Raw genomic sequence first — 54,775 nt, forward strand, 5'->3', positions numbered from 1 at the left:
TCGGGTCATCGCAGGGACAGTAGTCGTTGCTGGGCGTGCTCCAGTCCGGTCGTTTGCAGGTCATCATGGCTGTTCCTCCGTTTCCAAAATAAAGAGTAGGTGAAGCAAAGCTCGCTCGCGAGCTTTGTTCTCTACCCTCTGCGCGGAATTCTATTTGGGTCAAGACTTGGCCTCCCCCGTGAGAGGCCAACTCTGCATAAAAATTTTTAGCCGGGACCCATGCCACGGGTCCCGGCGTTAAGAAAATTTTTATGGTCTTGACGCTAATTGATTTCCGTGCCCGCCGTCCGCGGAGGACACCTTATTCCCTCGTCCCGCCCGCAGGCGACACCAGCTCTCGATATTGTAACACGCCGTGCTTCTGCAGCAGCTCTGGATCCGGCCGGCTGCGATCGTGCTTTGTGTTACATTCTTTCCCTATTTGTCAAAATTCTTCTTGACATCTGCCCAATGCAGGCCGCCGGGCAAAAAAACAAAGGTATGCTTTCTAAAAGCATACCTTTGTTCGTTCAGCGTGCGGATTACTTTGTGCCGAAGATCCGGTCGCCGGCGTCGCCCAGACCGGGCACGATATAACCGTGGTCGTTGAGCTTCTCATCCAAAGCGGCACAGTAGATGTCCACGTCGGGATGGTCGTGATGCACCCGCTCGATGCCCTCGGGAGCGGCAATGATGTTCATCAGCTTGATGTGCTTGACCTCATAGTTCTTGATGAACTGGATAGCGGCGGAAGCGGAGCCGCCGGTGGCCAGCATGGGATCCAGGATGATGACATCCCGCTCGGCGATGTCGGTGGGCATCTTGCAGTAGTACTCCACCGGCTCCAGGGTATCGGGGTCACGATACAGGCCGATGTGGCCCACCTTGGCAGAGGGGATCAGGGTCAGGATGCCGTCCACCATACCCAGACCGGCCCGCAGCACGGGGACGATGGCCAGTTTCTTGCCGGCGATGGTCTTGAACTTGCCGGTGGTGATGGGGGTCTTGATCTCCACTTCCTCCGTGGGCAGATCCCGGGTGGCCTCATAGCACATGAGGGTGGCGATCTCAGAGACGACCTGCCGGAAATCCTTGACGCCGGTCTTCTCATCCCGGAGGATGGTCAGCTTGTGCTGCAGCAGCGGATGATCCAGAATGTGTACTTTTTCCATATCCATGACGCTATTCCCCTTTGTTTTGTTCTTTTGCCAGCCGCTCCCGCTCGGCCTGGGAGAGCCGGTGATAGTTGGGCGTCAGGCCCGAGGCGTCGGTCAGTTCGCCGCGCCGGGCCAGCTCCAGTGCGCACCGGGCTACGCCCCACGCGTTCTGGAATTGCAGGTGAGGGGGTGCCAGACGGACGTCCAGCCCCAGTCCCTTGAGGGTAGTATAGCATAAAACAGCGCCGTCTCCAACCAGAATTTGCGGATTTCCGCTCTTTTTTAATTCGGCGGCCAGCTCCTCCAGGGCGATGGCCCGGTCCTCACACAGCCGGGTCAGGCCGGCCCCGTCACTGGAGAAGCGGGCGTTATAGACCTGATGGCGCCGGGCGTCCATGACGGCGCAGATCTCCAGGCCGGTATGGGCCAGGCTCCAGGCCATGGATTCCAGCGTGGAGCAGGCGGCGCAGGGCTTTTTCCCCGGCCAGGCCAGGCCCTTGGCGGCAGCCACCCCGATCCGCAGGCCGGTAAAGGAGCCGGGTCCGGCGGCCACGGCGATCACATCCACGTCCTCCAGGGCCACACCGCAGCCGGAGAGCAGGGAAGTGGTCATAGGCATCAGGGTGACCGAGTGGGTCAGGCCGTTGTTCTGATAGGACTGTGCGATCAGCTTTTCATCCTCGCACAGGGCCGCCGAGCAGGCGACGGCGGAGGATTCCAGGGCCAGGATCTTCATGCGTCAGGACCTCCCGTGATGGTAATGATGCGCTGGGAATCGTGCTCGCCCCGACGGATGTCCACCCGGATCACGCCGCCCTCCAGCGCGTCGTCAATGATCTCGCTCCACTCCACGGCGCACACGCCGCCCCGGGCCAGATAGTCCTCCCAGCCGATGTCGAACAGCTCATCGGAGGAGCTCAGCCGGTACATATCGAAGTGGAACAGGGGCAGACGACCGCCCTCGTATTCGTTGACAATGGTGAAGGTGGGGCTGGTGACCCGCTCCTGAATGCCCAGGCCGCGGGCCAGGCCCCGGGTAAAGGCGGTCTTGCCCGCTCCTAAATCGCCGGTGAAAGCCACTACATCCCCGGGGGACAGTTTGGCGGCCAGGTCCGCGCCCAGCGCCTCGGTCTCCTGAGGGGAATTGGAGATATATTCCATACAACACCTCAAATGTGAAGAATCGTTTAATTATTATAACACAGCCGTTTACCAAACGCAAAAAAGATGGTAAACTAAGTTGATTTCCAAAGAAGGGAGGCGGGGCCTTGTCCTGGTTTACAGACTCCATACGGGAATTTTTTGACCGGGGCGACCGGCTGCTGCTGGCGTTCTGTTTGGCGGCCAGTGGGTACGGCCTGGTTTTGATATACAGTGCCACCCGTTACCTGGAGACCAACCGCAATATGATTGTCCAGGTGGTGGCGATCCTGCTGGGCGTGCTGGTATATGTACTCATGTCCTCGGTGGATATTGAGCTTTTTACAGAAAAATCCTGGAAATGGATGCTGGTGTTCAATCTGGTGGTCAACGTCCTGGTGCGTACTCCGCTGGGTGTTGAGGCGGGAGGCAACCGCAGTTGGATCCATTTTCCGGGTTTCCCGGTGAACATCCAGCCGGCGGAGCTGGCCAAGCTGACCTTCGTGCTGCTGCTGGCCTGGCAGATGAACAAGCTGCGGGAAAGAGGCATCAGCCGTCCGTCCTCGGTGTTTCAGATCGCCGGGCACACGCTGCTCATGTTTGGGATCATCGCGGTCACGTCGGGAGATTTCGGCATGGGACTGACCTACCTGTTTATCTTTGTGGTGATGGCCTGGACGGGCGGCGTGAAAAAGCGCTGGTTCCTGCTGGCGGCGGTGGTATGTGTCGCCGGGATCGTGCTGATCTGGCCCCATGTCAGCGATATGTATTTTATGAAGCGGTTTACCGTGGTCATTGACCACATTCTGGGCAATCCGGACACCATTTATGAGCAGACACAGGATGTGGGCTGGCAGCAGACCAGAAGCATCATGGCCATCGGCAGCGGCGGCCTTACCGGTATGGGCTATCTTCAGGGCATCCAGACCCAGAGCAGCTATAAGCAGGCCCTGCCCGCCCGGGAGACCGACGAGATCTTCGCCGTCTGCGGGGAGGAGTTCGGCCTGGTAGGCTGCTGTTTGCTGCTGTTTATGCTGGCGCTCATCATTCTGCGGTGCGTCTGGGTAGCCCGGCGGGCCTGCTCGCCCCAGAGCGCCCTCATCGCCATGGGTTATGCCGGCATGCTGCTGGCCCAGGTGGGGGTCAATGTGGGTATGTGCCTGTATCTCTTCCCCGTGGTGGGGCTGACCCTGCCTTTCATCAGTTACGGCGGGTCCTCCATTGTCACCATGTTCGCGGCCATGGGGATTATATCGGGCATCAAGATGCGATCTCTGCCCAGCTGGCTGCGGGACCGCAATCAGCTGTAAAAGATAGATGTATAGCCGGGCCCAAATGTGACAGGCTATGCAGGAAGAAAGGATGGATCCGAATTCATGAAGGTCACACAGATCACGCTGCGTCCCGGCGTCCACTTGACGGCGGTGCAGACAAAGAAATTTAAATCCAGCACGCTGGCCGTGCGTTTTTTGACCCCTCTGTCAGAGACGGATGCCTCCCGCAACGCTCTGGTGCCCATGGTGCTCCGGCGGGGCACGGCGGAGCATCCCGACCTGGAGTCCCTGTCCGCCGCTCTGGATGAGCTGTACGGCGGCTCTCTGGAGCCGGTGGTACGCAAAAAGGGCGAGACCCAGTGCGTGGGATTTGTGGGCAGCTTTCTGGATGATGCCTACGCCCTGGAGGGGGAGCAGGTTCTGGAGCCCGCGGCCAGGCTGATGGCGGAGGTGCTCCTGCGGCCCTATACCCAGGACGGTACCTTCTGCCCGGACTATACCCGCCAGGAAAAGGACAACCTGATCGACCGCATCCGGGCGCAGGTCAATGACAAGCGTCAGTACGCCCAGATCCGGGTGGTGGCCGAGATGTGCTGTGACGAGCCCTTCGGGGTGGACCGGCTGGGCAGCGAGGCCGGCGCCCAGACCATTGACGCCGGGCAGCTGTGGGAGCAGTACCAGAAGCTGTTGCGCACCGCCCGGGTGGAGCTTTACTACTGCGGTTCCGCCGCCCCCGAGCGGGTACAGGCCGCCTTTGCCCCCATTGTGGACGGGCTGCCTGAGGGCGAAGATCGGATGGCAGTGGTCCGGCCGGTGAAGAAGAAGGCTCCCAAACACCCCCGGCGGGTGGAGGAGTCCCTGGACGTGACCCAGGGCAAGCTGGCCATGGGCTTCCGTACCAACGCCGACGCCTGGGATCAGCAGTATCCCGCCCTGACCCTGGTCAACGCCATCTATGGCGGCACCACCACCTCCAAGCTGTTCATGAACGTGCGGGAGAAGCTCTCCCTGTGCTATTACGCCAGCTCCGGCCTGATGAAGTACAAGGACGTGATGCTGGTCTCCTCCGGCGTGGAGTTCGACAAGATGGGTCAGGCGGAAGGGGAGATCCTCTCCCAGCTGTACAAGTGTCAGACCGGCGACTTCAGTGACGACGAGATGGAGTGGGCCCGCCGCTCGGTGGTGAGCACGCTGCTGACCACCCTGGATGCCCAGAGCCGTCTGGAGGACTACTGGCTGGGCCAGGCCGCCGCCGGACTGTCGGAGGGGCCGGACCAGCTGGCCGCCCGGGTGGAACAGGTGACCCGGGAAGAAGCGGTGGCGGCCGCCCAGGACCTGATCCTGGATACCGTCTATTTCCTGAAAGGCAGGGATTGAGCCTATGGTAAGCAAACAGTACCCCCGCGTGGGGGAGACCGTGTTCCATGAGATCCTGGAAAACGGCCTCCATGTCTATGTGGACCGCCGCCGGGATTTTCAGAAGAGCTACGCCTTTTTTGCCACCAACTACGGCGGCATGGATATGCGCTTCCGGCTGGACGGGGAGTGGAAGAACACTCCGGCCGGCGTGGCCCACTTCCTGGAGCACAAGATGTTCGATACCCAGGACGGCAACGCCCTTCAGGATCTGGCTGCCAACGGCGCCTCGCCCAACGCCTTCACCAGCTCGGCCATCACCGGCTATTTCTTTGAGAGCACGGAGAAGTTTTTTGACAACCTGAAGATCCTGCTCTCCTTCGTGTCCATCCCCTACTTCACCCAGGAGAGCGTGGACAAGGAGCAGGGCATCATCGGCCAGGAGATCCGCATGGTGGAGGACGACCCGGACAACCAGGTGTTCTACGCCCTGATGGAGTGCCTCTATGACCACCACCCCATCCGGGTGCCCATCGCCGGCACTCAGGCGTCCATCGCCAAGATCACCGCCGGCACGCTTTACTCCTGCCACAAGGCCTTCTATACCCCCTCCAACATGGTGCTCACCGTGGCGGGGGATGTGGACCCGGCCCAGGTGTGTGCCGTTGCCCGGGAGATCCTGCCTGTGGAGCCCGGCCTGCCCATTGACCGGGACTACGGCGGGGAGGAGGACCTCCAGGCCGCCTGCAGCGAAAAAGAACTGACCATGGAGGTATCCACCCCCATCTTCCAGCTGGGCTTCAAGGCCGACCCCGCCAAGCGGGGGGAGGAGTGGCTGCGCCGCACCCTGGCCGGGGAGCTGGCCTGCGAGGTGCTGCTGGGCAGCTCCAGTCCGCTGTACGCCAAGCTGTACAGTGAGGGGCTCATCAACAAGAACTTCGGCTACGGCTTTGAGCTCTATCCCGGCTGTGCCCTGATGGTGGCCGGCGGCGAGAGCAAGGATCCCCGAAAGGTGCGGGACGCCGTGCTGGCGGAGGGAGAGCGGCTGGCCCGGGAAGGCGTGGACCCCGCCCTGTTCGGTCGGGTGAAAAAGGGCGTGTACGGCGCCAAGGTGCGCTCCCTCAACTCCTTTGAGAACGTCTGCATCGAGCTGGCCCAGGCCCACTTTGCCGGTGTGGAGTATTTCCGTTTCCCGGAGATGTTTGATTCCATCTCCCTGTCCGACGTAGAGGCGTGCATCCGCAGCTGGGTGACCCCTCAGCGGTGCGGTTTGGCCGTGGTCCGGCCGGGGGAGGCAAAATGATGGGAACCGTCTCCTTTCCCGGCCTGGGGCTGGAATTTCAGCTGAACCGGGTGGCCTTCCACGTGGGGAGCTGGCCCGTCTACTGGTACGGCATCATCATCGCCGCCGGCTTTTTGCTGGCGGTGATGTACTGTACCCGTCAGGCCCCCAAGTTCGGCATCCGGCAGGATGATATCATCGATATGCTCTTCTTCGCCGTGCCCCTGGCCATCATCGGGGCCAGAGTGTATTACATCATTTTCTACCCCGAGCTGTACCGCCGGGCAGACGGCTCCTGGGACTTCGGGGCCATGGTGCGGATCTGGGACGGCGGCCTGGCCATCTACGGCGGTGTCATCATGGCTATCCTCACGCTGCTGGTGTTCTGTAAGGTGCGGAAGATCAAATTCCTGGCCTTTGCCGACCTGGGCTCCTACGGCCTGCTCATCGGCCAGATGGTGGGCCGCTGGGGCAATTTTGTCAATATCGAGGCCCACGGAGGCCCCACCGACCTGCCCTGGCGCATGGGGATCTACCAGTACGTGGACGGTACCCGGCAGTACATGGAGGTCCATCCCACCTTCCTGTATGAATCCCTCTGGAACCTGGTGGGCCTGCTCCTGCTGATCCGGGTGGCCAAAAAGCACCGAAAGTTTGATGGCCAGATCTTCTTGGGCTATCTGGCCTGGTACGGCGTGGGCCGCGGGTTTATTGAAGGCCTGCGCACCGACAGCCTCTACTTCCTGAATACCCCCATCCGGGTATCCCAGGTGCTGGGCTTTGTCACCGCCGCCGTCGCCATCGTGCTGCTCATCGTCCTGCTGCCCCGGAAGCACGACCCGGCCAAGCTGTGGGTAAACCAGATGAAGGCCCACCCCAGGCTGGTGGCGCTGGTCTACCCCGAGGGAGAGGGCGGAACCTGGCTGGAGAAGCAGAAAAAGCGCCTGGAGCGTGATTTTGCCCGCACGGAGGAATATGCCCTGCCCAAAGGCGGGGATCCGGCTGAGGTGTCGGAACTGGTCGCCTCCCTGAAAGAGCGGAAGGACCTGTCGGAAGTGCTGGTAAAAGAGGAAAAGAAGAAATAAAACTGACCGCAGAGCGGACCCATGAGAAATGGGCCCGCTCTTTTTTTCTGCCCAGGCATAAAGAGGGACGGGCCCTCATAGGATGGGTCAGACACGAAAGAAGGATGTGACGGTACCATGACACGATATGATCCGGCAGCCCGCTGGCAGGAGGTCACGGCGCTGCTGCCGCCCCGCCTGCGGGAAGCCGCCCGGCGGCTGGACGAGCCTGGGCTGGTCAGAGCGGAGGAACTGCGCCTGCGGACAGGCCGGCCCATGACGGCGGTCTATCCCCACGGGGAGGAGCCCATACCGGACGCGGAGACAGTGACCGCGGCGGATCTGGACCTGGTGCTGGAGATCGCCACCCGGGCCTCCGTCCACACCGCCCAGGCCCAGATCAGCAGCGGCTTTTTCACCGTCCGGGGGGGCCACCGCATCGGTATCTGCGGCAGCGGTGTGATGGGGGAGGGACAGGTGCGCAACCTGCGGAACATCTCATCCCTGGCCATCCGTATCGCCCGGGAGGTGCCGGGGGCGGCCAGTCCGGTGCTGGACAAGCTGTGGCGGGAGGGGCGGTTTCAGAGCACCCTGGTGGTCTCGCCTCCCGGCGGAGGCAAGACCACTCTGCTGCGGGATCTGATCCGCCGCATCTCCGACGGAGACGGCTGCCCTGCCCTTCGGGTGGGGGTGGCGGACGAGCGGGGAGAGCTGGCCGCCATGCGGGAGGGCGCAGCCCAGTTTGACGTGGGCGGACACACCGACGTGATGGACGGCTGCCCCAAGGAAAAGGGACTGCTGATGCTGCTGCGGGGCATGAATCCTCAAGTGCTGGCAGCGGACGAGATCACAGCCCCGGAGGACTGCCGGGCGCTGGAGGTGGCCGCCAACTGCGGCGTGGCTCTGCTCTGCTCGGCCCATGGGCTGGATCTGGAGGACCTGAGGACCAGGCCGCTGTACCGGGACCTGCTGGAGCGGCGGATCTTCCGCCGGCTGGTGGTCATCCGAAGAACAGAGCGCGGCCGGAACTATCAGGTGGTGGAGCTGTGCTGAGACTGGCCGGGGCGGTCCTGCTGGCGGCGGGGCCGGCTCTGATCGGCTTTCACGCCGCCAGCCGCCTGGCCCGCAGGCCCAGGCTCCTGCGGGAGCTCATCGCCGCCCTGGAGCAGATGGAGCGGGAGATTTCCTTCCGCCTGACTCCTCTGCCGGAGCTGTTCCTTCGGCTGTCCGGAGAATACAGCGGGCCGGTGGGTGTGCTGTTTGCCTGCTGCGCCCGGAGCATGGACGATCTGGGTCAGCGGTCCCTGTCCCAGATCTGGCGGCAGGCTCTGAATGAGGCATCTCTGGACCTGGAAGGGCGGGGCCGGAGGGCTCTGGAGGAGCTGGGCGAGGTGCTGGGTCGATACGATGGGGAAGGCCTGCTGGGGGCTCTGCGTCAGGCCTGCGGGGAACTGACCGCCGCGGCGGAGGAGGCGGAGCGGGAACGGGAACGGAAAGGGCGGATGGATCAGGTGCTGGGCCTGACGGCGGGCGCTCTCCTGGTCATTCTTCTGATATAGGGAGTAGGAAAGTATGAATGTTGATTTGATCTTCAAGATCGCGGCCATCGGCATCCTGATCTCGGTGCTCAATCAGGTGCTTACCCGTTCCGGGCGGGACGAGCAGGCCACCATGACCACCCTGGCGGGGCTGGTGGTGGTGCTGATGATGGTGGTGCAGCAGATCAGCGAGCTGTTCGAGCTGGTAAAAGATCTCTTCGGCCTGTAAACGCCATGGAGCTGGTGGGAAAAATGGCGGCCCTGGCCGTAGCGGCGGCCCTGTGCGCCCTGGTGGTCCGGCAGAACGCCAGGGAAGTAGGTCTGGTACTTTCTCTGGCGGCAGGGGCATTGATCCTGGCTCAGGCCCTGGGCGCCGTGGAGGCCATCCGGGCGCTGATGGAGGACCTGGGGGAGCGGGCGGGCCTGTCGCCGGCGGTGCTGGACCCGATATTGAAAACCGTGGGGATCGCGGTGCTCACCCGGCTGTCGGCGGAGGTGTGCCGGGATGCCCAGGAGAGCGGAATCGCAGCCTTTGTGGAGACGGCTGGGGCGGTAATGGCCCTCTACGTGGCGCTTCCGCTGATGCGGGCGGTGCTGGAGACCATTGCGGAATTGCTGTGATCCGGGCTCGGATGTGTAAGGGAGCGGATGTGAGATGGGAAGACGGCTGCTGATGCTGCTGTGTATGCTGGCGGTCCTGGTGGGTACAGCCCGGGCCGCCGAGACCGACATCCCGGCGGCCCAGTCGGAGGCATTGGACCTGGACGGGATCCAGGCGGCAGGAGAGAAATGGGTACCGGGGATCGACCTGGAGGACGGCCTGGATCTGGAGGCCGGTATTCAGACCATCCTGGATACCGGCAGCGGACAGGTGTCCGGGGTTCTGCGGAAGGCGCTGCGGAGCGGAGTGCTGCTGCTGGCCGTGGTGCTGCTGTGTGGCCTGGCAGAGGGACTGTACGGCGGCGTGGGCGGCGTGGATGGCCCGGACCTGGTCTCCATGGTAGGGGCCATGGCGGTGGCGGCCGTGGCGGTGGCGGATGCCAACTCCCTGATTGGCATGGGCCGGGAGGCCCTGGAACACATGGAGACCTTCTCCAAGCTGCTCCTGCCGGCGGTCACCGCGGCGGCAGCGGCGGCAGGCACACCCAGCGGAGCCGCCGCCCGGCAGCTGGCCACCATGCTCTTTTCCGATGTGCTGATGACGGTCATCACCAGCCTGCTGCTTCCGCTGCTCTATCTCTACATTGCCGCCTGCGTCGGTCACACCGCCATCGGGAACGAGGGGCTGAAGCGGATAGCCGGCACCATCAAGTGGGTGGTGACTGCGGTGCTCAGCGCCATCCTCATCCTGTTTGTGGGATATCTGACCGTCAGCGGAGCCATCGCCGGGACGGCAGATGCAGCTACTGTAAAGGCAGCCAAGTTTACAATGTCCAGCATGGTGCCGGTGGTGGGAGGCATCCTGTCCGACGCGGCGGAAACCGTGCTGGCCAGCGCGGGCATCCTGAAAAACGCGGTGGGCGTGTTCGGTATGCTGGTGGTGCTGGGGATGTGCGTGGTCCCATTCCTCCAGCTGGGGATCCACTATCTGGTCTATAAGCTCACCGCGGCCCTGAGCGCTACAGTGTCCGGCGGCCGGGTGGCGGGGCTCATCGATCAGATCGGCGGGGCGTTCGGCTTGGTGCTTGGAATGACAGGTGCATGCGCTTTACTGCTGCTGATATCCATGGTTTCTGCGGTAACTGCCGCCACGGGAGGGTAGGGAAGATGCTGGATGTGATACGACAGTGGCTGATGGGGGTCACCTGTGCGGCGCTGGTGATCGCCATGGCAGAGAGCCTGACCCCGTCCGGGACCATCCGAAAAATCGGGCGGCTGACCGGCGGGCTGGTGCTGCTGATCGCCATGCTGGGTCCCCTGCTCTCCCTGGATGAGGGAACCCTGACCCGCGCGCTGACAGAATACCGGCTCTCCTTAGGCGATTACAGCCAGGAACTGGAACAGGAGGACCAGAGCTTGATGAGAGGCATCATAGAGGAGCGCTCCGGCGCATATATACAGGACAAGGCGGAAGAGATGGGCATTGACTGCCAGGTGGCTGTAGGGGCGGATGAGGAGGGTGACTGGCCGGTGCCGGAGTACGTCACGGTCTTCGGTACATTGACGGCGGAGGAACAGACCAGGCTGACCCGGGAGATCGAAGCTGATTTTGCCATTCCGGCAGAGCGGCAGTACTACGAAAGCGGTGGCGATCAATGAAAAAGACAGACCTGATACAGTGGAAAAAACGTTTAGACAGCCTGTTTCAGCGATACAAATATGTGCTGCTGGTGATTCTGGTGGGAGCTGTTCTGCTGCTGCTTCCGCCTCTGTGGGAGAAGGATGGGGCGGAGGAGCGTGAAGCGGAAAGCCAGATCCGGCAGGAAGAAGGGGGGACAGACTCGGTGGACGATCTGGAGCGTCGGCTGGAGGAGTCCCTGTCTCAGATCCAGGGGGTGGGAGAGACAGACGTCATCCTGACGTTGAAAAGCGGGCCCCAGAAGATCCTGGCCCAGGATTCCGAAACCTCCGTCAGTGAACGGGGGACGGAAGCCAGTGTGTCCGCAGTAATTCTCTCCCGGGGATCGGGTGAGGAAGATACCGTCGTGGTGCAGCAGCTTTCGCCCCAATATCAGGGGGCCCTTGTGATATGCTCAGGAGGAGACGACCCGGAAGTGCGGCTGCGGCTGGTGGAGGCCGTGTCCGCTCTGACGGGCTTGGGCGCGGATAAGATCTCAGTATGTAAAGGAAAGTGAGGAAACCAAGATGAAAGTATGGAAACGCAACGCCGTGGTGGCGGCTATCGTGCTCTTTGTCTGTGCGGCGGTCTATCTCAACTGGACCTATCAGGGCCAGGAGACCGCGGACGCAGGCAAGACCCTGGGCCAGGCGGCCCTGGTGTCGGGGCAGACCTCCGACCCGCTGCTCAGCAGCACGGCCTCTCCGGCTGTTACCGAGACCGGTCAGCCTGCCGGTACGGAATCTTCCGGATATTTTGCCTCGGCCCGGCTCAACCGGCAGGAGGCCAGGGACAGTGCGCTGACCATTCTGCAGGATGCGGCGGCGGATGAGAGTGCGGACGAGGCCATGAAGGAGGAGACCGCCATGGCCATCCAGTCCCTGGCGGATTACACCGTGGCAGAGGCCCAGATCGAGAACCTGGTGACGGCCAAAGGCTACGCCGACTGCATCGCCTTCATCAGTGATGAGAGCGTCAGCGTGGTGGTATCTACCGGCGGCTCCGAGCTGACCGATGCGGATGTGGCCAAAATCACGGAAATTGTCACTGATGAGACCGGCTGCGAGGCCAGCCAGGTGAAGATCATTCCGGCGGAAGATTGACCCTTGCTTTTTCAGCCTGTCTGAGGTAGTATGGGAGTACACAATTGAATCGTTCGGTTTTCAGGTACAGTCTTATGGCTGTTGAAAAGGGAAATGGGTGAGAATCCCATACAATTCCTGTTGCCGTATTTGAGGAGTTTTCCGCAGAATGTCACTGGGGCGTTTGCCCTGGGAAGGCGCGGAAGGCGATGATGCATAAGTCGGAATACCTGCCTGGCAACTCGGTGCATGCCCCTGCGGAGGACGGGGGCAGAGCCAGTCTTTCCATGCAGTGTGATCGGCGTCCTCTTTTGAGGACGCCTTTTTTTGCCTGAACTGCCGGGAGGCGGAGTTGCCGGGCCAGTCCCGGAAACAAGCCGCGTCCCGGCTTTTTTCATATCACACTTCAGGAAAGGAAGATCATCAATGAAGAAATGGATCCAGATTCTGCTGGCGGCGGCGTTGGCGCTGTCCTGTCTCTCCGGCTGCAGTGCACAGAAGGCGAAACAGACGCCGCCTGCCGGAAGCCGGACGCCGGATGCCGGCGAGACCCGGACCCACGTTGTGGAGGACGCTCTGGGCCGGAGCGTGGAGCTGCCTGTCTCTGATGTGACGGCGGTGGTGAGCAACGCCTACAATATGGAGCTGGTCAATGCCATCGGTGCCATCGACCAGGTCGTAGGCGTGGACTGGTATATCTGGCAGGACGCGGAATCCTGGAAAGGCAGATTTACAGAAGATATGGAGGTGGGAAAGGATCCGGAGATGAACTATGAAAAGATTATCGAACTGGATCCGGATGTGCTGATCCTGGCGGGAAACGGCGGCTGGGAGGATGCGGAGGCGGCCCTGACTCCGTTCGGCATTCAGGTGTTTGTCAGCAATGCCTACTATACTTCGGAATTTTTGAACACGACCCTGAAGCTGGGGGAGGTGCTGGGACATCAGGAGGAAGCGCAAGTGCTTTACAGCTATTTTAAGGAAAAGCTGGACTACATTGACCGGCAGCTGGAAACTGTTCCGGAAAAGACAGTGTATTTTGAGTATCGCACCCCCGGTCGTACTTCCATCCCGGGCGACTACTTTTACAACATGGTTGCTTATGCCCATGGCGACAACATCTTTAAGGACGCAACGGCCAACCAGGTGGATCTGGAGGCGGTAGTGGAGGCGGATCCGGATTATATTGTCAAGGTATCGGCCCCCGATGTGACCTCCTCTTACTATCCGCCCACCCCGGAGGAGCATCAGGCCATTCGGGATGAGCTGATTTCCCGGCCGGGCTGGGATGAGATCTCGGCAGTAAAGAATGACCATATCCTCCTGCTGTCCCACTATGTCCACGGCGGAGCCTCCAAACTGGTAGGGTGTATGTATGTGGCGAAATTCCTCTACCCGGAGCAGCTGCCTGACTTGCATCCGGAGCAGGTGTTCTCCGATTGGCTGACCATGTTCCAGCATAACGACTACATCGCCGGCCACACCGATCCGGCCTTTCCCTTCGATGGCTGAGCACGGAACCGTCCGGGAGCGGTATGAGCGCCGGGACCAGCACAGGCGTCTGGCCCTGGGCTTGCTGGTGCTGGGGATCCTGGCGGCGGGGCTGTGGTTTGTGACCCTGGGCGTGTCGGAGACCGATTTCTCCACCGTCCTGGGTGCCATCGGCGCTTGGCTCGGAGGACGGGTGGATCAGAGCCCTGATGCCGCCAAGTATAAGATCATCCTCTTCCTGAGGCTGCCGAGGCTGGCAGCTGCGCTGGCAGCGGGTGTGGGGCTGTCCGCAGCGGGCGTGTGTATGCAGGGGATCACCCGAAATCCATTGGTGAGCCCCTTCACCATCGGTGTCTCTTCCGCTGCCGCCTTCGGCGCCTCGATCGCCATCGTGCTGCTGGGAATGACCGACCTGGGCGGTCAGGTGGTGATCGTACTTTGCGCCTTCGCTTCGGCGCTGGTATGTGCAGGACTGGTCTACCTGGTCTCTGCCGCCGCCGGAATGTCTCCGGAGAGCATGGTCCTCATCGGAACGGCGCTGAACTATCTGTTCAGCGCCGGCTCCTCCACCCTGCAGTTTTTTGCCGATGAACACCAGCTCTCTGATGTGGTGCAGTGGACCTTCGGCAGCCTGAACGGCATATCCTGGAGCGAGACAGGCATCATCGCGCTGTTTGTGGCCCTGTGCACGCTGGCGCTGCATCGTTTTTCCGGCGCGCTGAATGTGATGGCCACAGGAGAGGACCAGCTGGTACGGGGTCTGGGGCTGAACCCGGCTTTCCTGCGGGTAACGGTGGGTCTGCTGTCCATCCTGATGACGGCGGCGGTGATCAGCTTTACCGGCGTGATCGGTTTTGTGGGCCTTACCGCGCCTCACATTGCACGGATCCTGGTGGGGAGCGACCACCGCTATCTGATCCCATTTTCCGCCGCGGTGGGTGCCGGGCTGCTGATGGTGTCCGACACCGTGGGAAAGGTGATCCTGGCTCCGGTGACCATCCCGGTAGGCATCGTGGTGTCCTTCCTGGGTGTTCCTATTTTTATCAACCTCATTTTAACGGAGAAAAAGGGGTATCTGCGGTGAGCTTACAAGTAAATGCCCTTTCCTTCCGGTACGGCAAAGCGTCCGAACCGGTGTTCCGCCAGATCTCCTTTTCTGTGGAGCAAGGGGAGACCGTTGGCCTGCTGGGGCCCAACGGAACAGGCAAGACAACGCTGCTCAAGTGCATCCAGCAGGTCCTCCGGCCGGAGGCGGGCACCGTGCTCCTGGACGGGCAGGATCTGTCCGGCCTCAAACCCATGGAGCGTGCCAGAAGGATCGCCTATGTGCCCCAGAGCCTGCACACCGTGTTTCCGGTCCAGGTGGTGGATTTCGTACTGTCCGGTCGTATGCCCTTTGCCAAGCACCATGTGGGGGAGAAGGACAAGCAGCTGGTGTTTGATCTGCTGAAGCAGCTGGATCTGGAGGCCTTTGCCTTCCGCATGCTGGGAGAGATGAGCGGCGGTGAGCGGCAGCGGGTTCTCATTGCCCGCGCCCTGGCCCAGACGCCGAAGGCGCTCCTTCTGGATGAGCCTACCGCCAGCCTGGACCTGAGGCACCAGATGAAGACGCTGGAGCTGATCCGTGGACTGGCCAGAGAGCAGCGGCTGTCCGTCCTGTTTTCGGTACACGATCTGAACCTGGCTGCCATGTACTGCGACCGGATCATCCTGCTCCAGGGCGGGACGGTCCAATGTATGGGGACCAGGGAGGAGGTGCTGACCGCGGAGCAGATCCGGCTGGCCTACGGGGTAGAGACCCGGGTGATCCGGGAAAACGGCCGGCTCTTCGTCCATCTGGTACCGGAAGCAGACGGCAAAAATCAGTTGTAATTTCTCTTTTTTGTGGTACAATGTTTTCATAGTACACAAAAGGAGGGTGTCTGGCATGGCAGATGGGAAAGAGTATATCTCCCGGCCTGATGAGCTGGGGAACATCCATATATCCGAGGACGTTTTGGCTGTAATCGCCGCTGCCGCCGCTATGGAGGTGGAAGGGGTCGGGAGCCTCTCCGCCAATTTGAGCAGCGACATTGCCGAGCTGCTGGGCGGAAAGAAGAATCTGTCCAAGGGAATTCATATTACAGTAGAGGAGGAGAGCATCCGCGTGGATCTGTCCATCCTCATCAAGTATGGCTATACGATCATCGACGTGGCCAAAGAGGTTCAGAACGCAGTGTACCACGCCATTGAGAACACCAGCGGCCTGACTGTGGAGTGCGTCAACGTCCATGTGGCAGGCGTTTCCTTTGAGCGAGAGACCGGCAAGTGATTTACCTTGACGGCTGATCGGACCACAAAATGGAGCATGATGAAAAAGGACGCCCATCCGGGCGTCCTTTTTTGCCGGATATCTGACCATCCGGCGGAATTTGCTCCTTCCTTTTTATGCAGTCTTGTTGTATAATGTAACTATCTTTGAATATCACATGGGAATATGCCCGCTATGGAGGAACTGCAATGACCAGAACAGCAGCCCGCGAGATCGCGGTCCACTTTGTGTTTGAGCTGGGTTTTACCGATCAAACGGCGGAGGAGCTGCTTGCGGAAGCGCTCAACCGCAAGACTTTTGCCGCCATTGGGGAGGAGGAGCCTCTCTATTCCGAATTTCCCAATGAGGCCCAGCGGGAGTATATCTCCAAGCTGGTCAAGGGCGTCTATGAGCATACGCCGGAGCTGGACGAGTATATCTCCAAATATGCCATTGGCTGGAAATTTTCCCGCATGAATCGGGTGGCCATCGCCATTATGCGTGTGGCTATGTATGAGGTCCTGTATATGCAGGATATTCCCAATGCGGCAGCCATCAATGAGGCTGTGGAGCTGGTAAAGCACTATGAGGAGCCGGAGGTAGTCTCCTTTGTCAACGGGATCCTGGGCTCCTTTGTCCGGGGTGAGAATCCCCCTGACCCTGTGGGGCTGGGCGGCGGAAATACGTCGGAGGAAGGGTAACCATGCGCACGCTGGGGATCGATACCAGTAATTACACCACCTCCGCCGCCGTATTTGACGGTGAGGACGGCTGCAATGCCGGCCGCCTGCTGACGGTCCGCCCTGGGGAACTGGGCCTGCGGCAGAGTGATGCCCTGTTTCAGCATGTGAAGGCCCTGCCCCAGCGCTTTCAGGAGCTGAGAGAGGCTGGATGGCTGGAAAATCTGTCTGCCGTAGGTGTATCGGACCGGCCCCGGGCGGTGGAAGGCTCCTATATGCCCTGCTTTCTGGCGGGAGACAGTCTGGGACATGCCCTGGCACTGACCCTGAATGTGCCCTGCTATCGGGTCTCCCATCAGCAGGGGCACGTGGCGGCGGCCGCCTGGTCGGCGGGACATCTGGAGCTGATGGACAGGCCCATGCTGGCCTGGCATCTGTCCGGCGGCACGACGGAGCTTTTGTATGTGGAGCCGGAGGGGGTCAACGTGTCCGCCCACCGGATCGGAGGTACCAGCGATATCTCTGCCGGACAGCTCATCGACCGCACCGGCGTGCTGCTGGGACTGGATTTTCCGGCGGGCAAGGCAGTGGACGCCCTCGCGGAAGGGCAGACAGGCCGAAAGTTTACTGTAAAGTTAAATGACCTTACGTTTTCTTTGTCCGGTATGGAGAACAAAATGAGGGCTATGGCGGAGCAGGGAGAGGAGCCCGGCCGGATCTGCGGGTTCGTGCTGGAGACGGTGGCGGATATCGTCCGGCGGACCACGCTGGCTGCACTGGCCCGGTATCCCGGCCTGCCGGTGCTGTGCTCCGGCGGTGTGGCCTCTAACCGCCGCCTGCGGGCTGTGCTGACGGAGGCCTGCGGGGCGGTGTTTGCCCAACCGCGCTATTCAACAGACAATGCCATGGGTGTGGCGATCCTGGCCCATCGGCTGCGGGAAAGGGAGCTGGAGGCATGAATCGGGCACCGATCTACTCGGTCACACAGATCAATCAATACGTCAAAAACCTGCTGGAGCAGGACCAGCCCCTGGCTGGTCTTTTTGTGCGGGGTGAGATATCCAACTACAAGGCCCATTCCTCCGGTCACCACTACTTTTCCCTGAAAGATTCCGGGGGGAGCATCCACTGCGTGATGTACCGGCGGGAGGCGACGGGACTGCGGTTCCGCCCGCAGAACGGTATGCAGGTCATTGCCTTTGGCCGGGTATCGGTCTACCTGCGGGACGGCCAATATCAGCTCATCTGCTCTACCCTGACCCCGGAGGGTGTGGGAGACCTCCACTTGGCTTTTGAGCAGCTGAAGGAGAAGCTGTACCGGGAGGGATTGTTTGATCCCGCACATAAACGCCCTCTTCCCAGGTATCCCAGGCGGATCGCGCTGATCACGTCGCCGGAGGGGGATGCGGTGCGGGATCTGATCCGCATTCTGGGTGCCCGCTGGCCTCTGGCAGAGGTACTTGTGCTTCCGGTCCGGGTCCAGGGCACAGAGGCAGCGGGAGAGATCTGCGCCGCCTTCGCCTGGGCCAACCGCCACCAGGTAGCGGACCTGATCATCACCGGGCGGGGCGGCGGCTCCATGGAGGACCTCTGGGCCTTCAATGAAGAACCGGTGGCCCGCGCCATCTACGCCTCTGCTATCCCGGTGATCTCCGCGGTGGGGCACGAACCGGATGTGACCATCGCCGATTTCGTGGCAGATGTACGGGCTTCCACACCCTCCAATGGAGCGGAGCGGGCGGTGCCCGACCAGAATGAGATTTTGGGGCAGCTTTCCCATCTGGAAAACCGCTTGGAGCAGGCGATGCGCCGCCGGCTGGAGCGGGCCGGGAAGCAGCTGGACCAGGTGAGCCGGTGCCGGATGCTCCAGGACCCCATGAGTTATATAGAGGATCGTCAGCAGCAGCTGGACCGCTATTGTCAGCGACTGGGATTAGGCCTTTCTGCCGCTGCAGGCCGGGAGCGGGAGCGGTTTGCCCGCCTTTCCGCCAGTCTGGACGCCCTGAGCCCTCTGAAAGTCCTGGGTCGCGGCTATTCTATCGCCCGGCGGACGGATGGGGGTATTGTGCGCTCTGTAAAGGATGCCAGCCCGGGGGATGAGCTGTCCCTGCGGGTGGCAGACGGTGAAATTTCCTGCCGGGTCCAAGAGAACGGATGAGAGAGGACGATTCTGAAATGGCTGAGAAAAAAATGAGTTTTGAACAGGCAATGGATCGGCTGGACGAGATCGTCCGGCAGCTGGAACGGGGAGAAGCCCCGCTGGAGGAGGCGCTCTCCCTGTTTGAGGAGGGAACCCGGCTGATCAAGAAGTGTTCCACCCAGTTGGAGCAGGCGGAGCAGAAGGTGAATAAGCTGCTGGCCGGCCCGGATGAAACTGTGAAGGAAGTTCCCTTTTCAGAGGGGGGACAGGCATGAGCATGGAGAACCGGCAGCTTGATGCCCACCGGCTCCGGGTGGAGGAGTGGCTGCGGGACTGCTTTCGGGAGCGTGAGCCCCGGGGAGACCTTTATGATGCCATGTGCTACAGCCTGCTGGCCGGCGGCAAACGTATCCGTCCGGTCCTGCTGATGGAGACCTGCCGCATCTGCGGCGGCGACCTGGAGAAGGTGCTGCCCTTTGCGGGTGCCATTGAGATGATCCATACCTACTCTCTGATCCATGACGACCTGCCGTGTATGGACGATGACGATCTGCGGCGGGGCCGGCCCACCAATCACAAGGTATACGGCGAGGCTACTGCGGTGCTGGCCGGAGATGGCCTGCTGACCGCCGCCTTTGAGTTCATGCTGGATCCGTCGGTGACCCTGCCGCCGGAGCGGGTGCTGGAGGCAGCGGGCATTCTGGCCCGCGCCGCAGGCGGCCGCGGTATGGTAGGCGGACAGGTACTGGATATGGCGGGGGAGGGACACTCCCTTGGCCTGCGAGAGGTGGAGGAGCTCCAGCGTCTCAAGACCGGAGCGCTGATCGTCGCGGCTGTAGAGATGGGTTGTGTCCTGGCCGGCGGTACAGCGGAGCAGCGTCAAGCGGTGCGCCGGTATGCCGAGTGCATCGGACTGGCCTTCCAGATCCAGGATGATATTCTGGACGTGGTAGGGGACGAGGCCACCTTGGGAAAGCCGGTGGGCTCAGACGCCAAAAGCGAGAAAAATACCTTTGTGACACTGAAGGGGCTGGATGCCTGCCGGGAGTTGGTGGGTAAGTTGACTCAGGACGCGGTAGAAGCAGTGTCGTGCTTTGGCCCGGACGGAGAAGGTCTGTGCTGGCTGGCCCAATCCCTGGCCAGCCGCGAGAAATGAGGGCAGTATGCGCAATGTAGTAGATACCTTTACCGGAAACCTGATTCTGAATTTGTCTATTCTGGCTTGGGCAATGGCCCAGATAATCAAATTCATCATCACCCTGATCACCAAGCGGAAACTGGATTGGCGGCATATCCTGTCCAGCGGCGGGATGCCCAGCTCTCACTCCGCCTTTGTCTGCGCCTGCGCTGCGTCCATGGGCTTTATGTATGGCTGGGCATCGCCGGTTTTTACCATCTCGGCGGTGGTGGCCATCGTGGTCATGTATGACGCGGCCAACGTGCGAAAGGCCGCCGGGGAGCAGGCCAAGATCCTGAACTACATCATGGACCACTGGACGGAAATGAAACCCGCGCTCTTCGGCAAAGAGCTGAAGGAGCTGTTGGGCCATACTCCTTTCCAGGTCCTGATGGGTGGTCTGCTGGGCGTTGCTGTGGGTCTGCTGGGCGCCTGGCTCTACTCGTAAAAGAGAAATATCCGGCCTGAGACGGGCCGGGAGGTGAGATACCATTCTGAATCTAGATCACATTTCCGATGATTTGAGCGGCTTAAGCGACAGCGAGGCAGCGGCCCTGTGTGAGCTGGTGCGGGCCAGGCTCATCGATACCGTGTCCCGCACAGGGGGCCACCTGGCCTCCAGCCTGGGCGCGGTGGAGATTATCGTCGCCATTCATCGCGTTTTTCATACCAATAAAGACCGGCTGGTGTTTGACGTGGGCCATCAGTGCTATGCCCATAAAATTATCACCGGCCGCAACGGGGCTATGGAGACCCTGCGGACCCTGGGCGGCATCGCCGGGTTCCCCAAACCCTCGGAGAGCCCCTGTGATGCGTTCATTGCCGGACACGCCTCCAACTCAGTCTCTGTGGCGATTGGCATGGCAAGGGCAAGAACTTTACGGAATGAGAACTATCACGTCCTGGCGCTGATCGGCGACGGGGCGCTCTCCGGTGGCCTGGCCTATGAGGGCCTGTCCGATGCGGGCGACAGCGGAGAGCCGCTGATCGTCATTCTGAACGACAACGGGATGTCCATTACCAAGAGTGTGGGCGGCGTGGCGGACCATCTGGCGCGCCAGCGGCTGAAGCCCCAATATCTGCGCTTTAAGAAAGGTTACCGGAAGGTGATGAGCGTTCTGCCCCTGGGCGGACATATCTATCATGTGACCCATAAGGTCAAAACGGCCATCAAGGAGACCCTGCTGCCCTGTAGTCTGTTTGAGGATATGGGCTTCACCTATCTGGGTCCGGTGGATGGCCACGATGTGAAGCGGCTCACCCGACTGCTGAGCTATGCGAAGGACCTGGGGGGCCCTGTGCTCCTCCATGTCAGAACTGTAAAGGGAAAAGGCTATGCACCTGCGGAGCGGAATCCGGACAAGTTTCATGGGGTTGGCCGGTTCTGCGTGGAGACGGGCGAACTGGTTCATGCCGCCGGGGCCAATTTTTCAGCGGTATTTGGACAGAGCCTGTGTGAGCTGGCAGAGGATGATCCCACCGTATGTGCCATTACGGCTGCCATGCAGGGGGGAACCGGTCTGGACCAATTTGCCCAGCGCTTTCCGGAGCGCTTTTTCGACGTAGGGATCGCGGAGGGCCATGCCGTGGCTATGGCGGCCGGTATGGCCAAGCAGGGGATGCGGCCGGTATTTGCGGTCTACTCTTCCTTCCTCCAGCGGGCCTACGACATGCTGATCCACGACGTATCCCTCCAGCAGCTCCATGTGGTGCTGGCGGTGGACCGAGCCGGGCTGGTGGGCGAGGACGGTGAGACTCACCACGGTGTGTTTGATGCCGCGTTTTTGGACACAGTTCCAGGCATGAAGGTTTTCTGCCCCTCCAACTTCCGTGAACTGCGGTCTATGCTGCGCTATGCAGTCCACGAGGTCAGCGGGCCGGCAGCGATCCGCTACAGCAAGGGAAGCGAGGGCCGTTTCCGGGAAGATACCGGTCCTGTGGAGACCTGCGTGATCCGGGAGGGAAACGATATTACTTTGATCGGCTACGGCCTGATGATCAATCAGCTTCTGGACTGTGCCGACCGCTTGGCACAACGTGGTATCCAGGCAGAGATTGTGAAGTTAAATACCATTACACCAATTGATATGCAGCCTGTTTTGGCATCTGTACAGAAAACAGGCCGTATGCTCTGCGCCGAAGAGAGCGCCCAGGCCGGCTGCGTGGGCCAGAGGCTGGCGGCGGCCCTGCTGGAACAGGGAGCTGCGGTAAAGAAGATGGCGCTGGTCAATTTGGGCAGAGGAATCATCACCCACGGAACGGTATCCCAACTGCGGGCGCTCTGTGGACTGGATGGAGAGCACTTGTATCAAAAAGCATTGGAGGTCTGCGGCTATGGCGAGCAATAAGAAGCGGCTGGACGTTCTGCTGGTGGAGCGGGGGCTGGCCGAGAGCCGTCAACGGGCCCAGGCCATTATCATGAGCGGTCAAGTCTATGTAGGTGAACAGAAGGTGGACAAAGCAGGTACCCAGCTGCCGGAGGATGCAGAGATCCAGGTGCGCGGCCAGGGCCTGGCCTATGTAAGCCGGGGCGGTCTGAAGCTGGAAAAGGCCATGAAGACCTTTTCCGGCATCCATCTCCAGGGCACCATCTGCGGAGATATCGGTGCGTCTACTGGCGGCTTTACCGACTGTATGCTGCAGAATGGAGCGGAAAAGGTATATGCGGTAGATGTGGGCTACGGCCAGCTGGCCTGGAGCCTGCGCAGCGATCCGCGGGTGGTTTGTCTGGAACGGACCAATGCCAGGTATCTCACCCATGAGCAGATTCCGGACGAACTCGACTTTGCCAGCGTGGATGTGTCCTTTATCTCCCTCAAACTGATCCTGCCGGCCCTGCGGGGTGTTCTGAAGGCGGATGGCCAGGTGGTGTGCCTGGTGAAGCCCCAGTTTGAGGCCGGCCGGGAGAAGGTAGGAAAGAAGGGGGTCGTGCGCGACCCTGCCGTCCATCTGGAGGTGCTGGAGCACTTTCTGGACCACGCCAGAGAAGCAGGCTTTGGCGTAAAGGATATTACCTTTTCACCGATTCGCGGACCAGAAGGAAACATTGAATATCTGGGATATCTGCAGGCGGGGGCGGACACCACCTGGTCAGGGGATTTGAACGCTTTGGTGGAGCAGTCTCACCAGACGCTGGAGGGGGCTGGCCAATGAAAGTAGTGCTGAGCCCCAACCCCTATCGGGACCGGGGGCTGAAGGCCGCTCAGGCGGCGGAAAAAATTCTGCGAAATGTGGGTGTGGAGACTGTTATGTGCCTGCCTTTTCAGGTAGAAGGGAACAGTCTGGACCTGCCGAAGCACATCCGGTTCAAAAATACGCAGGAGGAACTGAAAAGCGCCGATATGCTGATCTGTTTCGGCGGCGATGGAACCATTCTCCATGCGGCCAAGGACGCCAATGCCTTCCATATACCTGTGCTTGGCGTAAACTTGGGCAGCGTGGGATTTATGGCGGAGCTGGAACAGAGTGAGCTGCCCATGCTCTCCCGCCTGGCAGCCGGAAAGTATACGGTTGAAAACAGAATGATGCTGGATGTTGCGGTCCGCCGTGAAGGGAAAACGGTTTACAATGATTTGGCGCTGAATGATGCAGCGGTCACCAAAGGCGCTGTGGCCCGGGTTGTGGATCTGGAGGTTTATGGCGACAAGGTGCTGATCTCCAGCTTCTCGGCAGACGGGGTGCTGATCAGTACCCCAACCGGTTCCACGGCTTACTCCATGTCTGCCGGCGGACCCATTGTGGAGCCAACGGCAGAGAATATCATTGTGACCCCCATCTGTCCCCACGCACTGTCAGCCAGATCCTTTGTTTTGAGCCGGGGACGCACGGTCTCCGTCAAGCTGGGGCGTATGGTGCGAAAAACCACCTATTTGTCGGTAGATGGCGGAAAGGCTTTCCGGTTGAACAGCGGTGATATTGTGGAGATCAGGGAATCCAAGTCCAAAACACAGCTTGTACGGGTAACAAACCGTACCTTTTATGAGATTCTGAATCATAAGTTGGGTGGTGTTTGAAAGCATGAAAGCAAAACGGCAGCAAGAGATTCTGCGGATTATTGAGGAGCAGGACATCGACACACAGGATCAGCTTCTCACAGAGCTGAAGGCCAGGGGGGTGCAGTCCACCCAGGCCACCATTTCCCGGGATATCAAGGAGCTGCATCTGATCAAGGAGCTGACCAGCTACGGCACATACCGCTATGCGGTCTCAGAGCGGAAGGCATCTCTCAACTTTGCCGGGCGGCTGCGCACGATTTTCAAGGAGGGCGTTACCTCCTTTGATGTGGCCCAGAATATCGTGGTGTTAAAGACCATGCCGGGGCTGGCTTCGGCAGCCTGCGCCGCCATTGACGGCATGGATATTGCCAATCTGGTAGGCAGCCTGGCGGGGGATGATACCGCCATTCTGATTATGCGTACCAATGAGGATGCCGCGGAATTCTGCAACGAGATCCACTCTATGCTGAAATAAATTCTAATAACCATTCGGCAGGTGGTCATATGCTTTCTTTGCTTCACATTGAGAATATTGCGGTCATTCAGACAGCGGATATCCAGTTCGACAGCGGCTTCAATGCCCTGACCGGTGAGACCGGCGCCGGCAAGTCCATTGTGGTGGACGCCATCGGCGCCATTATCGGGGAGCGGACCAGCCGGGAGCTGATCCGCACCGGGGCTAAGTCTGCGCTGGTCAACGCGGTGTTTACCGCCCTGCCGGAGCTGGACTGGTTCCGGGAAAACGGCTGTGGGCCGGATGAGGAGGGAAACCTGCTTATCCAGCGGGAGATCCAACCGGACGGAAAGAATATCTGCCGGATCAACGGGCGGCTTATCACCGTTTCCCAGCTGCGTCAGCTGGGGCGGCAGCTGCTCAACATCCACGGTCAGCATGACGGGCAGCAGCTGCTGGATGAGCGCTGTCACTTGGAGTACCTGGACGGCTTTGGCGCCACAGGGGCGGAGCGGGAGACCTTCCGGGCCGCCTATGAGAAACTGGCCGCTCTGACCAGGGAGATCTCCGCCCTGCAGATGGACGAGGCGGAGAAGGCCCGGCGGATCGACAACCTGCAATATCAGATCGGTGAGTTGGAGCGGGCCCAGCTCCAACCCGGCGAGGAGGAGGAACTGACCGGCCGCCGGGATCTGCTGCGCAACGCCGGCAAGCTCATCGAATCGGTAGAGGGGGCTCACCTGGCCCTGTCCGGCGACGAAGAACGGGACGGCGCCGCCGCGCTGGCGGCGGAGGCGGAGGATTCCCTCCGGTCTGCCGCTCGGATCAGCACCCAGGCGGCGGAGCTGCTGGACAAGCTCACCGAACTGCGCTGTGCCGCGGACGACCTGGCCGAACAGGTGCGCGATCTGCGGGACAGCTTTGACTTTGAGCCCGGCGAGCTGGATGAGATCGAAAGCAGACTGGACGTACTCCATCGGCTGAAAAAGAAGTACGGCGGCTCGGTGGAGGAGATGCTGACCTATCTGGACCGCTGCAAAAAGGAACTGGATGAGATCCAGTTTTCCTCTGACCGGGCGGCCAGGCTGGAGAAGGAGCGGGACAAGGCTCTGGAGCAGGCCCGGAAAGCGGGTGAAGCCCTGAGCCGGGTCCGGAAGGAGCGGGCCAAGGCCCTGGAGGCCCGGATCCAGAGCGAACTGGCCCAGTTGGATATGCCCAAGGTGCGGTTTCGGGTTCAGTTCCAGCCCAAGGCCGGAACCTACGGCATGGACGAGACAGGCATGGACGAGGTGCAGTTCCTCATGTCCGCCAATGTAGGGGAAGATCTGAAGCCCATCCAGAAGATCGCCTCCGGCGGTGAGCTGGCCCGCATCATGCTGGCGCTGAAAAATGTACTGGCGGAGAATGACCAGGTGGGTACCATGGTGTTCGACGAGGTGGACACCGGTGTGTCCGGACGGGCGGCACAGAAGGTGGCGGAGAAGCTGGCCGACGTGGCCCGGAGCAAGCAGGTGCTGTGTGTCACCCATCTGCCTCAGCTGGCAGCTATGGCGGACGTCCATTTCTCTGTGGAGAAGGGGGAGCGGGACGGCCGGACCTACACCCAGGTGGAGCGGCTGGACCGTAAGCGCAGGGAAGAGGAACTGGCCCGGCTGACCTCGGGCGAACACATTACCGAAGCTACCCTCCACGCTGCCGGAGAACTGCTGGACGGCGCAGAGGCCTACAAGCAACTTCACAAAAGCTAGGTTTTGTTGAGTACAGCTTTCCTCTTGACAAACGGGACAAGAGGGCATATAATCCACATCAATATGAAACTGCGATGACAGGGAGAAGTACCGGCCCTCGTCCCGCCCAGAGAGCCCCCGGATTGGTGAGAGGGGGAGGGGACAGGTTGGGAAATACACCCTGGAGCAGCCGCCTGAACGGGGCAGACCCCAGTAGGGCTGTGTCGGGTGCGCCCGTTATCGCGTCGGGGTGTGTTGGCACTCCATGAGGCCGTTTTTGTGAGAAGGCGGCGAACCAGAGGTGGTACCGCGTAGCTTTACGCCCTCTGTCCGATTGGACAGAGGGCGTTTTTCCTGTGTAAAATCGGGTAAAATGAGAGAAAAGGAGAAGAAATATGACCTGTTATGAAGAACTGAAGGCCCGGGGCCTGATCGCCCAGGTGACCAATGAGGAAGAGATCTCCAAGATGATCAACGAGGGCAAGGCGGTGTTTTATATCGGCTTTGATCCCACTGCTGACTCCCTCCATGTGGGCCACTTTATGGCTCTGTGCCTGATGAAGCGGCTCCAGATGGCGGGCAACCGCCCCATTGCCGTCATCGGCGGCGGCACCGGCATGGTAGGCGATCCCTCCGGACGGTCCGATATGCGCACCATGATGACCCCCGAGACCATCCAGCACAATTGCGACTGCTTCAAGAAGCAGATGGAGCGGTTCATCGAATTCGGCGAAGGCAAGGCCCAGATGGTGAACAACGCCGACTGGCTGATGAAGCTGAACTATATCGAGCTGCTGCGGGACGTGGGCGCCTGCTTCTCCGTGAACAATATGCTGCGGGCCGAGTGCTATAAGCAGCGGATGGAGAAGGGCCTCTCCTTCCTGGAGTTCAACTATATGATCATGCAGTCCTACGATTTCTACTACCTGTTCCAGCACTACGGCTGCAACATGCAGTTCGGCGGCGACGACCAGTGGTCCAACATGCTGGGCGGCACCGAACTGATCCGCCGGAAGCTGGGCAAGGACGCCCATGCCATGACCATCACCCTGCTGCTCAACTCCGAGGGCAAGAAGATGGGCAAGACCCAGTCCGGCGCTGTGTGGCTGGACCCCAACAAGACCAGCCCCTACGACTTCTATCAGTACTGGCGCAACGTGGGCGACGCCGACGTGCTCAAGTGCCTGCGGATGCTCACCTTCCTGCCTCTGGAACAGATTGACGAGATGGACAAATGGGAGGGGGCTCAGCTCAACACCGCCAAGGAGATCCTGGCCTTTGAGCTGACCAAGCTGGTCCACGGAGAAGAGGAGGCTCAGAAGGCGCAGGAAGCCGCAAAGGCCCTGTTCTCCACCGGCGGCGACCGGACCAATATGCCCTCCACCACTCTGGCGGACGGCGATCTGACCGATGGGGCTATCGGTATTCTGGATCTGATGCTCAAGTGCGGCCTGGTGCCCTCCAAAAAGGAGGCCCGCCGCCTTATCGAGCAGGGCGGCGTGGAACTGGACGGCGTGAAGGTGACCGACGTCAATGCCACCGTGACCGCCGGGCAGCTGTCCGGAGAAGGCGTCACCATCAAGAAGGGCAAAAAGGTGTTCCACCGGGCTGTGGTAGGCTGAATGCAGAGGGGAGTGCCGCAAATTTCGCGGCACTCCTTTTTTCTGCATCAGTCCGGTTGCAGCCGCCCGAATGCCATGGTACAATAAGGACCGACCAGACCTGCGCAAAAGGAGGAAGATGCCGTGTCGGACGGAGATAACCGGGACAAGAAAAAATGGTACATCCTGGAGGGCCATTTTATCTCCCTGCTGGTGGTGTTGCTGATCGCGATTTTGTTCTATGTAGGGCTGACCCATTTTGATGTGATCACCATCCGTATCAAAATGTTCATGAAGGTCCTTTCCCCCTTTATCGCCGGTTTTGCCATCGCCTATCTGCTCAATACGCCTATGTGCTTTTTTGAGCGGAAGCTGTACAAGAACAACAAGCACAAACGGGTGCTTGCCATCACCACGGTCTATCTGCTGGCGCTGGCAGTAGTGGTGATCCTCCTGAATCTGATCATCCCCCAGGTGGTCCAGAGCATCACGGACCTGGCGAGCAATATGCAGACCTACCTTACCAGTCTGGATATCCTCGTGAAGAATCTCATCGACCAGTATCAGCTGGATGGTGACGGCATCAGCGAGATGCTGGGCTCCTATCAGGATATGATGAGCAACATCAGTGACACCGTGTCAAAAGCCCTTCCTCAGCTCCTGGATGTGGGTGTGGCCGTGGGCAACGGTGTGATTTCCGGCATCACGGCGGTCATTTCCTCCGTCTACATGCTGGCGGGGAAGGGACGGCTGGTGCCTCAGCTGAAGAAGATCATGTATGCCACGCTGCCCAAGCGCAGGGCGGATTGGCTGCTGGAGGTATGCAGTCAGGCCAACCGAATTTTCGTGGGCTTTATCAACGGTAAGCTCATCGATTCCGCCATTATCGGCGTGCTTTGCTTTACCCTGTGTCTGATTTTCCGCATTCCCTATCCCATGCTGGTCAGCGTGATTGTGGGTGTGACCAATATTATCCCGTTCTTCGGCCCCATCATTGGCGCCATTCCCTGCCTGATGATCCTGGTGATTGTGGATCCCTGGGCGGCACTGCGGTTCTTTTTCCTGGTTATTGGATTGCAGCAGTTCGACGGCAACATCCTGGGCCCCAAGATCCTGGGCGACAGTACCGGCTTGTCCGCCATCTGGGTGCTCATTGCCATTGTGACCTGCGGCGGTCTGTTTGGCTTCCCGGGTATGGTGTTGGGCGTGCCTACCTTCGCGGTGCTCTACTCCCTGGTGCGGGAGTGGGTCAACAAGCGCCTGCGCAGGAAAGGGATCGACGGGGATGGAAAACCCATAGATCCTATGACGTAAAAAGAGGGCGTCATCCGTCAGGATGACGCCCTCTTTCCTATTATTATGTACGCAGCAGATCAGCCATGGAGTAGAGCCCAGGGCGATCCACAGAAGCCAGGAAGCGGGCTGCCCGCACCGCGCCGGATGCGAACACATCGCGGCTCATGGCCGTGTGCCGCAGCTCGATCACTTCATCCCGCCCGGCAAAGATCACCTCGTGGTCGCCCACGATACCGCCGCCCCGGACGGAGGAAATGCCGATCTCGGTCTTTCCCCTGGGCTGACGCACCGCCTGGCGGCCGTAGACATAGTCCGGCTGATAGGGAAGGACTTCCGCCGCCGCATCGGCGATCATCAGCGCCGTGCCGCTGGGGGCGTCGACCTTCTTGCTGTGGTGGCGCTCCACGATCTCCAGATCGTAGCCGTCTCCCAAAGCCCGGGCGGCAGCCCGCACCAGCTCCAGCAGGACGTTGACTCCCAGGGACATATTGGCGGAGCGAAAAACAGGGATCTGAGCGGCGGCCCGGTCAATAGCTGCCAGCTGCTCTTCCGAATAACCTGTGGTAGCCAGCACGAGGGGGATGCCGCGGGCTATGCCGAATTCCAGCAGCCCATCCAGCGCAGCGGGGGAGGAGAAGTCTACCACTACATCTGCCTCGCCCTGAAACTCAGTGGGAGAGGAGAAAACAGGGAAGTCCCGGTCGCCGGTGCCCAGCAGGTCGATGCCGGCGGCAATCTCAAATTCCGGATCGGCGGAGCAGATGGCTTCCACCACCCGCCCCATCCGGCCGTTACAGCCGGAAATGATGAGCCTGACCATATTCCAACATCCTTTCCGGCGCTCAGGCGCTGAGCAGGCCCAGCTTCAGCATGGACTGCCGCAGGGTCTCCAGAGGACCGTCGGTCATATCGCACAGCGGCAGCCGCAGAGAGCCTACGCCGTATCCCGCCAGATTCATGGCGGCCTTGATGGGGATGGGGTTTACCTCCAGAAACAGGGCGTCAATAAAGTCCATGTACTTCAGCTGCAGCTGAGAGGCCTCTTCAAAGCGCCCATCCAGGCACAAGTGGGTCATCTGGACCATGACCTCCGGAGCGATGTTGGCTACCACGGAGATGACGCCCTTGGCACCCAGGCTCATCATGGGCACCACCTGGTCGTCGTTGCCGGACCAGACGTAGAAATCCTCTCCGCAGATAGCCCGGGTGTGGGCCAGCAGGGAGAAGTTGCCGCTGGCCTCCTTGACGCCGTTGATGCGGGGATGCTGGGAGAGAACGCGGTACGTCTCAGCGGTAAAGGATACGCCGGTCCGGGACGGTACGTTATAGAGGATGACGGGCAGTTCCGTCCGGTCGGCTATGTATTCGTAATGCTTGATGAGGCCGGTCTGGGACGCCTTGTTGTAATAGGGGGTCACATGGAGCAAGGCATCGGCGCCGGAGTCCTCCGCGTGCTGGGACAGGTAGACGGCGGCGGAGGTGTCGTTGCTCCCCGCGCCGGCAATAACCTTCACCCGATGGTTGACGTGCTTGACACAGTACTCCACCACCGCGATATGCTCCCGGATAGTAAGGGTGGAACACTCACCGGTGGTACCGCAGACGCAGATGGCATCTACGCCGCGCTGGATCTGCTCATCAATGATCTGTCCGAACAGGTCATAGTTGACAGCACCACTCTCGTCAAAAGGGGTAATAATAGCGGAACAGGCTCCGGTAAAAACAGGCTCTCTCATAATTAAGGGTTACCTCCTTGTAATGTAACCCTCCGCGCACAGAAGTTCGGCAAGAAGGACTGCGCCGCCCGCGGCGCCGCGAAGGGTATTGTGGGATAGGCAGACGAACTTGTAGTCGTACTGCGTGTCGGGACGCAGACGGCCGATGCAGACCGCCATGCCGCCCTCGGTCATCCGGTCCAGCCGGGTCTGAGGACGGTCGGGCTCCTCAAAGTAGTGCAGGAACTGCTTGGGAGCGGAGGGCAGGGCCAGCTCCTGGGGCCGGCCGGAGAAATTTGCCCACAGTTCTTTGATTTCATCCATGGAAGGTTTGTTCTGGAAACGGACAAACACGGCGGCCATGTGGCCGTTGGAGACGGGCACCCGCAGGCACTGGGCGGTGATGGCGGGAGTCTCGGCGTTGACGATCACGCCGTTCTCCACCTTGCCCCACAGCTTCATGGGCTCCTGCTCGCTCTTCTCCTCCTCGCCGCCGATGTAGGGAACCACGTTGTCCACGATCTCCGGCCAGGTGTCAAAGGTCTTGCCCGCACCGGAGATGGCCTGATAGGTGCATACCAGTACCTGATCCAGGCCAAAGCCGCGCAGGGGGTGCAGGGCGGGAACGTAGCTCTGGAGGGAGCAGTTGGACTTGACAGCCACGAACCCGTGCTCCACCCCCAGTCGCTTTCGCTGGGCCTCTATCACTTTAATATGTTCCGGATTGATCTCAGGCACCACCATGGGTACGTCGGGGGTCCAGCGGTGGGCAGAGTTGTTGGAGACCACGGGGCACTCATGTTTGGCATAGGCCTCCTCCAGCGCCTTGATCTCCTCTTTCTTCATGTCAACGGCGGAAAAGACAAAATCCACCTGAGCGGTAATGGTCTCAATATCATCAGTAGCGTTGAGTACCACCAGGTTTTTGGCGCACTCAGGCATAGGCGTCTCCAGCGCCCAGCGGTTGCCGATGGCCTCGGCGTAGGTCTTGCCGGCGGAGCGGCTGCTGGCCGCAACGGCAGTAAGCTCGAACCAGGGGTGATCCGCCAGAAGGGTGACAAAACGCTGTCCCACCATACCAGTAGCTCCGATCACGCCAACTTTGTACTTTTCCATGCTCCATACCTCCATTGTTCCTCTCCAGCTTATTCCGGCCCCCGCTTGTCTGAGACCAGAAAATGAGCTGGAGGTAAAAAGAAATCAGCAGTTTACAGAACTGCTGATTTTGTACTATAATGACAGGGACAGACTGCCCCCGACAATATCGTCCAAAAGCAGACAGCGCTCCGCCGCAGTCGCGGCGACAGCCGAACAGCTCTTAACTGAGCGGCCAGGCGGCGCTTTCGTCGGGAAAACGTCCCTTCGGCGGCGCTCCCTTTCATGCGGTTCCCGGGGCCCGATCGCCCTCCCCGCGCTACTCTTGAGCAGCCGCGACCTCTATCCTGCAATGTGACTTGCAATTTTGCTATGTAGTTTGTGAAATTGTACCACAAGTTCAACTAAAGTGTCAACGAAAGCGAGATGAGAAATTCACCAAATGAAACGATCCCTGAAGAAAAGATTTGTGCAGTTTGCGGCGGCGGCCCTGTCCTGTGCACTCCTTGCCGCCGTACCCGTCGGCGGGACGCGGGCCGCTTCTGTGACGGTAGATCCCACCATCCGGGTGGGGCTGTTTTACGGCAGTACCGCTCTGCCGGGCGCCAATCTGCTCAACGATGTGGGCAGCGGCTACCGGCTGGGCTATTATGATTCCAACCGCACCTTCCAGCAGCTGGCCCAGACCAGCGAGACCGCCATTTCGGTGGTCAAGACCCAGAACGTCTATTATGGAACTGTGGGTAACTGGTCGGGCTACTATGATACCATTACTTCCAATATTGTGGTAGGCTGCTATCATCTGAAGCTGCCCGATACTTATGCCACCTACGAACAGGCCGCGGCGGCCGCCGCCCAGTGGCCAGGCGGCTTTGTGGCCTGGATCGACGGCAGCTATCAGGTGCGGGTGGGCGCCTACACCGACAACGCCTCCGCCCAGACGGCCCAGACTGCCCTGGGACTGACGAATGCCGCCATCACCGGCACCTCCAGTGCCGGGGTTTCCGTGGTGAAAACCGGGACCAATCAGATCCTGTTCCAGTTTGACAGTACCAGCGGACTCTGCCTGGGGATCAAGCCCGGACTGAATGACAGCGTAAAGACGGAGACTATTTTCCGGGGCAATACCTATTACGGCGGCTTCCAGTATCAGCGGGTGGGGGGCGGCAACCTGACGGTGAGCAATGTGATCTCGCTGGAGGATTATGTCCAGGGCGTCATCGTGGAGGAGATGAGCGCCTCCTGGCCCCTGGAGGCGCTGAAGGCCCAGGCAGTGTGTGCACGCACCTATGCCTACCGGAACTATGTGGCCCAGAAGCACAGCAGCCAGGGTTTTGACATATGCAATGCAACCCACTGTCAGGCCTACAGCGGCATGGACGGCGTTACCGCCGCGAGCAGCCGTGCCGTGACTGAGACCAGGGGGGAGTACCTGTGGTACAACGGCTCGCTGATCGACGCAGTCTACTCCTCCCACGACGGCGGCGCCACCGAGAGCGCGGTCAATGTCTGGGGGGGCGACGTGCCCTACCTGATCGGCAAGGAGGACCCCTATGAGGCCTCTGTGGTGAGCAAGATCACCAACTATAACTGGACCGTGACCTATACCGCCCAGGAACTGACCGATCTGCTCAACTCCAAGGGCTATGTCAACTCCGGCATCGTGGATTTCCGGGTGACCAAGACCAGTCCCACCGGCAACGCCATTGAGATCACCTTCACCGACTCCAGCGGAAAGAGCTGGAGCAAGATCCGGGACGACTGCCGTACCTTTTTGGGACTGCGCTCTATCAACTATACCGTCTCCAGCAGCGGAGGCACTTCTTCCGGCTATGCGGTCAACGGCAGCGGTGTGCTCAGCTCTCTCACCGGGGCTTACGCCGTCAACGGCAGCGGGAGCACGGGCACCCTGACCGACGGCAGCGTGTATGCCATCGGCGGGGACGGAAAGGTCTCCCAGGTCAAGCCCTCCGCCGCTACCGGCAGCGGCTCCACCGTATTTACCATCACCGGCTCCGGCTGGGGCCACAACGTGGGTATGAGCCAGTGGGGCGCCTACGCCATGGCCCAGCAGGGATACAGCTATCGTGATATTTTGAGCTTCTACTATACTGGAATCGAGGTGCGCCAACCATAAAAACCGCGGATTTTGACTTTTACTTGCCGGAGGAGCTGATTGCTCAGACCCCTCTGGAGCGCCGGGACGCCTCCCGGCTGCTGGTGCTGGATAAGCATACCGGTGCCACTAAGCATATGCACTTTTACGACCTGCCCAGCCTGCTGCGGCCGGGAGACTGCCTGGTACTCAACGATTCCCGGGTGCTTCCCGCCCGGCTGATCGGCCACCGGGCACCGGGCGGCGGCGCTGTGGAGGTGCTGCTGCTCATCGACCGGGGCAATAAGACCTGGGAGTGTCTGGTGCGGCCGGGCCGCAAGATGAAGCCGGGCACCAAGGTCTCCTTTGGCGACGGCACCCTTACCGCCGAGGTCACCGAAGTGCTGGAGGGCGGCAACCGGCTGGTCCGGTTCGACTATGAGGGCATTTTTCTGGAAAAACTGGAACAGCTGGGTAAGATGCCTCTGCCGCCCTACATCAAGGCGGAGCTCCAGGATCCCGAGCGGTACCAGACCGTCTACTCCCGTGAGGTAGGCTCCGCCGCCGCCCCCACCGCTGGGCTCCACTTTACCAAAGAGCTGCTGAAACAGGTGGAGGATATGGGCGTGCGTCTGGCCTATGTGACCCTCCACGTGGGACTGGGTACCTTCCGCCCGGTAAAGGAAGAGGATATCCTGGACCATGAGATGCACTCGGAGTACTGCATGATCTCCGCCGAGACCGCCGAGCTCATCAACCGCACCAAGCGGGAAGGAGGCAGGGTGATCTGTGTGGGCACCACCTCCTGCCGCACCATCGAATCCTGGGCGGCGGAGGACGGCACCTTAAAGGAGAGCGCCGGGTGGACCGACATCTTTATCTATCCCGGCTACCGGTTCAAGGTGCTGGACTGCCTCATTACCAATTTCCATCTGCCGGAATCCACTCTGATCATGTTGGTGTCCGCCCTGGCAGGCCGGGAGCATATCCTGGCCGCCTATAAAGAAGCGGTGGACCTGAAATACCGCTTCTTCTCCTTCGGAGACGCCATGTTTATCTGCTGAACCCAAAGAGGCCGGAGCTGCATTGCAGCCCCGGTCCCTTCTACATTTGGGACAGCACCGTCACATTGCCCGCCAGGCGGGGATCGCCGGGGGAGAGGGCAAGGGCCTTTTGTGCCTCTTCCAGAGCCAGTTCCTTCCGCCCGGTGTGGAAATAGGCCTGGCAGCGCAGGTCGTGGGGCAGGGGCCCCCAGGGTTCCGCCTCACAAATATACGTATCCGGCCGTACCGTGATGGCCAGCGCGCAGCCGGTAAAATAGAGTACTCCGTCCCAGTCCTCCTGCCGGTAGAGCAGCTGTGCCATCTCGATCCATGGCTCCCGCAGGTGCGGGGCCTGTGCAATGGCCTGGAAGAGCCAGTTTCTGGCCTGATCCGGTTCTCCTTTTTCCCCATATGCCCTGGCGATATAGCGCATGGAGGCGGCCCGCTCATCCGCCCAGGTGGCGGACGGCATGGATAAATGGCGCTTCAGTGTAGTGATGCAGTCGTCCCAGCGGCCGTAGAACAGGTATTCCCGGCCCAGGTAATGGACATTCCGGTCATCGTCCGGCGCCTCCCGGACGGAGAGCTCCAGCAGGGGCAGATATTGCCCCCTGGATTTCGTGGGATCGGGATGGTGGTCCAGCTGCACGCCGACGGCCGTTACCATAGGGCCGGGTGCGCCGGAACCCTCCCATTGGAGCACCTCGTGAACCGGATGGACCCAGCGGTAGCCGTGACGGCGGTGGATCTTCTCATACCAAAAGACCACGCCCTCTCCGCCGTCGGGGCGGAAGGACCAGGTATAGCGATAGCGGGCCTGACCGGCTCCGGGGGTCCAGGCATTTTCCAGCGCCTGCCGCCAGCCGGGATGGAACACCTCATCCAGATCAGTACATACGCAGATATCGGCATCCTCCGGTACCAGCTCCAAAGAGCGGTTGCGGGCGTCGTCAAAGCGCCAGGGGCAGATGCTCTCGGTGACTGCCATAGCGCCCCGACTGCGGAGCAGCTCAACCGTTTCATCTGTGGAGCCGGTATCCAGCACGACCACCTGATCTGCTTCAGACATGGAATCCATCCATCGCTGGACAAACTGCGCCTCATTTTTGCTGATGGCATATACTACGACCTTCATAGCGACCTCCTGTTTCCGTCATGATCGGAAAGCCGGGCCCTTTGGGGCCCGGCTTTCTGTGTTTTATCAGGATGAAAGGTCTCCCAATCTCGTGATGTTCAGGGTGATGGCACCGGGAAGGTGGGACGCACCCTGAGCGACTACCTGGAGCGTGGTGGGAACGCTGGAGATAGAGAGGGGAATGGAGAACGACATGGGCACGCTCTCCTTGCTGTTTTGGAAATTATGAGGAACAGAGGCGCCCGGGACAACAGACCCGTTTTGCTGCAGGGATGTGACGATATTGACAGGAAAACTGGAGCTGGAGGCTGCCGACAGCACACCGTGGAAATTTGCCTGGTATAGACCGGGCTGGTTAATGGTAAAGCTTCCGCTCCCGGCTGTGTGAGAGATCGCGTTTCCATACGTTACGCCATTTCTGTCAAACAGCATGGGGGAACCGGAGGAGACAGGCTGGCTGGGCGTAGAATATGCAGAGAGCAGAGAACTGGTCTGTGTCGTTCCGGTAGCACCAGTAGGACCGGTTGCACCGGTAGGACCGGTAGGTCCGGTGGGGCCGGTAGGCCCGGTAGCACCGGTAGGCCCGGTAGCGCCGGTAGGACCGGTAGCGCCGGTAGGACCGGTAGCGCCGGTAGGACCGGTAGGTCCGGTGGGGCCGGTAGGCCCGGTAGCGCCAGTAGGCCCGGTAGCGCCAGTAGGCCCGGTAGCGCCAGTAGGCCCGGTAGCGCCAGTAGGCCCGGTAGCGCCAGTAGGCCCGGTAGCGCCAGTAGGCCCGGTAGCGCCGGTAGGCCCGGTAGCGCCGGTAGGCCCGGTTGCACCGGTAGGTCCGGTAGCGCCAGCAGCGCCGGTAGGGCCGGTAGCGCCAGTAGGACCGGTAGGTCCGGTGGGGCCAGCAGCGCCGGTAGGCCCGGTAGGTCCGGTGGCACCGACAGATCCGGTGGGGCCGGTAGCACCAGTAGGACCGGTTGCGCCGTCCGGGCCGGGAATTCCCTGCGGCCCGGTAGGTCCGGTGGCTCCATCCGGTCCGGGATTACCCTGAGGTCCGGTGGGCCCGGTAGGTCCAGTCTCCCCGGTGGGCCCGGTTGGGCCAGGCGTTGCGGGACCGGTGGGACCAGTAGGCCCCTGGGCTCCGGTGGGACCGGTAGGGCCGGGTGCTCCTGTTCCGGCAGGCCCGGTGGGGCCGGTCGGTCCGGTTGCCCCAGTCGCTCCCGTGGGGCCGGTGGGGCCCGGAACAGGACGGGGAGGGGGACAGGGGGGCGGGCAGCAGCCCGGCGGACAGCAGCAGGCTGCGCCCTCTTGCTTCCGTTTCCACTCCCAATCGGTGGGATGATAGTGATTCATGATTTACTCCTTTATCCGCTTGGCTTGTGGCTATGCCACATACCCAATTTATGCCGCGCATAAAAAAGCGGTGCGTGGGCAAAAAAAGGATTGACAAGACTAACTGTAACTGTTATAGTTACAGCATAAAATGAAACTAAAAAAGTTACAGACAGAAAGGATGTTTTATATGACCCCGATTACCATCACAAAAGAGAATTTTGAATCTGAGGTTCTTCAGTCCAAGCTGCCCGTGCTGGTGGATTTTTGGGCGCCCTGGTGCGGCTATTGCCGGCGGATTTCTCCGGTGTTGGATCAGCTGGCTCAGCAGTATGACGGACAGCTGATCGTGGGCAAGGTCAACGTTGACGAGCAGCCGGAGCTGGAGGAGCGGTTTGGTGTGGAGATCATCCCTACCCTGTACCTGTTCCGGAACGGCACGGCCGGTGATCCCATTGTCAATCCCGGCTCCAAGGCTCAGATTGTGGAGTGGGCCGGACTGTAAGGAAGGGGAGAGATATGGTGAAGACTTATGACGTGATCATCGTGGGCGGCGGTCCCGGCGGCTACACGGCGGCGCTGTACGCGGCCAGAAGCGGACTGTCTGCGCTGGTTTTGGAGAAATTATCCGCTGGCGGCCAGATGGCCACTACTTCCACCATTGACAACTATCCCGGTTTTCCGGATGGGGTAGACGGCTTTGAGCTGGGCCAACAGATGGAGCAGCAGGCCCATAAGTATGGGGCAGAGACCGTCTACGGCGAGGTAACGGGAGCCGATCTGCTGGCCGATCCCAAGCTCATCCGCAGCAGCGAAGGCGATTTTGCCGGGCGGACGGTGATCCTTGCCACCGGGGCCTATCCCAGAGAGCTGGGAATCCCTGGGGAACAGGAGCTGCGTGGCAGGGGAGTGGCCTATTGCGCCACCTGCGATGGTATGATGTTCCGGGGAAAGACGGTGGTGGTGAACGGCGGCGGCAACACCGCCGTGGAGGACGCCCTCTACCTCTCCAAGCTGTGCGCCAAGGTCTATCTGGTCCACCGCCGGGATCAGCTCCGGGCCTCTGCGGTCTACCGCAAGGCTCTGGATGAGCAGGGCGTGGAGATCATCTGGAACAGCCGGGTTACGGGGCTGCGCAAGGAAACTCGTCTTACAGGCATTGAGCTGGAGGATGTCAAGACCGGCGAAAAGCGGGAACTGGCCTGCGACGGCATCTTTGTGGCCATCGGTCGGGTGCCGGATACCGGGCTGTTTGCCGGTCAGGTGGAGCTGGACCCGGCAGGGTATATCGTGGCGGATGAGACTTGCCGCACCAGCGTGCCCGGGGTATTTACCGTGGGTGATGTGCGCACCAAGGCGGTGCGGCAGGTGGTCACTGCGGCAGCTGACGGCGCCAACGCCGCCCATTTTGCGGAAGAGTACCTGATGAATAAGCTGTAAAGGATAGATACCTGACATGAACGGATTGTTTTGTGTGGCGGTCCACGCCCTGATCTATCTGGATAAACGGGGCTGCATGCTCTCCAGCGAGGAACTGGCGGCCAACATCTGTACCAATCCCGCCCGGGTGCGGAAGGTGATGGCCCGGCTGAAAAAGGCGGGATTGGTAGCCACCAAGGCGGGAAACGAGGGCGGTTACCACCTGCTGTGTGCGCCCGGTGAGGTGACGTTGGACCGGATCGCCGACGCGCTGGAGGTGCGGTTTGTGGAGCCCGCCTGGCACAGCGGCGGGGATGTGGACTGCGGATGTATGGTGGCCTCCGGCATGGCAGGAGTGATGGACGGGCTGTTTGACGATCTGGACCGGCGCTGCCGGGAGCGGGCCTCTCAGCTCAGTCTGGCCGATTTGGAGGCGCAGCTGGAACAGGCTGCCGCCGGGAAGGAGACGGTCCATGGGCTTTGATCTGGAAACCAGCGTACCGGCCGTTACGGTGTTCATCCAGGGCCTGCTCAGTTTCTTTTCCCCCTGCGTGCTGCCCCTGGTGCCCCTCTATGTCAGCTATCTGGCAGGAGGAGCCGGCACAGTGGATGGGAATGGCGTGATCCGCTACCCAAGGGGACGAGTGCTGATCAATACCCTGTTTTTCGTGATTGGAGTCAGCTTTACCTTCTTTTTGCTGGGGTTCGGCTTTACAGCGCTGGGGCGTTTTTTTCATGACTATCAGACCTGGTTTACCCGTATCAGCGGAATTATCATGATTCTGTTCGGGATCTACCAGTTCGGCTTCTTTGGAAAGTCCGCTGCCCTGGAGCGGGAACACCGGCTGCCCTTCCGGCTGGACCGGTGGGCGATGAATCCGCTGGTGGCCCTGATTCTTGGCTTTACCTTCAGCTTTGCCTGGACCCCCTGTGTGGGCCCCACTCTGAGCAGCGTGCTGCTGATGGCTTCTTCCGCCTCCAGCGCCTCCAAGGGGTTTCTGCTCATCGGGGTGTATACCGCCGGCTTCGTGATCCCCTTTTTGGCGGTGGGCCTGTTTACGGGCACAGTACTGGGCTTCTTTAAACGCCATCAGCGGGTGGTGCGCTATACGGTGAAGGTGGGCGCAGCGCTGCTGATCCTGATGGGCGTCATGACCCTGACAGGCTTTATGAACGGGATCACCGGCTATCTGTCCGGCGTGACAGGGGATACCACTTCACAGCAGACGGAGACAGCGGAACCGGAGGCATCTCCCGAGGAGAGCCAGCGTCCTGTGGTGGCCGCCCCGGATTTTACCCTCACCGATCAGTACGGCAATACCCACACCCTGTCCGACTATAAGGGCAAGACGGTGTTTCTCAATTTCTGGGCCACCTGGTGCGGCCCCTGCAAGCGAGAGATGCCGGACATCCAGGCACTCTATGAATCACACGGAGAAAACGAGGGAGATGTGATCGTGCTGGGAGTGGCCGGACCCAAGACGGAACAGAATCCCTTTACCAATGAGGGAAGCCAGGAAGATGTGGAGCAGTTTCTGGAGGACAACGGCTACACCTTCCCGGTGGTGATGGACCTGACGGGGGAGATCCAATCTGCGTATGCCATTTCTGCATTTCCCACCACTTTTATGATTGATTCCAACGGTAACGTGTACGGCTATGTACCGGGGGCTCTGACCGGTGATATCATGGAATCCATCATTCAGCAGACAATAGACAGCGTATCCTGAAAGCAGGGGCCGCCGGTCATACGGCGGCCCCTGGCTCTTGTCATTTTTCTCCCCATCTGGTATGATGAAAACAACTGACAACAAAGGGGTTTTTGGAACTGTGTTTGAAGTAATCAAGACCGAAGGCAAGGCCCGGCGGGGTGTGTTTACCTGCGCCCACGGCACGGTTCAGACGCCGGTCTTTATGAATGTGGGCACCCAGGCGGCCATCAAGGGGGCGGTATCCGCCTTTGATCTGAAGGAGATCGGCTGCCAGATCGAGCTGTCCAATACCTACCATCTCCATCTCCGGCCAGGCGACCAGGTGGTGCGCCAGTTGGGGGGACTGCACAAGTTCATGCGATGGGACGGACCCATTCTCACTGACTCCGGCGGCTTCCAGGTGTTCTCCCTGTCCGGCCTGCGGAAGATCAAGGAGGAGGGTGTTACCTTTGCCTCCCACATTGACGGGCGGCGGATCTTTATGGGACCGGAGGAGTCCATGCAGATCCAGTCCAATTTGGGCAGTGACATTGCCATGGCATTTGACGAGTGCGTGGAGAATCCGGCTACCTATGAGTATGCCAAAGCCTCCTGTGAGCGCACCCTGCGCTGGCTGGAGCGGTGCAAGGCGGAGCATGACCGGCTCAATGCCCTGCCGGACACGGTGAACCCCCATCAGATGCTTTTCGGCATCAACCAGGGCGCCACTTTCGAGGACCTGCGAATCTGGCACATGAAGGAGACCGCCAAGATAGACTGCGAGGGCTACGCCATCGGCGGCCTGGCGGTGGGGGAGCCCACTCAGGTGATGTATGATATCATTGAGGCCGTGGAACCCTATATGCCGGCGGACAAGCCCCGGTATCTGATGGGTGTTGGCACCCCGTCCAACATCATCGAGGGGGTGGCCCGCGGGGTGGACTTCTTCGACTGCGTCATGCCGGCCCGCAACGCCCGCCACGCCAAGCTGTTTACCTGGTCCGGGGCGCTGAATATCCGCAACGAGAAGTACAAACTGGACGAGCGGCCCATTGATCCGGACTGTGACTGCCCGGTGTGCCGCAATTTCTCCCGGGCTTACCTGCGTCACCTGTTCGTGGCGGATGAGATGCTGGCCATGCGCCTGGCGGTGCTCCACAATCTGTATTTTTATAATAAACTGGCACAGCGTATTCGGGACGCACTGGATGCTGGAGAATTTGCCGCTTTTCGGGCAGAATACAGTGAGAAACTGGCGGGGCGCCTGTGAACTTTTGGGAAAATAGCGGAAAAACGCTTGTCAAATCCTGAGATTCGTTTTATAATGTCCCAATGATGACGTATCACGTCAAGTAACTATCGGAGGGGATCAATTTGCTGACACAGATTGCGGGCGGAATGCTGACCCAGAGTGGAGCTGCGGGCGGCAGCATGAGCATGATCATCATGATCGTGGTCATGATTGCGATTTTCTACTTCCTGCTTATCCGTCCCGAAAACAAGAAGAAGAAAGCGGCAGCCAAGATGCGTTCCGAGCTGGCGGTGGGAGATCAGATCACTACCATCGGCGGTATCGTAGGTACGATCTGTGCTGTGAAGGAAGACACCATCGTGATCGAGACCAGCGCTGACCGGGTCCGCATTGAGTTCACCAAGTGGGCCGTTTCCACCAAGGGCACTCAGGCCGTGGAGGATGGCGCCGGTGAGACCAAGGACAAAAAGTAAGACATAAGAATGCCCTCCCTGCATAGGTTTCAAGTAGGAACCGATGGCAAGGGAGGGTATTTTTATGCGGAAAAGAGAGGAAGACCAGAGTGCCCGCCTCATCCGCTGCGGATTGGGAATCCTGCTGGGCGGGGTGATGGCGCTGGCGATCTGCTGCTTGTTCCTGCTGGGGGCCTCTGTGGCCATTTCCAGCGGGTTTGGCGGGGAAGCGCTGATGTACCAGCTCACCATTGTGGGGTGCGTGCTGGGCGGTTTCGGCGGCGGCCTGTTTGCCGCAAAGCGGTGCGGCGGTGCGCTGCTCACGGGCCTGGCGGTTGGGGCCGTCCTGTTTCTGCTGCTGCTCACCATTGGAGCACTGTTCTTTGAGACTATGGAGCTGGAAGCGGGAGGGATTGGCCTGCTGTGCGGCGGCTTGTGCGGCGGGGCGGCGGCGGGCCTGCTGAACGGCGGAAAAGGGAAACCATCCCGGAAAAAACATAGAAAACGTTGAAATCCGCCTGCCTGTATGCTATAATAGCTTAAACCTTTGTTTGGGGAGGGAAATCGAAATGAAGCATGTTAAGACGCTCAACGGCGCGACTTTGAAGAAGAGCGCCGCCCACGGCGGCTGCGGCGAGTGCCAGACCTCCTGCCAGTCCGCCTGTAAGACCTCTTGCACCGTGGCCAACCAGAAGTGCGAGAACCAGTAAAAAACACAGGGGAAAGGGTGGGTGAACAGCCCACCTTTTTCTATGCCCTGAGGAAGGAATAAAGTTATGGTACATACCTTTCGCTGCCTCGGCGTCAATGTCGCCGTGGATGTAAACAGCGGCGCCGTCCATGTGCTGGACGGGCTGATGTACGACCTGCTTACTGCCCTGGCGGAGCGGGATGAGAACGGAGCGCTTCTGGGCGGTCCGCTGCCGGCAGAGCTGACAGCGCTGCTGCCCCAGTATGAGCCTGCTGCCCTGCAGGACGCCTGGGAAGAACTGGGCGAACTGAAGAAGGGCGGCCTCCTGTTCGAGGAGGACGACTACATTGACCGGGAGAAGGCGGCCTCTATGCAGCAGCAGGCCCTGGTGAAGGCCCTGTGCCTCCATGTCTCCCACGACTGCAACCTGCGGTGCAAGTACTGCTTTGCCTCCACCGGCGATTTCGGCACCGGCAAGCGGATGACCATGGATGTGGAGACCGCCAAAAAGGCCATCGATTTCGTGATCGCCAAGTCGGGCAACCGCCGCAACATCGAGGTGGACTTCTTCGGCGGTGAGCCGCTGATGGCCATGGATACCGTCAAGGCCACCGTGGAGTACGCCCGCTCCATCGAGAAAGAGCACAACAAGTGTTTCCGCTTCACCATTACCACCAACGGCGTGCTGCTCAATGACGAGAATATCGAGTACATCAACCGGGAGATGTCCAACGCGGTGCTCTCCCTGGACGGCCGGAAGGAGGTCAACGACGACCTGCGTCCTACCGTCAACGGCAAGGGCTCCTATGATGTCATCGTGCCCAAGTTCAAAAAGCTGATCGAGGGACGGGGCACCAAGGACTACTATCTCCGGGGTACCTTTACCCGGTTCCATAAGGACTTTGCTGAGGACGTGAAGGCTCTGGCCGCCATCGGCAAGAACGTATCCGTGGAGCCGGTGGTAGGGAAGGAGGACGACCCCTACGCCCTCCAGGAGGCCGATCTGCCTGAGCTGAAGGCGGAGTATGAGCGGCTGGCAGAGTATCTGAAGGACCACCCGGAGACCAACTTCTTCCACTTCAACGTGGACCTGGCCCAGGGCCCCTGCGTTATCAAGCGGCTGCGGGGCTGCGGGGCCGGCTGCGAGTATGTGGCGGTCACCCCTGATGGAGACATCTACCCCTGCCACCAGTTCGTGGGCAATGAGGCATATAAGCTGGGCAACGTGTACGACGGTACCTTCAACAAGGATCTGTCCGGCCAGTTTGCTGCCCTGAACATCTACACCAGGGAGGAGTGCTCCCGCTGCTGGGCCCGGTTCTACTGCTCCGGCGGCTGCTCCGCTTCCAACCTGCTTGTCAACGGCGACATAAAGCATCCCCATAAAGTGGGCTGTGAACTGGAGCGCAAGCGGCTGGAATGTGCCATTGCCCTCCGGGCGATCGCCGCCGGCATGGCAGACTGACCTATACAGAATGTAATTATACAAAGTGTAATCACCCTGCGGGCCGGAAGCCATATCTGTGCCATGAAAACGGGTTGATACACCAGATATTGAGGGAAAAACGGCACGGCTGACGCTGTGCCGTTTTTCTTCTTTTACATAGTTTACATAAATAAGTAAACATAATACTTCGGCATAATAGACAAAATTCATCTTTTTCTTTGAGAGTTCTTGCACAAGAGCCGCCGGTAAGATATAGTAATATAAAATTGGGTGTGCTTTCTGGTTCTTGCCTCACTGGTACAGTCATAGACTGCCTGGGGGTGAGGCGCATGCGCAAAGCTGTGGGAGGCACCTGGAGCGTACCGGAGGAGCGGATCTTACCCGCTCTGATTATCGTATCGGCCAGCTTTTTGCTGGGCGGTCTGGCGGGCTGTCTCATGTCCACCTTCGTGGGCGGGGCCGGGCAGGAAAGCCTGAGAGCATATCTGGAGTCCTTCCTCAGCATGGCTCAGAACGGCGGCGCTGCTGCGCCGGCCCTGACGGTTCAGCTGTGGGACATCCTGCGCTGGCCGGTGCTGGCGCTGCTGCTGGGTTTTACGGCACTGGGAGTGCTGGGAATGCCCCTTCTCTTCGCGGTGCGCGGTTTTTTGCTGGCGTTTTCCATCGCCGCCTTTGTGCGGATTTTTGGCAGCGCCGGGTGTCTGCTTGCCTTTCTGATCTTCGGGGTAAGCGGTGGCTTCTCGGTTCCGGCGCTGTTTGTGCTGGGTGTACAGGGCCTGGGCGCGGCGCGGACACTGGCCAGCCGCTTTTTGGGAGAAGGCAAAGCGCCGTCTCCCTATGGAAGAGCTTACTTTCTGCGCTGCGGCGGCTGTGCGGCCGCGTTGTGTGTGTGTGTTGTTTTGGAACGCTTTGCCGTGCCTGCCTTGGTTTCGGGGGCGGCCGGTATGATATTGGGCGGATAGAGAAACGTGAGAAGGTGTTGGATGGAATGGAGTATCTGGCAGAATATGAACGGTACTTGAAAGAGGAGAAAAAGGCTCTGCCCAATACGCTCAGTTCCTATTTGCGGGACATCCGGCAATACCTGACCTGGCTGGAGGGGGAGGGCCTGACCCCGGAGCAGGCGGCTCAGAGCGATGTGGAGGGATATATCCGCAGCCTGAGCGCAAAGGGAAAATCCGCCGCCACAGTGACCCGTTCACTGGCATCATTGAAGTCATTTTATACATATCTGATGGGGGAGGGCGTGGTGATCGTCAATCCGGCCAAAGGGCTGACCCCTGCCAAGGTAGAGCGCAAGCTGCCTCACATTCTTACCGCAAAAGAGGTGGAGCTGTTCCTGGAGCAGCCGGATGCCTCCGACGCCAAGGGCTGCCGGGACCGGGCCATGCTGGAGCTGCTGTACGCCACCGGCATCCGGGTCTCTGAGCTCATCGGGCTGGATCTGGACAACATCAACCTCTCCGCCGGCTTTATCCGGTGCGCCAGCCACGGCAAGGAACGGATCATCCCCCTGTATCCCGCCGCCATAAGAGCGCTCCAGGATTATCTGGACCATGTCCGGCCCCAGGTCATCGAGCACCCGGACGAGAAGGCGCTGTTCGTCAACATGAACGGGGAGCGGATGAGCCGTCAGGGGTTCTGGAAGATCATCAAGCACTATCAGGAGACGGCGGGGATCCAGAAGGACATCACACCCCACACCCTGCGCCACTCCTTCGCCGCCCATCTGCTGGAAAACGGGGCGGATCTCCACTCCATCCAGGAGATGCTGGGGCATGCCGATATTTCCTCCACTCAGATCTATGCCCAACTGGTCAATCAGAAGCTGAAAGACGTATATAACAAGGCCCATCCAAGAGCCTGAAAAGAGAGCCGGGACGCTGTGGTCCCGGCTCTCTTTTGCGTCTTGCGCCGGATAAAAGGCCGTGGTAAAATAAACTTTGTATGGACATTGGAAGGGAGCCGAGATAATGCTGATTTTGGGGATCGATCCCGGCTTTGCCATTGTGGGCTTCGGCCTGGTGGAGGCCGCCGCCGGCAGGCAGCGGTTGGTGCAGTGCGGCGCCATCACAACCCCGGCGGGAGAGCGTCTGCCCGCCCGCCTGAAGCAGATCGCTGATGACATGGATCTGCTGCTGGAGCAGTTTAAGCCGGAGGCCATGGCCATTGAGGAGCTGTTCTTCAACAACAATATCACCACCGGCATCGGTGTGGCCCAGGCCAGAGGGGTGCTTCTCCTGGCAGCGGAGCGCCGGGGTGTGCCCATCTATGAGTATTCCCCCAGCCAGGTGAAGCAGGCAGTGGTGGGCTACGGCAAGGCGGAAAAACGGCAGGTCATGGACATGACCAAACGGATCTTGAATCTGAAATCCGTGCCCAAGCCGGATGACGCCGCCGATGCGGTGGCCATCGCCCTGTGCCACGCCCGGTCCTTTACCTCCCGCCTGCAGAGCCCTGACGCCGCACGGCCGGGCAGCGGACGGTACGCGGTACATCAAGACTAGGAGTTTATGGTATGTTTTACTATGTGAATGGGACGGTGGCCCACACCGCGCCCTATCTGGCGGTTATCGACTGCGGTGGAGTGGGCTACGCCTGCCGCACCACCAACAACACCCTCGCCCGACTGAAAAAAGGGGAGCGCGCCAAGCTCTACACCTATCTGAATGTCCGGGAGGACGCCATGGAGCTCTACGGCTTTGCCACTGAAAACGAGCTCAACTGCTTCCAACTGCTCATCTCGGTGTCCGGTGTGGGACCCAAGGCGGCCATCTCCATCCTGTCCGCCGCCACCCCGGAATCCCTGGCTATGAGCATCATTACCGGGGACGAGAAAGCGCTCACCGTGGCCCAGGGCATCGGCAAAAAGATTGCCCAGCGCATCATCCTGGAGCTGAAAGATAAGCTGGCCAAGGGCCAGATCAGCCCGGGCGGGGAGGCCTACGGCGGCACCGGTGTCACCGTGATCCCGGAGAACAAATCCTCCGAGGCTGCCGCCGCCCTGGCGGTGCTGGGCTATTCCCAGACCGAGATCGGTATGGCCCTGAAGGGGATCGACCTGGAAGCCCTGAGCCTGGAGCAGATCATCAAGCAGGCCCTGAAAAAGATGATGAAGGCCTAAGTGCATTTGTACCAGCTTCTAAAAAGGAAGTGAGACTTTGAGCATCGCGTTTTCTGAGGACGGATTTGAGACCGAAGAGCCTCTGGTGACCACATCCCTGACGCGGGACGATGAAAACGAGGGGTCCTTGCGCCCCAAGACCTTGAATGAATACATCGGCCAGGAGAAGGCCAAGGGCAACCTGGAGGTATTTATCCAGGCGGCCAAAATGCGCAATGAGCCCCTGGACCACGTCCTGCTCCACGGCCCTCCGGGCCTGGGCAAGACCACCCTCTCCAACATCATCGCCAATGAGATGGGAGTCAACATCCGTATCACCTCCGGCCCCGCCATCGAGAAGCCGGGGGACCTGGCGGCCCTGCTCACCAATCTGAACGAGAACGACATCCTGTTTGTGGATGAGATCCACCGGCTCAACCGGTCGGTGGAGGAGATCCTGTATCCCGCTATGGAGGATTTTGCCATCGACATCATCATCGGCAAAGGGCCGTCCGCCAACTCCATCCGGCTGGACCTGCCCAAGTTCACGCTCATCGGTGCCACCACCCGGGCGGGCCAGCTGTCGGCTCCTCTGCGGGACCGGTTTGGCGTGACCCTGCGGCTGGAGCTCTATACCCCGGAGGAACTGGCCCTCATCGTCACCCGCTCGGCGGGTATTCTGGATGTGCCCATCGAGGCCGACGGTGCCATGGAGATCGCCAAGCGCAGCCGGGGTACTCCCCGGATCGCCAACCGGATGCTGCGCCGTGTCCGTGACTTCGCTCAGGTGAAAGCGGGAGGCGTCATCACCCGGGAGGTGGCGGATGCCGCCCTTACCGCTCTGGAGGTGGACCACCTGGGGCTGGACGCCATCGACCGGCGGATGCTCTCCAGCATCATTCAGCACTACGGCGGCGGGCCGGTGGGCCTGGAGACCCTGGCAGCTACCATCAACGAGGAGGCCGTCACGCTGGAGGATGTGTATGAGCCCTATCTGATGCAGATGGGCTTCCTTACCCGTACCCCCCGCGGCCGGTGCGTCACCCGGCGGGCCTATGAGCATCTGGGCCTGCCTGTCCCCGGCGGGACCGGCATGGAACAGCTCAGCCTGTAGGGAGGGGTAATTTATGGGCTTCTGGATCTTCTGCCTGGCCATGAATCTGCTGCTGCCCGTTATCATGCTGGTTTTTGGCAGGCTTTTTCAGAAGAAACCGCCCCGGCAGATCAACGGCCTTTACGGCTACCGCACCGCCTGGTCCATGAAGAGCCAGGAAACCTGGAATTTTGCCCACAAACTCTGCGGCAGGCTGTGGTTCCGGCTGGGACTGATCCTGCTGCCGGTGAGCGTCTGCGCCATGCTGCCCGCCCTGGGCCGGAGCGTGGATGCGGTGGGCATCTGGTGCTGCGTGGTGGAAGGCGTGCAGCTGGTGGTGCTGATCGGCAGTATTATCCCGGTGGAACGGGCGTTAAAACGAACTTTTGATGACTTCGGAAGAAAGAGGTAATAAAATATGGGTAAACTGTTTGGAACCGACGGTATCCGCGGGGTAGTCAACGCCGGCCTGGACGCGGAACTGGCATTTCAGGTGGGCTTGGCCGCCGCCTATGTGATGAAGCAGGCGAAAGGAGAGGGACAGCCCCGCTTTGCCATCGGCAAGGACACCCGCATCTCCTCTGACCTGCTGGAGGGGGCACTGATCGCCGGACTGTGCTCTGCCGGGGCTGATGTGCTCCATCTGGGCGTGATCCCGACCCCCGGCGTGGCCTGGGTGACGGTGGACAGCGGCTGCGACGCCGGCATCGTTATCTCCGCTTCCCATAACCCCTTTGAGCACAACGGCATCAAGATCTTCAACGGCCAGGGCTTCAAGCTGTCCGATGAGCTGGAAGGGAAGATCGAGGACATCATCCTCAACAAGGTGCCGGTGCCCCGCAAGACCGCCGGCGACATCGGCCGGGTGGTGTACGCCGACCGGAAGGAGAGCCAGGACTACATCGACCACCTGGTCTCCACCATTGATTCTGACCTGTCCGGCCTGAAGATCCTGGTGGATTGCGCCAACGGCGCTTCCTCTGCCACCGCCGGGCGGCTGTTCGACCGGTTTGAAGATCTCCACGCCGACATCATCAATGCCGACCCCGACGGCGTCAACATCAATAACGGCTGTGGCTCCACCCATCTGGACAGCCTGAAGTCCATGGTGACGGCAGGCAAGTACGATCTGGGCATCGCCTTTGACGGAGATGCTGACCGCTGCCTGATGGTAGACGAGACCGGTGAGGAGATCGACGGGGACCAGGTCATCGCCGCCTGCGGTCTGGAGCTGATGGGGAGAGGCCAGCTGCCCGGCAACGCCATCGTGGGTACGGTCATGAGCAACCTGGGCCTGCACGTCTTCTGCCGGGAGCACAACATGGAGCTGTTCTGCACCGCCGTGGGTGACCGGAACGTGCTGGAGAAGATGGAGGAGAGCGGCTATGTGCTGGGCGGCGAGCAGTCCGGCCACACCATTTTCCGGAAGTACGCCACCACCGGCGACGGCCAGCTCACCGCCCTGCAGTTCCTGTCCCTGCTCCACCGCTCCGGGAAGAAGGCCTCCCAGCTGGTGGAGGCCTGCAGGCGGTATCCCCAGGTGCTCATCAATGTGCCTGTGGCCGACAAAGCCAAGAAGGAGGCCATCATGGCCGCTCAGGAGATCAAAGACGCCGTGGCAGAGCAGGAGGCCATCCTGGCCGATTCCGGCCGGGTGCTGGTGCGCCCCTCCGGCACCGAGGCCCTGATCCGGGTTATGGTAGAGGCCAGCAGTCAGACGGATGCACAGAAAATTGCAGAGCTCTTGGCAAATGTCATAAAAAAATACTGAGCATTTGGAAATATTTTTCGTAAAAGCTTGACAAATCAACGGCGTGACGCTTATAATTGTGCAAGGAGAAACGGCATGATACCAGAACAAAGCAGCCCTCGGGAGCCCGGTGATGAGAGCCTGTGCGCGCAGGCGGCGGCTGGTGACCGAAGGGCGGAGGAGACCCTTGTTGTACGCTACAATCGCTTGGTGCGTATGTGTGCCCGCCCCTATTTTCTGGCAGGCGGGGACAGCGAGGATCTGATCCAGGAGGGAATGGTAGGCCTGCTGGGCGCCATACGGGAGTATGACCCCAACAAGGCGGCATCCTTTCGGACCTATGCGGAGATCTGTGTCAAGAATCGGCTGTTCTCCGCCGTCAAAGCAGCAGCAAGAGATAAGCACACACCGCTGAACAACTCAGTTTCGTTCGAAAACCCTCTTTTTAGCGGAACCGGTGAGCGTTTTGCCTGCGGTACACCCGACCGGCAAGCGGAGGATCCGGAGGAGATCATCCTGAGCAGAGAGGCGTTCCGTGAGCGTATGAAGGCGCTCCATGGCCAGTTATCTGGTTTCGAAGCAAGCGTACTCAGGTTGTATCTGAACGGTCTGTCCTATTCCGAAATTGCGGCCGAGGTAAACAAGTCCCCCAAATCGGTGGACAACGCTGTCCAGCGGATCCGTCGGAAGCTGGCACAGCAATCTTCATCTGGCGACATCAGCGCAAGCTGAACGCATATTACAACTGTCCCAGCACGATCGGATCTTCCGGAGGATCTGGGCAAAGAAGCAAAGAGAGGGTATCATCATGTACGAAGACAAGACTCTGGTATGTAAGGAATGTGGCCAGGAGTTCGTGTTCACCGCCGGTGAGCAGGAGTTCTACGCTGAGCGTGGCTTCCAGAACGAGCCCCAGCGCTGCAAGGCTTGCCGTGACGCCCGCAAGGCCGCTTCCCGCGGTCCCCGCGAGTACTTCACCGCTACTTGCGCTGCCTGCGGCGGCGAGGCCAAGGTTCCCTTCGAGCCCAAGTCCGACCGTCCTGTGTACTGCAGCGACTGCTTCGCCCGTATGCGCGGCGAGCAGCACTAAGCCACACACGAAAGGGCGCCCATCCGGGCGCCCTTTTTGTTTGCGGAAATCGCAACAATCTCTTGCCAAACTGCGGAAAATAGGATATACTACCGATATCCTAGAAATTTGGAGGTATTACCCCATGGCTCAGATTACCAAAGATACCATCATCGGCGACATCCTGGACATCGCCCCTGAGACGGCTCCCATCTTCCTGTCCATCGGCATGCACTGCCTGGGCTGCCCCTCTTCCCGCGGCGAGACCGTGGAGGAAGCCTGCATGGTGCACGGCGTGGATGTGAATGAGCTGCTGGCCAAGATCAACGCCAGCGTGGGCGCTGCCCAGTAAAAACGCAATAAAAAAGGAGCGGTCATGCCGCTCCTTTTTTATCAGGAGGTGGTATCGATGCGGACCATGGAGCTGTCCCCGCGGCTGAGGTCGGTGGCGAACCTGGTGCCCCAGGGGGCGCGGCTGGCCGATATCGGGACGGATCACGCCTATCTGCCCACATGGCTTATCCTGCACGGCGTGATCGACCGGGCCATTGCCGCTGATCTGCGGGAGGGACCGTTGGAACGGGCCAGGCTGACAGCGGAGAAATACGGCCTCAGCGGGCATATGAGCTTCCGGCTGTGCGACGGCCTGGCCGGTGTAGGAGAAGATGAGGCGGATGTGGTCGCCATTGCCGGTATGGGCGGGGAGACCATCGCGGAGATCCTGTCGGCAGCGCCCTGGACGAAAGCGGAAGGCAAGCTGCTGCTGCTCCAGCCCATGAGTGCCCAGCCTGAGCTGCGCCGCTGGCTGTGGGAACAGGGCTATAGCATCCGGCGGGAGGTGCTGAGCAAGGAAGGGGAGACCCTCTATGTCACCTTCCTGGTGAATGCCGGCCAGATGGATAAGCTGACCGCTGGAGAGCTGTGGGCGGGCCGCCAGCAGGCGGGGGAGGACGCGCCCCTGCGGGGAGAATATCTGGACCGGCTGATCGCCCAGACCGGCCGGGCACTGGAGGGCCTGCGGCGCTCCACCCGGGCAGCTGACAGCGGGCGTTTGGCGGAGATGGAGCAGGTCCATCAGGACCTGCTCCGGTTGAAGGAGGAGTGGTCGACATGGCAACAGTAAGAGAGATCTATCAATATCTGGATGGGCTGGCGCCCTTTTCTCTGCAGATGGACTTTGACAACGCCGGATTTCTGGTGGGCAGGGGAGACCGGCAGGTGGACAAGCTGCTGGTGAGCCTGGACATCACCGAGGAGGTGGCGGCAGAGGCCCATGAGCTGGGCTGTCAGCTCATCGTCTCCCACCACCCGGTGATCTTCTTCCCGGCCAAGTCCATTACCGACGGCGATCCCACCGGGCGGACCCTGCTGGCCCTGGCGGAGCATCAGATCGCCGCCATCTGTGCCCACACCAATCTGGACGCGGTACACGGCGGCGTCAACGACGCCCTGGCCCAGAAGCTGAACCTGACCCAGATTGAGCAGCTGAAGCAGGACGGGGTGGATGCCTCCGGCCGTCCCTACGGCATCGGCCGGGTGGGCAACACCACCGGTATTCCCATGTACGCCCCCGCCTTTGCCGCTTTCGTGAAAGAGGCCCTGGGAGCCAATGGGGTGCGTTACGTGGATGCCCGCCGTCCGGTGCGCCGGGTGGCGGTGGGCGGCGGCGCCTGTGCCGACATGCTGAAGGACGCCCTGGCCATGGGTTGCGATACCTTTGTCACTGCCGACGTGAAGTATAACGGTTTCCTGGACGCCAAGGCTCTGGGGGTCAACCTCATCGACGCCGGCCATTATCCCACCGAGCAGGTGGTGGTGCCGGTGCTGGCCAAGTGGCTGGCCTCCGGCTTCCCCAAGGTGGAGATTTTGACCACACAGCGGCATAAAGAGGCGTTTTCCTATCTGTGAGGGGTTGCCAAGCGGAAGTAAACGTGATAAACTAGATGCGCTGATTTTCGACGAGGAAGGGAACGAGTACCAATGTCAGGACATTCCAAGTGGCATAATATCCAGAAGACCAAGGGCGCGGCGGACGCCAAGCGCTCCCAGATTTTCACCAAGATCGCCCGCGAGATGATCGTGGCCGTCAAGACCGGCGGCAGCGGCGACCCCAACAATAACTCCCGTCTGGCCACCGTCATCGCCAAGGCCAAGGCGGCCAATATGCCCAACGACAACATCAAGCGCACCATCGACAAGGCGCTGGGCTCCGGCAATGCCGACGCTTACGAGAACGTGACCTACGAGGGCTACGGCCCCTCCGGTGTGGCCGTCATCGTGGACGCCCTCACCGACAACCGCAACCGCACCGCTCCCGAGGTGCGCCACCTGCTGGACAAGTACGGCAAGGGCCTGGGCGCCACCGGCTGCGTGTCCTGGTCCTTTGACCGCAAGGGCGTCATCGTCATTGAGAAGGAAGACCTGGACGAGGATACCGTCATGATGGACGCGCTGGACTGCGGCGCCGACGATATGCAGGTGGAGGACGAGGTGTTCGAGGTCTACACCGATCCCGACTCCTTCGGCACCGTGCTGGCCGCCATGGAGGAGAAGGGCTATACCTTCGTCCAGGCCGCCGTGGAAATGGTGCCCCAGAACTATGTCAAGCTGGAAAATGAGGAAGACATCAAGAACATGGAGAAGCTCATTGACCTGCTGGAGGACAACGACGACGTGCAGAACGTCTGGCACAACTGGGATCAGGGCTGAGTTGACGCAAAAAAGGAGCCTGCCGCATGCGCGGCAGGCTCCTTTTGCCCTACGGCACATACTCAAAATGCCGGTACAGCCACTTGCCCGCCTTGCTGCCCAATACCAGGCCAATAGGCAGGATGAGAACGACAAAGGGCAGGATCACCATCAGCGGGTTCCAGGCGGCAATCGAGAAGAGCGCGGAGACATTGGACCCGCAGTCGATCAAGTAAACATACAGCCGCCATGCCACACAGACAAACAGGATCATGCTCACGGTCTCTATGATGGAGGCCCAGTTCAGCCGGGAGATCGGTCTCTGGTCCGCTTTGGGCAGGGGAGCATCCCTCACCTCCTGCTCCAGCAGAGCGGCGTAGTCCTCCAGCCCGTCGGCCTGAGCGGTGTCGGTGCGGCTCAGCCGCTCATAGGATTCGATGGCTTCCCGCAGCCGCTGCCGCAGGGCAAAGGCAGCGCCGGGTGCGTTCTTTTGGAAATCCTGGACCATAGAGCGGATCTCTTCAAGGGTAAAGCCCGCCTTCCGCAAAACTGCAATGGCCCGGAGCCGGTCCACGTCGGCAGGGGAGAAGTCCAGCCAGGTGCGCCCGCCCCGACGCTGGGATTGGGGAATCACCAGTTGTTCCTGCACATAAAACCGCACCGCCCGCTCGGTAAGCCCGGTGGCTGTGCAGACCTCTTTCATCTTCATGGATACG

63 protein-coding genes, 2 riboswitches and 1 other annotated feature are annotated in these 54,775 nt (G+C 60.4%); of the genes, 53 read left to right on the plus strand and 10 right to left on the minus strand.

The window, feature by feature from the left end; genetic code table 11:
* Nucleotides 1-521 precede the first annotated feature (521 nt).
* The 3 genes from upp to tsaE are packed head-to-tail and all read right to left on the minus strand — an operon-like array spanning nt 522 to nt 2,297.
* A complete protein-coding gene (upp, locus tag E0E41_RS00005; protein WP_130870718.1) occupies nt 522-1,151 on the minus strand; it encodes a uracil phosphoribosyltransferase in 630 nt (209 codons plus the stop codon).
* Nucleotides 1,152-1,161: 10 nt separating this feature from the next.
* Nucleotides 1,162-1,872, minus strand: coding sequence for a tRNA (adenosine(37)-N6)-threonylcarbamoyltransferase complex dimerization subunit type 1 TsaB (gene tsaB, locus E0E41_RS00010; RefSeq protein ID WP_130868186.1), 711 nt, complete (start codon nt 1,870-1,872; stop codon nt 1,162-1,164).
* Complete coding sequence (gene tsaE / locus E0E41_RS00015; protein ID WP_130868187.1) at nt 1,869-2,297, minus strand: tRNA (adenosine(37)-N6)-threonylcarbamoyltransferase complex ATPase subunit type 1 TsaE; 429 nt, start codon at nt 2,295-2,297, stop codon at nt 1,869-1,871. Before tsaE ends, tsaB begins: the two co-directional genes overlap by 4 nt.
* A gap of 107 nt (nt 2,298-2,404) precedes the next feature.
* Between tsaE and E0E41_RS00020 the strand changes: the two genes are divergently transcribed.
* The 29 genes from E0E41_RS00020 to E0E41_RS00160 all read left to right on the plus strand — a co-directional run bounded on the left by E0E41_RS00020 (nt 2,405) and on the right by E0E41_RS00160 (nt 29,019).
* Complete coding sequence (locus tag E0E41_RS00020) at nt 2,405-3,586, plus strand: FtsW/RodA/SpoVE family cell cycle protein (protein WP_130868188.1); 1,182 nt, start codon at nt 2,405-2,407, stop codon at nt 3,584-3,586.
* Nucleotides 3,587-3,652: 66 nt separating this feature from the next.
* Entirely contained in the window at nt 3,653-4,927 is a 1,275-nt protein-coding gene (gene yfmF / locus E0E41_RS00025; protein WP_130868189.1) for an EF-P 5-aminopentanol modification-associated protein YfmF, read from the plus strand.
* A gap of 4 nt (nt 4,928-4,931) precedes the next feature.
* Complete coding sequence (gene yfmH / locus E0E41_RS00030; RefSeq protein WP_130868190.1) at nt 4,932-6,209, plus strand: EF-P 5-aminopentanol modification-associated protein YfmH; 1,278 nt, start codon at nt 4,932-4,934, stop codon at nt 6,207-6,209.
* Nucleotides 6,209-7,273, plus strand: a complete 1,065-nt coding sequence (gene lgt / locus E0E41_RS00035) for a prolipoprotein diacylglyceryl transferase (protein WP_242623631.1) — start codon at nt 6,209-6,211, stop codon at nt 7,271-7,273. Before yfmH ends, lgt begins: the two co-directional genes overlap by 1 nt.
* A gap of 117 nt (nt 7,274-7,390) precedes the next feature.
* Nucleotides 7,391-8,305, plus strand: a complete 915-nt coding sequence (locus E0E41_RS00040; RefSeq protein WP_130868192.1) for a stage III sporulation protein AB — start codon at nt 7,391-7,393, stop codon at nt 8,303-8,305.
* Nucleotides 8,299-8,811 carry a stage III sporulation protein AB gene (locus tag E0E41_RS00045; RefSeq protein ID WP_130868193.1) on the plus strand — a complete coding sequence of 171 codons (513 nt, stop codon included), beginning with the start codon at nt 8,299-8,301 and terminating at the stop codon, nt 8,809-8,811. Before E0E41_RS00040 ends, E0E41_RS00045 begins: the two co-directional genes overlap by 7 nt.
* Before the next feature lie 13 nt (nt 8,812-8,824).
* A complete protein-coding gene (gene spoIIIAC / locus E0E41_RS00050; RefSeq protein ID WP_130868194.1) occupies nt 8,825-9,019 on the plus strand; it encodes a stage III sporulation protein AC in 195 nt (64 codons plus the stop codon).
* A 23-nt stretch (nt 9,020-9,042) separates the two neighbouring features.
* On the plus strand, nt 9,043-9,411 hold the full coding sequence (locus tag E0E41_RS00055; protein WP_242623810.1) for a stage III sporulation AC/AD family protein: 369 nt from the start codon (nt 9,043-9,045) through the stop codon (nt 9,409-9,411).
* Between the two features lie 34 nt (nt 9,412-9,445).
* The gene (locus tag E0E41_RS00060; protein WP_242623632.1) at nt 9,446-10,552 is read left to right on the plus strand and encodes a stage III sporulation protein AE; all 1,107 of its coding nucleotides are present in this window, start codon (nt 9,446-9,448) and stop codon (nt 10,550-10,552) included.
* A 5-nt stretch (nt 10,553-10,557) separates the two neighbouring features.
* Nucleotides 10,558-11,049: a stage III sporulation protein AF gene (locus tag E0E41_RS00065; protein ID WP_130868196.1), complete on the plus strand. Its 492-nt coding sequence runs from the start codon at nt 10,558-10,560 to the stop codon at nt 11,047-11,049.
* Entirely contained in the window at nt 11,046-11,585 is a 540-nt protein-coding gene (locus E0E41_RS00070; RefSeq protein WP_130868197.1) for a stage III sporulation protein AG, read from the plus strand. The genes E0E41_RS00065 and E0E41_RS00070 overlap by 4 nt, the downstream gene beginning before the upstream one ends.
* A 10-nt stretch (nt 11,586-11,595) precedes the next feature.
* On the plus strand, nt 11,596-12,171 hold the full coding sequence (locus E0E41_RS00075; RefSeq protein ID WP_130868198.1) for a SpoIIIAH-like family protein: 576 nt from the start codon (nt 11,596-11,598) through the stop codon (nt 12,169-12,171).
* Between the two features lie 45 nt (nt 12,172-12,216).
* Nucleotides 12,217-12,402: riboswitch (cobalamin riboswitch) on the plus strand.
* A gap of 174 nt (nt 12,403-12,576) precedes the next feature.
* Complete coding sequence (locus E0E41_RS00080) at nt 12,577-13,662, plus strand: ABC transporter substrate-binding protein (RefSeq protein WP_130868199.1); 1,086 nt, start codon at nt 12,577-12,579, stop codon at nt 13,660-13,662.
* Nucleotides 13,655-14,725 carry a FecCD family ABC transporter permease gene (locus E0E41_RS00085; protein WP_130868200.1) on the plus strand — a complete coding sequence of 357 codons (1,071 nt, stop codon included), beginning with the start codon at nt 13,655-13,657 and terminating at the stop codon, nt 14,723-14,725. Before E0E41_RS00080 ends, E0E41_RS00085 begins: the two co-directional genes overlap by 8 nt.
* Nucleotides 14,722-15,513, plus strand: a complete 792-nt coding sequence (locus tag E0E41_RS00090; protein WP_130868201.1) for an ABC transporter ATP-binding protein — start codon at nt 14,722-14,724, stop codon at nt 15,511-15,513. The genes E0E41_RS00085 and E0E41_RS00090 overlap by 4 nt, the downstream gene beginning before the upstream one ends.
* A gap of 55 nt (nt 15,514-15,568) precedes the next feature.
* Nucleotides 15,569-15,952 carry an Asp23/Gls24 family envelope stress response protein gene (locus E0E41_RS00095; RefSeq protein ID WP_130868202.1) on the plus strand — a complete coding sequence of 128 codons (384 nt, stop codon included), beginning with the start codon at nt 15,569-15,571 and terminating at the stop codon, nt 15,950-15,952.
* Nucleotides 15,953-16,140: 188 nt separating this feature from the next.
* Complete coding sequence (gene nusB / locus E0E41_RS00100; RefSeq protein WP_130868203.1) at nt 16,141-16,632, plus strand: transcription antitermination factor NusB; 492 nt, start codon at nt 16,141-16,143, stop codon at nt 16,630-16,632.
* A 2-nt stretch (nt 16,633-16,634) separates the two neighbouring features.
* A complete protein-coding gene (locus E0E41_RS00105; RefSeq protein WP_130868204.1) occupies nt 16,635-17,570 on the plus strand; it encodes a DNA-binding protein in 936 nt (311 codons plus the stop codon).
* A complete protein-coding gene (gene xseA / locus E0E41_RS00110; protein WP_130868205.1) occupies nt 17,567-18,769 on the plus strand; it encodes an exodeoxyribonuclease VII large subunit in 1,203 nt (400 codons plus the stop codon). Before E0E41_RS00105 ends, xseA begins: the two co-directional genes overlap by 4 nt.
* A gap of 17 nt (nt 18,770-18,786) precedes the next feature.
* Nucleotides 18,787-19,026, plus strand: coding sequence for an exodeoxyribonuclease VII small subunit (xseB, locus tag E0E41_RS00115; protein WP_130868206.1), 240 nt, complete (start codon nt 18,787-18,789; stop codon nt 19,024-19,026).
* Complete coding sequence (locus E0E41_RS00120; RefSeq protein WP_130868207.1) at nt 19,023-19,907, plus strand: polyprenyl synthetase family protein; 885 nt, start codon at nt 19,023-19,025, stop codon at nt 19,905-19,907. The genes xseB and E0E41_RS00120 overlap by 4 nt, the downstream gene beginning before the upstream one ends.
* 7 nt (nt 19,908-19,914) lie before the next feature.
* Entirely contained in the window at nt 19,915-20,376 is a 462-nt protein-coding gene (locus tag E0E41_RS00125) for a divergent PAP2 family protein (RefSeq protein ID WP_130868208.1), read from the plus strand.
* A 61-nt stretch (nt 20,377-20,437) separates the two neighbouring features.
* Nucleotides 20,438-22,276, plus strand: coding sequence for a 1-deoxy-D-xylulose-5-phosphate synthase (gene dxs / locus E0E41_RS00130; RefSeq protein ID WP_368019922.1), 1,839 nt, complete (start codon nt 20,438-20,440; stop codon nt 22,274-22,276).
* Complete coding sequence (locus E0E41_RS00135) at nt 22,263-23,081, plus strand: TlyA family RNA methyltransferase (RefSeq protein WP_130868210.1); 819 nt, start codon at nt 22,263-22,265, stop codon at nt 23,079-23,081. Before dxs ends, E0E41_RS00135 begins: the two co-directional genes overlap by 14 nt.
* Nucleotides 23,078-23,941, plus strand: a complete 864-nt coding sequence (locus E0E41_RS00140) for an NAD(+)/NADH kinase (protein WP_130868211.1) — start codon at nt 23,078-23,080, stop codon at nt 23,939-23,941. Before E0E41_RS00135 ends, E0E41_RS00140 begins: the two co-directional genes overlap by 4 nt.
* 4 nt (nt 23,942-23,945) lie before the next feature.
* Nucleotides 23,946-24,398: an arginine repressor gene (locus E0E41_RS00145; protein ID WP_130868212.1), complete on the plus strand. Its 453-nt coding sequence runs from the start codon at nt 23,946-23,948 to the stop codon at nt 24,396-24,398.
* Between the two features lie 29 nt (nt 24,399-24,427).
* Entirely contained in the window at nt 24,428-26,125 is a 1,698-nt protein-coding gene (recN, locus tag E0E41_RS00150) for a DNA repair protein RecN (protein ID WP_130868213.1), read from the plus strand.
* A gap of 65 nt (nt 26,126-26,190) precedes the next feature.
* Nucleotides 26,191-26,434: a binding site (T-box leader), on the plus strand.
* A 65-nt stretch (nt 26,435-26,499) separates the two neighbouring features.
* Nucleotides 26,500-27,726 carry a tyrosine--tRNA ligase gene (gene tyrS / locus E0E41_RS00155; RefSeq protein WP_130868214.1) on the plus strand — a complete coding sequence of 409 codons (1,227 nt, stop codon included), beginning with the start codon at nt 26,500-26,502 and terminating at the stop codon, nt 27,724-27,726.
* A gap of 123 nt (nt 27,727-27,849) precedes the next feature.
* Nucleotides 27,850-29,019: an AI-2E family transporter gene (locus tag E0E41_RS00160; protein WP_130868215.1), complete on the plus strand. Its 1,170-nt coding sequence runs from the start codon at nt 27,850-27,852 to the stop codon at nt 29,017-29,019.
* Between the two features lie 43 nt (nt 29,020-29,062).
* On the opposite strand, the gene dapB is transcribed toward E0E41_RS00160, so the two are convergent.
* Genes dapB through asd form a run of 3 tightly spaced genes read right to left on the minus strand, consistent with a single transcriptional unit; the run spans nt 29,063 to nt 31,832 of the window.
* Nucleotides 29,063-29,821, minus strand: a complete 759-nt coding sequence (gene dapB / locus E0E41_RS00165) for a 4-hydroxy-tetrahydrodipicolinate reductase (protein ID WP_130868216.1) — start codon at nt 29,819-29,821, stop codon at nt 29,063-29,065.
* 22 nt (nt 29,822-29,843) lie between these two features.
* Nucleotides 29,844-30,737, minus strand: a complete 894-nt coding sequence (dapA, locus tag E0E41_RS00170; RefSeq protein ID WP_130868217.1) for a 4-hydroxy-tetrahydrodipicolinate synthase — start codon at nt 30,735-30,737, stop codon at nt 29,844-29,846.
* 9 nt (nt 30,738-30,746) lie between these two features.
* Complete coding sequence (asd, locus tag E0E41_RS00175) at nt 30,747-31,832, minus strand: aspartate-semialdehyde dehydrogenase (RefSeq protein ID WP_130868218.1); 1,086 nt, start codon at nt 31,830-31,832, stop codon at nt 30,747-30,749.
* Between the two features lie 155 nt (nt 31,833-31,987).
* Nucleotides 31,988-32,164, minus strand: a riboswitch (Lysine riboswitch).
* A gap of 89 nt (nt 32,165-32,253) precedes the next feature.
* Here asd and E0E41_RS00180 point away from each other — a divergent pair.
* Both E0E41_RS00180 and queA read left to right on the plus strand, forming a co-directional pair.
* Entirely contained in the window at nt 32,254-33,948 is a 1,695-nt protein-coding gene (locus tag E0E41_RS00180; protein ID WP_130868219.1) for a SpoIID/LytB domain-containing protein, read from the plus strand.
* Entirely contained in the window at nt 33,945-34,970 is a 1,026-nt protein-coding gene (gene queA, locus E0E41_RS00185; RefSeq protein WP_130868220.1) for a tRNA preQ1(34) S-adenosylmethionine ribosyltransferase-isomerase QueA, read from the plus strand. The genes E0E41_RS00180 and queA overlap by 4 nt, the downstream gene beginning before the upstream one ends.
* A 40-nt stretch (nt 34,971-35,010) precedes the next feature.
* Here the strand turns inward: queA and E0E41_RS00190 are convergent, their stop codons facing one another.
* From E0E41_RS00190 to E0E41_RS18780, 3 genes are all read right to left on the minus strand, one after another.
* Nucleotides 35,011-36,084 (minus strand): tetratricopeptide repeat-containing glycosyltransferase, encoded by a 1,074-nt coding sequence (locus tag E0E41_RS00190; protein WP_130868221.1) that lies wholly within the window; start codon nt 36,082-36,084, stop codon nt 35,011-35,013.
* Between the two features lie 66 nt (nt 36,085-36,150).
* Nucleotides 36,151-36,279 (minus strand): hypothetical protein, encoded by a 129-nt coding sequence (locus tag E0E41_RS19075; protein ID WP_278045173.1) that lies wholly within the window; start codon nt 36,277-36,279, stop codon nt 36,151-36,153.
* A gap of 835 nt (nt 36,280-37,114) precedes the next feature.
* Nucleotides 37,115-37,396 (minus strand): hypothetical protein, encoded by a 282-nt coding sequence (locus tag E0E41_RS18780; RefSeq protein ID WP_242623634.1) that lies wholly within the window; start codon nt 37,394-37,396, stop codon nt 37,115-37,117.
* A 198-nt stretch (nt 37,397-37,594) separates the two neighbouring features.
* On the opposite strand from E0E41_RS18780, the gene trxA reads away from it, so the two are divergent.
* The 22 genes from trxA to E0E41_RS00305 all read left to right on the plus strand — a co-directional run bounded on the left by trxA (nt 37,595) and on the right by E0E41_RS00305 (nt 54,080).
* Nucleotides 37,595-37,909, plus strand: coding sequence for a thioredoxin (trxA, locus tag E0E41_RS00200; RefSeq protein WP_130868223.1), 315 nt, complete (start codon nt 37,595-37,597; stop codon nt 37,907-37,909).
* A 14-nt stretch (nt 37,910-37,923) separates the two neighbouring features.
* Nucleotides 37,924-38,844, plus strand: a complete 921-nt coding sequence (gene trxB, locus E0E41_RS00205; protein ID WP_130868224.1) for a thioredoxin-disulfide reductase — start codon at nt 37,924-37,926, stop codon at nt 38,842-38,844.
* Nucleotides 38,845-38,860: 16 nt separating this feature from the next.
* A complete protein-coding gene (locus E0E41_RS00210; RefSeq protein ID WP_130868225.1) occupies nt 38,861-39,307 on the plus strand; it encodes an RrF2 family transcriptional regulator in 447 nt (148 codons plus the stop codon).
* Nucleotides 39,297-40,553: a cytochrome c biogenesis protein/redoxin gene (locus E0E41_RS00215; RefSeq protein WP_130868226.1), complete on the plus strand. Its 1,257-nt coding sequence runs from the start codon at nt 39,297-39,299 to the stop codon at nt 40,551-40,553. Before E0E41_RS00210 ends, E0E41_RS00215 begins: the two co-directional genes overlap by 11 nt.
* A 100-nt stretch (nt 40,554-40,653) precedes the next feature.
* The gene (gene tgt / locus E0E41_RS00220; protein WP_130868227.1) at nt 40,654-41,784 is read left to right on the plus strand and encodes a tRNA guanosine(34) transglycosylase Tgt; all 1,131 of its coding nucleotides are present in this window, start codon (nt 40,654-40,656) and stop codon (nt 41,782-41,784) included.
* A 104-nt stretch (nt 41,785-41,888) separates the two neighbouring features.
* The gene (gene yajC, locus E0E41_RS00225; RefSeq protein WP_242623635.1) at nt 41,889-42,239 is read left to right on the plus strand and encodes a preprotein translocase subunit YajC; all 351 of its coding nucleotides are present in this window, start codon (nt 41,889-41,891) and stop codon (nt 42,237-42,239) included.
* A gap of 64 nt (nt 42,240-42,303) precedes the next feature.
* Entirely contained in the window at nt 42,304-42,729 is a 426-nt protein-coding gene (locus E0E41_RS00230; RefSeq protein WP_242623636.1) for a TIGR04086 family membrane protein, read from the plus strand.
* A 58-nt stretch (nt 42,730-42,787) separates the two neighbouring features.
* Entirely contained in the window at nt 42,788-42,928 is a 141-nt protein-coding gene (scfA, locus tag E0E41_RS00235; RefSeq protein ID WP_007489363.1) for a six-cysteine ranthipeptide SCIFF, read from the plus strand.
* Between the two features lie 66 nt (nt 42,929-42,994).
* The gene (gene scfB / locus E0E41_RS00240; protein ID WP_130868229.1) at nt 42,995-44,374 is read left to right on the plus strand and encodes a thioether cross-link-forming SCIFF peptide maturase; all 1,380 of its coding nucleotides are present in this window, start codon (nt 42,995-42,997) and stop codon (nt 44,372-44,374) included.
* Nucleotides 44,375-44,685: 311 nt separating this feature from the next.
* A complete protein-coding gene (locus E0E41_RS00245) occupies nt 44,686-45,318 on the plus strand; it encodes a hypothetical protein (protein WP_130868230.1) in 633 nt (210 codons plus the stop codon).
* 26 nt (nt 45,319-45,344) lie between these two features.
* Nucleotides 45,345-46,223 carry a site-specific tyrosine recombinase XerD gene (gene xerD / locus E0E41_RS00250; protein ID WP_130868231.1) on the plus strand — a complete coding sequence of 293 codons (879 nt, stop codon included), beginning with the start codon at nt 45,345-45,347 and terminating at the stop codon, nt 46,221-46,223.
* Between the two features lie 106 nt (nt 46,224-46,329).
* Entirely contained in the window at nt 46,330-46,863 is a 534-nt protein-coding gene (gene ruvC / locus E0E41_RS00255) for a crossover junction endodeoxyribonuclease RuvC (RefSeq protein WP_130868232.1), read from the plus strand.
* A gap of 11 nt (nt 46,864-46,874) precedes the next feature.
* On the plus strand, nt 46,875-47,480 hold the full coding sequence (gene ruvA, locus E0E41_RS00260) for a Holliday junction branch migration protein RuvA (protein WP_130868233.1): 606 nt from the start codon (nt 46,875-46,877) through the stop codon (nt 47,478-47,480).
* A gap of 37 nt (nt 47,481-47,517) precedes the next feature.
* Nucleotides 47,518-48,573 (plus strand): Holliday junction branch migration DNA helicase RuvB, encoded by a 1,056-nt coding sequence (ruvB, locus tag E0E41_RS00265; protein WP_130868234.1) that lies wholly within the window; start codon nt 47,518-47,520, stop codon nt 48,571-48,573.
* Between the two features lie 13 nt (nt 48,574-48,586).
* Entirely contained in the window at nt 48,587-48,964 is a 378-nt protein-coding gene (locus tag E0E41_RS00270) for an SdpI family protein (RefSeq protein ID WP_130868235.1), read from the plus strand.
* 6 nt (nt 48,965-48,970) lie between these two features.
* Nucleotides 48,971-50,323, plus strand: a complete 1,353-nt coding sequence (gene glmM / locus E0E41_RS00275) for a phosphoglucosamine mutase (protein ID WP_130868236.1) — start codon at nt 48,971-48,973, stop codon at nt 50,321-50,323.
* Nucleotides 50,324-50,398: 75 nt separating this feature from the next.
* The gene (locus E0E41_RS00280; protein ID WP_130868237.1) at nt 50,399-51,034 is read left to right on the plus strand and encodes a sigma-70 family RNA polymerase sigma factor; all 636 of its coding nucleotides are present in this window, start codon (nt 50,399-50,401) and stop codon (nt 51,032-51,034) included.
* A gap of 76 nt (nt 51,035-51,110) precedes the next feature.
* Entirely contained in the window at nt 51,111-51,392 is a 282-nt protein-coding gene (locus E0E41_RS00285) for a zinc-ribbon domain containing protein (protein WP_087334122.1), read from the plus strand.
* A gap of 124 nt (nt 51,393-51,516) precedes the next feature.
* Entirely contained in the window at nt 51,517-51,723 is a 207-nt protein-coding gene (locus E0E41_RS00290; protein ID WP_130868238.1) for a DUF1858 domain-containing protein, read from the plus strand.
* Between the two features lie 57 nt (nt 51,724-51,780).
* Nucleotides 51,781-52,494: a tRNA (adenine(22)-N(1))-methyltransferase gene (locus E0E41_RS00295; protein ID WP_130868239.1), complete on the plus strand. Its 714-nt coding sequence runs from the start codon at nt 51,781-51,783 to the stop codon at nt 52,492-52,494.
* Nucleotides 52,482-53,279 carry a Nif3-like dinuclear metal center hexameric protein gene (locus E0E41_RS00300; protein ID WP_130868240.1) on the plus strand — a complete coding sequence of 266 codons (798 nt, stop codon included), beginning with the start codon at nt 52,482-52,484 and terminating at the stop codon, nt 53,277-53,279. The genes E0E41_RS00295 and E0E41_RS00300 overlap by 13 nt, the downstream gene beginning before the upstream one ends.
* Nucleotides 53,280-53,351: 72 nt before the next feature.
* Complete coding sequence (locus tag E0E41_RS00305) at nt 53,352-54,080, plus strand: YebC/PmpR family DNA-binding transcriptional regulator (protein WP_130868241.1); 729 nt, start codon at nt 53,352-53,354, stop codon at nt 54,078-54,080.
* Nucleotides 54,081-54,129: 49 nt separating this feature from the next.
* Here the strand turns inward: E0E41_RS00305 and E0E41_RS00310 are convergent, their stop codons facing one another.
* The gene (locus E0E41_RS00310; protein WP_130868242.1) at nt 54,130-54,768 is read right to left on the minus strand and encodes a MerR family transcriptional regulator; all 639 of its coding nucleotides are present in this window, start codon (nt 54,766-54,768) and stop codon (nt 54,130-54,132) included.
* Nucleotides 54,769-54,775 lie beyond the last annotated feature (7 nt).

The organism is Intestinimonas massiliensis (ex Afouda et al. 2020) (assembly GCF_900626285.1).
GTDB classification, from domain to species: Bacteria; Bacillota; Clostridia; order Oscillospirales; family Oscillospiraceae; genus Flavonifractor; species Flavonifractor massiliensis_A.

What these genes read in the sequence shown, in the direction of transcription:
- upp (WP_130870718.1), bottom strand. Translation starts at nt 1,151, where the DNA reads ATGGAAAAAGTACACATTCTGGATCATCCGCTGCTGCAGCACAAGCTG.
- tsaB (WP_130868186.1), bottom strand. Translation starts at nt 1,872, where the DNA reads ATGAAGATCCTGGCCCTGGAATCCTCCGCCGTCGCCTGCTCGGCGGCC.
- tsaE (WP_130868187.1), bottom strand. Translation starts at nt 2,297, where the DNA reads ATGGAATATATCTCCAATTCCCCTCAGGAGACCGAGGCGCTGGGCGCG.
- yfmF (WP_130868189.1), top strand. Translation starts at nt 3,653, where the DNA reads ATGAAGGTCACACAGATCACGCTGCGTCCCGGCGTCCACTTGACGGCG.
- yfmH (WP_130868190.1), top strand. Translation starts at nt 4,932, where the DNA reads ATGGTAAGCAAACAGTACCCCCGCGTGGGGGAGACCGTGTTCCATGAG.
- lgt (WP_242623631.1), top strand. Translation starts at nt 6,209, where the DNA reads ATGGGAACCGTCTCCTTTCCCGGCCTGGGGCTGGAATTTCAGCTGAAC.
- E0E41_RS00040 (WP_130868192.1), top strand. Translation starts at nt 7,391, where the DNA reads ATGACACGATATGATCCGGCAGCCCGCTGGCAGGAGGTCACGGCGCTG.
- spoIIIAC (WP_130868194.1), top strand. Translation starts at nt 8,825, where the DNA reads ATGAATGTTGATTTGATCTTCAAGATCGCGGCCATCGGCATCCTGATC.
- E0E41_RS00055 (WP_242623810.1), top strand. Translation starts at nt 9,043, where the DNA reads ATGGCGGCCCTGGCCGTAGCGGCGGCCCTGTGCGCCCTGGTGGTCCGG.
- E0E41_RS00060 (WP_242623632.1), top strand. Translation starts at nt 9,446, where the DNA reads ATGGGAAGACGGCTGCTGATGCTGCTGTGTATGCTGGCGGTCCTGGTG.
- E0E41_RS00065 (WP_130868196.1), top strand. Translation starts at nt 10,558, where the DNA reads ATGCTGGATGTGATACGACAGTGGCTGATGGGGGTCACCTGTGCGGCG.
- E0E41_RS00070 (WP_130868197.1), top strand. Translation starts at nt 11,046, where the DNA reads ATGAAAAAGACAGACCTGATACAGTGGAAAAAACGTTTAGACAGCCTG.
- E0E41_RS00075 (WP_130868198.1), top strand. Translation starts at nt 11,596, where the DNA reads ATGAAAGTATGGAAACGCAACGCCGTGGTGGCGGCTATCGTGCTCTTT.
- E0E41_RS00080 (WP_130868199.1), top strand. Translation starts at nt 12,577, where the DNA reads ATGAAGAAATGGATCCAGATTCTGCTGGCGGCGGCGTTGGCGCTGTCC.
- E0E41_RS00085 (WP_130868200.1), top strand. Translation starts at nt 13,655, where the DNA reads ATGGCTGAGCACGGAACCGTCCGGGAGCGGTATGAGCGCCGGGACCAG.
- E0E41_RS00095 (WP_130868202.1), top strand. Translation starts at nt 15,569, where the DNA reads ATGGCAGATGGGAAAGAGTATATCTCCCGGCCTGATGAGCTGGGGAAC.
- nusB (WP_130868203.1), top strand. Translation starts at nt 16,141, where the DNA reads ATGACCAGAACAGCAGCCCGCGAGATCGCGGTCCACTTTGTGTTTGAG.
- E0E41_RS00105 (WP_130868204.1), top strand. Translation starts at nt 16,635, where the DNA reads ATGCGCACGCTGGGGATCGATACCAGTAATTACACCACCTCCGCCGCC.
- xseA (WP_130868205.1), top strand. Translation starts at nt 17,567, where the DNA reads ATGAATCGGGCACCGATCTACTCGGTCACACAGATCAATCAATACGTC.
- xseB (WP_130868206.1), top strand. Translation starts at nt 18,787, where the DNA reads ATGGCTGAGAAAAAAATGAGTTTTGAACAGGCAATGGATCGGCTGGAC.
- E0E41_RS00120 (WP_130868207.1), top strand. Translation starts at nt 19,023, where the DNA reads ATGAGCATGGAGAACCGGCAGCTTGATGCCCACCGGCTCCGGGTGGAG.
- E0E41_RS00125 (WP_130868208.1), top strand. Translation starts at nt 19,915, where the DNA reads ATGCGCAATGTAGTAGATACCTTTACCGGAAACCTGATTCTGAATTTG.
- E0E41_RS00135 (WP_130868210.1), top strand. Translation starts at nt 22,263, where the DNA reads ATGGCGAGCAATAAGAAGCGGCTGGACGTTCTGCTGGTGGAGCGGGGG.
- E0E41_RS00140 (WP_130868211.1), top strand. Translation starts at nt 23,078, where the DNA reads ATGAAAGTAGTGCTGAGCCCCAACCCCTATCGGGACCGGGGGCTGAAG.
- E0E41_RS00145 (WP_130868212.1), top strand. Translation starts at nt 23,946, where the DNA reads ATGAAAGCAAAACGGCAGCAAGAGATTCTGCGGATTATTGAGGAGCAG.
- recN (WP_130868213.1), top strand. Translation starts at nt 24,428, where the DNA reads ATGCTTTCTTTGCTTCACATTGAGAATATTGCGGTCATTCAGACAGCG.
- tyrS (WP_130868214.1), top strand. Translation starts at nt 26,500, where the DNA reads ATGACCTGTTATGAAGAACTGAAGGCCCGGGGCCTGATCGCCCAGGTG.
- dapB (WP_130868216.1), bottom strand. Translation starts at nt 29,821, where the DNA reads ATGGTCAGGCTCATCATTTCCGGCTGTAACGGCCGGATGGGGCGGGTG.
- dapA (WP_130868217.1), bottom strand. Translation starts at nt 30,737, where the DNA reads ATGAGAGAGCCTGTTTTTACCGGAGCCTGTTCCGCTATTATTACCCCT.
- asd (WP_130868218.1), bottom strand. Translation starts at nt 31,832, where the DNA reads ATGGAAAAGTACAAAGTTGGCGTGATCGGAGCTACTGGTATGGTGGGA.
- E0E41_RS00180 (WP_130868219.1), top strand. Translation starts at nt 32,254, where the DNA reads ATGAAACGATCCCTGAAGAAAAGATTTGTGCAGTTTGCGGCGGCGGCC.
- E0E41_RS00190 (WP_130868221.1), bottom strand. Translation starts at nt 36,084, where the DNA reads ATGAAGGTCGTAGTATATGCCATCAGCAAAAATGAGGCGCAGTTTGTC.
- E0E41_RS19075 (WP_278045173.1), bottom strand. Translation starts at nt 36,279, where the DNA reads ATGTCGTTCTCCATTCCCCTCTCTATCTCCAGCGTTCCCACCACGCTC.
- trxA (WP_130868223.1), top strand. Translation starts at nt 37,595, where the DNA reads ATGACCCCGATTACCATCACAAAAGAGAATTTTGAATCTGAGGTTCTT.
- trxB (WP_130868224.1), top strand. Translation starts at nt 37,924, where the DNA reads ATGGTGAAGACTTATGACGTGATCATCGTGGGCGGCGGTCCCGGCGGC.
- E0E41_RS00210 (WP_130868225.1), top strand. Translation starts at nt 38,861, where the DNA reads ATGAACGGATTGTTTTGTGTGGCGGTCCACGCCCTGATCTATCTGGAT.
- E0E41_RS00215 (WP_130868226.1), top strand. Translation starts at nt 39,297, where the DNA reads ATGGGCTTTGATCTGGAAACCAGCGTACCGGCCGTTACGGTGTTCATC.
- E0E41_RS00230 (WP_242623636.1), top strand. Translation starts at nt 42,304, where the DNA reads ATGCGGAAAAGAGAGGAAGACCAGAGTGCCCGCCTCATCCGCTGCGGA.
- scfA (WP_007489363.1), top strand. Translation starts at nt 42,788, where the DNA reads ATGAAGCATGTTAAGACGCTCAACGGCGCGACTTTGAAGAAGAGCGCC.
- scfB (WP_130868229.1), top strand. Translation starts at nt 42,995, where the DNA reads ATGGTACATACCTTTCGCTGCCTCGGCGTCAATGTCGCCGTGGATGTA.
- E0E41_RS00245 (WP_130868230.1), top strand. Translation starts at nt 44,686, where the DNA reads ATGCGCAAAGCTGTGGGAGGCACCTGGAGCGTACCGGAGGAGCGGATC.
- xerD (WP_130868231.1), top strand. Translation starts at nt 45,345, where the DNA reads ATGGAGTATCTGGCAGAATATGAACGGTACTTGAAAGAGGAGAAAAAG.
- ruvC (WP_130868232.1), top strand. Translation starts at nt 46,330, where the DNA reads ATGCTGATTTTGGGGATCGATCCCGGCTTTGCCATTGTGGGCTTCGGC.
- ruvA (WP_130868233.1), top strand. Translation starts at nt 46,875, where the DNA reads ATGTTTTACTATGTGAATGGGACGGTGGCCCACACCGCGCCCTATCTG.
- E0E41_RS00270 (WP_130868235.1), top strand. Translation starts at nt 48,587, where the DNA reads ATGGGCTTCTGGATCTTCTGCCTGGCCATGAATCTGCTGCTGCCCGTT.
- glmM (WP_130868236.1), top strand. Translation starts at nt 48,971, where the DNA reads ATGGGTAAACTGTTTGGAACCGACGGTATCCGCGGGGTAGTCAACGCC.
- E0E41_RS00280 (WP_130868237.1), top strand. Translation starts at nt 50,399, where the DNA reads ATGATACCAGAACAAAGCAGCCCTCGGGAGCCCGGTGATGAGAGCCTG.
- E0E41_RS00285 (WP_087334122.1), top strand. Translation starts at nt 51,111, where the DNA reads ATGTACGAAGACAAGACTCTGGTATGTAAGGAATGTGGCCAGGAGTTC.
- E0E41_RS00290 (WP_130868238.1), top strand. Translation starts at nt 51,517, where the DNA reads ATGGCTCAGATTACCAAAGATACCATCATCGGCGACATCCTGGACATC.
- E0E41_RS00295 (WP_130868239.1), top strand. Translation starts at nt 51,781, where the DNA reads ATGCGGACCATGGAGCTGTCCCCGCGGCTGAGGTCGGTGGCGAACCTG.
- E0E41_RS00300 (WP_130868240.1), top strand. Translation starts at nt 52,482, where the DNA reads ATGGCAACAGTAAGAGAGATCTATCAATATCTGGATGGGCTGGCGCCC.
- E0E41_RS00305 (WP_130868241.1), top strand. Translation starts at nt 53,352, where the DNA reads ATGTCAGGACATTCCAAGTGGCATAATATCCAGAAGACCAAGGGCGCG.
- E0E41_RS00310 (WP_130868242.1), bottom strand. Translation starts at nt 54,768, where the DNA reads ATGAAGATGAAAGAGGTCTGCACAGCCACCGGGCTTACCGAGCGGGCG.